Genomic DNA, 43358 nt, shown 5'->3' with positions numbered 1-43358 from the left:
CAGTGATTAGAGAATATAAGCCCCAGTGCTAGGCACACTTAACTTATTGACTTAACTTATCGGGGACGATTCTTCCCGTTAACACATGGGACTGATGTTTTGTGCACCATCTTCTAACGGTGCCGGTCTCAACTTAACTTACTAAGTGCTGCGGGACGGGTGTTCCTGTCACTAACGTATAAGAATCCTAGTCTACCATTTAAATTTTAAAGAAATTGAAGCTGATCACTAAACTTACTAATGAATGACTATGCTTGTCAAAAAGATGCCTAATTCACTTTTAAAAATCTATATTTATAGGAGAGAAATTTTATGAGAGGAATAATAATATCACCACAATTTAAAATGGAGGGAGATGTATTTACTTTAATTAGTAGTAATATAGATCCAATAAAACTTAGACAATATTTATTATATTGGGACAAAATAGACTTTCCTGATAATAATATAGTGAGTATTGGTGGTTCACCCGAAATAGATTATTTGGAAAGCCAAGATATTTTATCGAGATCTAAAGTTACATTTGGATCTTGGCAAGGAAATATTGGATATGCTTTTGCTCAGATGCAATCTGCTGTTCTTCAAGAGAAGAATAAAACAGAAGAAGGCAGATGGTCTATTGCACAACCAAATAGTAAATTATTATTTCCAAAAGAGCTATGCACTGAAACAAAGTGCTTGGAAGTTGAGTTATATCAAAGCCTACCTATTCCTTCAAGTGAAGTTTCATTGAACGATGTTTTAATGTTTAAAGAACGACGTAAGGATGAATTAATGCATTTTAGGAGATTAATGGATGAGTTTTACTTAAGTATAATTAACTCAAATGATATACCAAGAACAAAAATAAAGATTATTGATGAAATACAGGGTAGTATCATAGCCTTACAGAGACTAATGAATGAGTCAAAATTCAAGAGACTATTAGGTAGTGTAAAAGTGGAATTAGATATAACAAATATTATAAAGGGCGGTATTTTAGGTGCAAGCACTGGTGCCATATTTGGATTTTCTCCTGAAATAGGAGCAGTTTTAGGTCTTGCTTCTTCTGCAATTAAAGTAAGTTATGAAAGTGTATTAGTTCCTAATTCTCTGCCAAAAGAATTAAAGGATTATGCTTATCTTTATTATGAACATAAGGAATTATGAAGAAAAGGTCTTTGGTGATACCTGCCACTTAACTTGTTATACAAAGGAGAATAAAAAATATAACAAATCAAACGTTTCTACGGAATAAAAGCTATTGAAAGGAATCGGAGTATGAAAACTAAGTCAGAAATTCTTGGATTAAATACAAAATTTGAAGAGCTAAATATACAGAATTTTCGAGAGGAATCTTTCAATAGCAATGTTTCGTTTCTTGATTTTGATGCTGTCATCATAAGCTCGAATTTTATTAGCAGTTCATATTCTGAATCATCAACCAGTCCTTATCAAAATAAACGTCTATTATCACAACATGCATCATGTCAAATCAAAGAAGACTTTGCTAGAATAAAAGAGCAATTAGTCGAATAGCACTGACGGTGCCAGGCACACTTAACTTATTGACTTAACTTATTAGTCTGAGAAGCGTGGGGGCATATCGTCCGTCACATTAAATTGTATACTGAATATTTATGTCAAGCAACATGCCTCTGTTGAGCGCGCAGCTGATGGCCTTAAAAAGGTTTACTGGTTAGGCCCCACACTGACGGTGCCAGGGTGCCAGGCACACTTAACTTATGGCAACTTTCCATTATACCCCAGAAGGTGGAAAAACTAATTTTAAAAACAGGCGGCACTTACGGCTTTGAAGTGCTGTACTAAACTCAAGGGGACGGAGATTTTGTGCACTCTGGCCGAGAAAAAGCCCGAAATGCCAAAGCATCAAAATGATGCTTTGGAGACCAGTTCGAAAGCGTAGTAAATGCGAGCTGTTTGGCGCCAGTACAACTGGTAATAAATAAAGGAGGTATTTTTTTGAAGACAAGTTCACCGAGTGATATTCATGCAACTATATTGAGCGAAATAAATAATCTCATTCACTCGTTAAAAACAGAAACAACTGACGATGAAATCAGAAAATCTCAAGAAGATGCCCAAAAAGAATTAGCGGATCTGCATAGAGAAGTAAAGCGTGCCCTTGAAAGCCTCCAGTTGAATGCTGAATGGGATGTTTTTAGTATTGCTTTTTATGGTGAAACCAACGCTGGGAAATCTACGCTTATTGAAACATTGCGTATTTTGCTTAAAGAACCAACTAAAGAAAAAGAACGAGAGGAATTTAAAAAGATTTATGATTCAACACAGGAAATTCAAAAGCAGCTTAAACAAGGGGAAAAATTACTTGAACAAACTAGCGAGGATTATCAATCAAAGATTATCGAATATGATGATAATCTTAACTCCATAAATTTAAAAAAAGCAGATATTGAAGCGCAAATTGACCAACTGAAAGAAAATATTGATGCTATTAAAATTCAGATAAAAGCCAAACGACAATCATCCATTACTAATTTCGTTAAGGGTCTTTTAGGAATATTAAATGAACAACAAGAATTTCAGATGTTTGTGAAAAAAAATTCAAGCTATCAATCGGATATCATATCTTTGGATGAAGAAAAATCAGAAGTAGAACACTTAAAGAAGAGTATACAAGAAGAATGGGATACAAAACTCAAGAGCATAAAAGTCTCTAACGAAAGGTCAGAAAAAGAAATTAAACAAATCTCAGGAAAATTATCAGAACATTGCGATGGTAAGATAATTGGTGATGGACACTCTGACTTTACTCGAAAAGTAACCACTTATCAGTTTGAATATTGTGGACAGAACTTTGCCTTGCTTGACCTTCCTGGAATTGAAGGTAAGGAGGATCTTGTTCTAAATGTGATTAATGACGCTGTACAAAAGGCCCATGCAGTATTTTACGTTAGCAGCAAACCTACGCCACCGCAAACAGGAAATAAATACAGTGAAGGTACGCTCGAAAAAATAAAAAAACATCTTGGGCAACAAACAGAGGTGTATTCTATTTTCAATAAGCGAATTAAAAATTACCAACAGTTACAACCTGGACTTATTAATGATGATGAAAAAGAAAGCCTGAAAGAACTTGATATGATTATGTGCGATAGATTAGGTGAACGATATGAAAAGCATATTGTTTTAAGCGCATATCCGGCTTTTCTTTCAATAGCTAATTGTTCACAAAACGATTTTGAGAAGGCACAGAAAAAATTTGTTGAGAAATTTAGCTCACAAGACAATCTTTTGCAGGCAAGTCTTGTGAAAAATTTTTGCGATTGGATTACAATAGACTTAGTCAAAAATTGTAAAGCGAAAATCAAAAAATCTAACTATAGAAAAATTAGCACTGCATTAATGCTTACAAGCTGTAAATTACATGAAATTCAAATGAGTTTGCATGATCTTCAAAAAAAACTCATTAAAACTAAAAAAGCAACAGATAATCAACTAGATGAAGCTGCTGAAATTCTGAAACATCAACTCGATACAGATGCTTATACGGCTGTAAATGAATTTATAGAACATTTGAGAAGAAATATTTACAATGATATTGATAAAGAGCTAAACAATGATGAATTTAAGAGCGCTTTTGAATGCAGGATAAATGAAGCTATAACTATATTAAGCACTGCTCTTAAAGAAAAATTTGATGTAACTATGGCTGAATTCACAAATGACGTTGCGGATATAATTGAAAAGTATCATCGTTACGTGTCGGAGTTGTTAAATGCCTACAAAAATTCGGCACAATTTGATTTTGATTTTATACCAAATATTGATATAAAAAGCGGTGTTAACCGTAATGGCACAATATCATCTATAATTCTTGGTATTGGGGGTGTCATAGTATGTTTTTTAAATCCAGCAGGATGGGTAGTTTTGGCATTATCAATTATTGGGCTTGTAATCAGTATTGGGAAGGGGGTATTGGAATTTTTAGATCATAATTATAGAGCTTCCCAGCAGAAAAAAGCTGCTAACGATAACATCGAAAAAATGGGTGATAAAATTTCAGAATCAGTAATAGCGAACCTTAAAGATGCGCATACCCCTTTACAAGAAGGTATAGCGGTTATAAAGGATGATTTGTTTAAATCTGTTAATCATATCAGATCGATAAATCAGGTTTTTCGCAGTGCAGAAACAAAGTTCGAATTATTAACTACAACAGTTGAAAAGGAAGGCGCAAATTAAAATGGAAACAATCAATGTATTTCAAATGAAACAAAAAAAAACAGTTGAAATTCTCAAAAAAACACTTGTTTTTTTGGAGGAAGGCAAACAATTTGGTATCGAAATTGACGAAAAACAGATAGAAAAAGTAAAAATCGGAATCAGTGCAACTGGCGATGAAAAACTTAAAGTCGCCCTGATCGGTGGGTTTTCAGAAGGTAAAACTTCAATCGCAGCGGCATGGTCTGAACACTATGACAAGTCAACAATGAAAATCAGTCAGAGCGAATCTTCCAAAGAAATAGTATTTTATTCTCTTGATGATATTGATTTAATTGATACTCCTGGCTTGTTTGGTTTCAAGGAAAGTGCAGATAAAGAAAAGTATAAGGACATAACAAAAAAGTATGTAAGCGAAGCTCATCTTGTTTTATATGTAATGAATCCAAATAACCCTATTAAGGAAAGCCACAAGGAAGAATTAGTATGGCTTTTTAAAGACTTGAATATTCTGCCACGTACTGTATTTGTAATAAGCCGTTTCGATGAAGAGGTCGATATTGAGGATAATGATGATTACGAGTATGGCCTTAAAATTAAAAAAGAAAATATATTAGGTCGTTTGAATGATTTCAGAATAATAAGTCCAGGTGAAGAAGTAAGCATTGTAGCAGTATCCGCCAATCCTTTTGAAAAAGGTATTGATTACTGGCTTGATCATCTTGAAGAATTTAAAAAGCTATCTCATATAAAATTATTACAAGAAGCAACAACAAATAAGATTAAATCAGCCGGAAACACAACTGCATTGATTCTATCTTCGGAAAGCTGTTAAACTTGCAAAGGGATTTAACAAAGCCCTACCTATTGTTGGCTCAGTCCTTGGCATTGGGATGGACCTGTGTGATAGTTATAATCAAATGAAAGAGGAAGAGAAATTTAAACTCGTTATCAATGGCGTGGTTTCAGAGTTAGAACAGCAAAGGAATGAATATTTAGGATTTATTGAAGATAATCAAGTATTCATTTCTCAATTTTTTCCCGATTATATAAAATTGTTAGAACAAATAGACATAATGAAAAATGAAATGGTGAAAAAAGAACAGCAACAGGAACAGTTTATACAATGGCAGAAAGATGGCGAAATCATTGAAGTTGATTTTAAGCTGTAAATCGAATACTATAAGCATACTGCTGGAGGATATAGAGAAAAGACCTGTGCCTGTCACTAACTTATAAACTTAATCTTGATGGTACTTGGTAGTGCGGCCGAGCCAGGTCGAAGCAAATAGTGAGTGTGAAGCCTACCGGGAACCGATGCCTGGCACACTTAACTAAAAATGAACTAAGGAGAAATTATTTTATGAAAAAGTATAATATTTTATACGATACGAACGCCATAATATACTTATTTGAGTTTAAAGAAAATAATATAACTAATGGAAAAATCGAAATGCAAAATTTATACAATTTAGCTAAAGAAAATAATGGTTTTGTCACTTCAGTAACATTGTATGAAATTCTCTATAAGTGTTGGTGCAATAATAGTTTTAATTGGGAAAACTGCAAAGATGAATTCAAAAAATATCTAATTTTCTTAAATAGAATGTTTATAAACAAGATCTGGTTAATAAATGATAGTATCCAAAAAATTGATATAAATGATCTATTTACTTGTGAGGAATACGTTATTAAGGAAATATTTAATAAAAAAATTCAAGGTGAAGTTGAATTTTTATATAGAATAATTTCAAATATTGGGATTTCTATCCAGAATTGTTTTGAAGACATTTTCGGCAGGAAAGTTGAGTTAGGTTATTATCTTGCTGTCACAAAAGAAAATGCAGAAATATTTAGACAAAAACTATATGATGTTTGTAACAGGAGACATGTTAAAGAATTAACTAACGAAGAAGTTGATAAAAAAATTGATAGAATTATATTTGAATATCTTTTTTTTAATTTGAAAATTCTTGCATGTAACTATGCTATTCCACAAAAAAAAATAGATGCATTGGAAGAAAATGAGAAAGCAAAATTCGCTGAATTAATTCATCATGTAGTTAATCCACATGATGAGAATTTTCAAAACAGTTTTCTGAAAAAATTTCATTCAATGAAAGAAAAGAATCCTAATAAAGATGATAATGAAATAATTAAAGAAATTGCTATAGAACTGAATCAGAAAGTACAGAATCTGAAGTATGAAGATATTAGCGATTTTATAGAAAAATTTGATAAAGATAAAAGCATTAGTATAGATGGTGAACAAGCAATTTTTCTTCAGATTTTTGATTCGCCAGATTGCAAATTTATTCAGGCACCAGAAAGTATGAATGGGTGTGGGGCACAGTACATAGTATGGTTGATAGCGAAATATAAGAAAAGATCTAAAAAAGATATATTAAGTAGAATATATAATGAATCGAATGAATTTTTCAAATGGTATCGTAATAATTATGAATACACTTATAGTGAAGGGAGTGAAAAATATTTTAAATTTTTTCTTCAACAATTTATTGAAAAAGGACGAAAAATATCAAAAAATGATGCGAATGATTATCTCATTGCAAGCGCTGCTGAATATTCACAAGAATTAGTTATAATAACTTTTGATAAATTAATGAAAGAGTATCTTAAACAAGAAAATAGATACTATGATGAAGAATTATATTCTTACATAGAGAAAAGAAGGTTATAACTCTATTAGCTGCGGTAGGCTATGCCTGCAAAACACGGTACCGGGGAAACCTCCAAAAACTAAATGATACAAGAAAAAGTAAAATATTGCTAACGTAGTTTGCAAAACACGTTAAAAAAGGCAGTGACGGTGCCAGGCACACTTAACTTATTGACTTAACTTATTGCGTTGAGAGTTGCTGCATCGACGAGCATGGCCCAGTTCTTTGATCGGAAGGAATTGCTTCCGAAGACTGTTCGGTTTACGATTTTTAGTGAGTTTCAATTTGAAAGGAGAACGAAAATGAATGAAAATAATCTGATTGAGAATACTGAACTGAAAAGCCTGCCAAACATTGGCAAAGAAATGGATAACGATTAAAGAGAGACCTGTCCCTGACACTAACTTATAAGCTTAATCTTGAGGGTACTAGGTAGTGTGGCGGTGCCAGGCACATTTAACTTAATGTAAGATAGAATCTTTTTAATTTGGGAAAAAATTCGCTCTAAAAGCTAAGGTGTTACACTTGGTGATTTGATTTGTATTGATTACAGTTGGAAAGAACTGCATCTATACTCTCAAACATTATATGAGCTGTCAGAAAATGTATGGATAAGTCACCATCCAACGCTACTGACATTGAGTCGGACGATATTAACGTCAGAGACACTGTTTCTTTCGTTTGGGAGATAAAGTTATGGAATAAGACATGACTAAACCGGTATCATGAGGGAGATAATAATGCCACCACGAAAAGATTTAAAAAATCAACGCTTCGGACAACTTGTTGTCCTAGAACTAGCGGACAAAATAGGGAAAGATACACATAGAGCATGGCTTTGTCGCTGTGATTGTGGAAATGAGATCATATTACGTGGGTATCTCCTAACGGGCAGAAAGAATACTCATTGTGGATGCTTATCCAAAATTAAAGTTAACATGTTGGGAAAAACATATGGTCGTCTTACAGTTATTGGATTTGCTGAAAATGATAAGTACCAAAATGCCCAGTGGCTTTGTCGCTGTGAATGTAGAACTGAAAAGATTGTTCAAGGTGCAGCCCTTCGTCGTCGTGCCATTCAAAGTTGTGGGTGTTTAAAACTTGAGCAAAATGCGGCAGATATGCAAGGTCGCCGGGCAAATGATCTTGTGGATGGAACCTCTCTTGGTAAAATTAGCAGTTCTACCTTGAACTCAAACAATATTTCAGGGTGCAAAGGTGTGAGTTGGAATGCTAAAACAAGTAAATGGATGTCCAATATCACATTGCAGAAAAAGCGAATGTATTTGGGATCATTTGCTAAGCTACAAGATGCAGTTGAAGCCCGGGAAAAGGCAGAAGAGATTTATTATGCTCCAATTATAGAAAAATTCAGGAGCATGTCAATTTAAAGATAAAGTCCGGGAGGTCTGAAATGAGATATATCAAAAAATATCTAAGTATTCTTTTTTCGTAAGCCTCCGTGCCAGGCACAACTTAACTTATGGACTTAACTTATCGTTCCGTGTCCCGAGGTTCGAATTATCAATTGCCCCAAGATTAGTCTCCCATTTTTAGCTCCCGGTCACCGGGGCTACGTCAAAAACCGGGAGATAAATAGACCTAATGTGCGCTTTGCGTCAATTCTTCTAAAGGAGAAAAACCGATGAAATGTGAAAAAAATCTAAAGACAACCATTATCTATCGCAGCGGTGATGAATCGCTGCTGGATGACATCCAGGCGCTGTGGGAAGCGTTAAACCTGAATCATCGTGACGCTGCCGTAATTTTTAAGTCACACTATGAAAACTTCACTTTCGAAATGCGCAAAAAAAATCTGCTCCAGAAGGCCAAAAATGGGCAAATGCGAATTGAAATTGCGGTTGATCAGGAAACCGCCCAAAATGTCGGGTACTGTATTTCCCGGGTCGAATTTTCCGGTGATGCTGAAATGGAATCCTTATATGTGCAGGACGACTATCGGGGACTGGGCCTCGGTGCGGCGTTGTTAAGCAATGCCATTGCCTGGATGGATGAAATGGGGGCGCATACTAAAACCGTGTCAGTAGCGGGGGGCAATGAAAAAGTCTTCAGCTTTTATGCACGTTTTGGGTTTTATCCCAGAAAAACCCTGCTGGAGCAGATAAATGGACGTGAATAAGGCTGCGGTGGCCAGGCACACTTAAGAGCTCCAGTGCCAGGCACACTTAACTTATTGACTTAACTTATCGGGGACGATTCTTCCCGTTAACACATGGGACTGAGGTTTTGTGCACCATCTTCTAACGGTGCCGGTCTCAACTTAACTTACTAAGCGCTGCGGGAAAGATAACGATAAATAAGGAGATGTAAATGAAACCTTGTGAAAATGGGATCAGCTGATTGAACAAACAGCTTTAGAGCTGCCGGGAACAATCCGGGACTATCAGCCGGAATGGGATGCCGTCCGATATTTTATTGGCGAGTTGATGTTTGCCATGCGCGGTGAGAACAAGAACGGCGACTCACTGTTGACCCTCAAGCTGCCAATCGGCGATGGTGAAATTCTCCGCTCCCGTTATCCGGATATTATTCCCGGCTATCATATGATTAAACAGCATTGGAATTCGCTTCTGCTTGCCGGCGATGTCCCGGAACCGGTTTTGATCGACTGTATCCAACTGGCTTATCAGACCGTGTTTATGAAACTGACGAAAAAGAAACAGCGGGAAATTGTGGAAAGCAGTCCCGCTGCCAGGCTACACTTAATTTAAGATCGTCCGGTTGGTTAGGTCTTTGGTGGTACCTGCAAGGACGTTTGGGTTTTCTAGGTATAGCGTTCACCTCATTTCTCCATTACAAAAGCCCTCACAGGAAAACCCATGAAGACTTTTGTAATTATATTTAGTTTTAAATGACTAAAATTTTAAGTAATATATCAAAACAACGTTGAGTGACTTCCTACACGATAGAGCATCAATGCTAGAAGGATACCTGTACCTGACACCAATATATACAAGCTAACAGTACCTGTAAAGATTTCCGTTTTATCGGTCACCTCAAATTATTGTTTCAGCAATACTTCTATAAACTGAATTTTCAATCCATTGGGATCGGCGATATAGAAAAACTTTAGATGCGGATTAGGCTGAAAAGGACCGCTGTGAAGAGCAATTCCCTTTTCGTTAAACATTTTCATGGTTTCGTCTAAATTGTTAACTTGAAAACCCAGGGAAATATCTTCGCCAATGCTGACTTTTTCAATGGCCTGGTTGCAAATCAATTCTACCTTTGTTTCACCCTCTCCTAAAAATGCCAGTTCGACCCCTGCTTCGGCGTTAAGTCTTCTGTTAAATTTAAGTCCCACGATTTCAGTGTAAAACGCTAACGATTCATCCATGTTATTAACCATTACTGTTACCCAAGAAAATTTCATCATTATTCTCCTTAAATTTTTGATTTATTACAATCATTACTTTTATTATAATCGTTTTCCTTTAATTCTACCTTTTCACCATTCAGTAACCAGTTCATTGTCCGTACCGCACATAATTTTCCGCACATTGTACAGCTATCTTCATTTTCGGGGAGCTGAGTTATTAAGCTAGGATTTATTATTTGTGATTTCAGTGAAAAAATTAGAATTTTTGTCATGATGTCAAAAAAATTTATTATTTAATTGTAAACAAAAAGGCGATATTTACCACATTAAATGTTTTGAAATCTTGAAATATTGGCGTATAATAAAAAGTATAGTTTTAAAAGAAAAAGATGCAGCAGCGGTATATCGAATACTGTAAGCAAACTGGAGGATGCAATGAAAATGATGAACCTAACCTGAGCGCTGACGTGATTCGACTGATAGAAAGCCCCAACTGGTACACAACGGATTCCCAAAAATAGCGGTGCCAGGCACACTTAATTTATAAACACACGTTTGTTTTGTAATTTTTATCACTACATTATTAGAATGAAAGAGGTATACCATGAAACCAATCATCGCAGCTTGCGGAAATGATTGCAGCGTATGTCCCCGCTTTATGCCAAAAACAGCCGCTGAATTAAAAGCCACAGCAGAACTGTGGTACAAAATCGGATTTCGGGACCGTGTTGTGTCCAATGATGAGATTAAATGTTGGGGGTGTACCCTTGCTAATTGGTGCCGCCATGAAATTATTGCCTGCACCGCCAATCGAAAAATTCAAAATTGCGGTGAGTGCGGGAATTACCCCTGTGAAAAAATAAAGCAGGCTTTTGTAAACACGGCGCGCTTTGTTCCGGATTACTGGGAATACTGTACCGAAGCAGAGTTTGCAGTTATGGAAAAAGCTTTTTTAGAAAAACAAATCAATTTGGACCGATTAGCGGAAGAGTGCAAGTTGTCTCTAAGACATGAAGAAAATGACTAAAAGGATCATGAAAATTGGGAAACGACGGATTACTATTTTTTCAGAAGATGATGCCAGCAGTGGTGCCATTATTTACATTCACATGGCTTCGACAGACATGGAGCAACTGGTAAAAAACTGGACGGGGTGGAGGCAGTTCTGGCGATGACGATTATCCCTATGCCGTGCCGCTGAGCTATGTCTATTTCAACGAGCGTGAGACCTGTGTCTGAGAAACCTCCGAAAAACTCTCTTTTCTGTAAAAGCATGAAAGTTTGATGATTCTCCTAAAGCTGTCGGTGCCTGGCTCAACTTACATGCCCGTGCCTGACACTAACATATAATGAATCGCTGTTGGATGACATCCAGGTGCTTTGGGAAGCGTTGAACCAGCATCATCGTGACGCCGCTGTGAATTTTAAAGCTCACTATGAAAAGAATACCTTTGAAATGCGCAAAAAAAATCTGCTCCAGAAGGCCAAAAATGGCCAAATGCGAATTGAGATTGCGGTTGATCAGGAAACTGCCCAAAATGTCGGGTACCGTATTTCTCGGGTCGGATTTTCCGGTGATGCTGAAATGGAATCCTTATATGTGCAGGACGACTATCGGGGGCTGGGCCTCGGCGAGAAGCTGTTAAGTAATGCCATCGCCTGGATGGATGAAATGGGGGCGCATACTAAAACCGTATCAGTAGCAGTGGGCAACGAGAAAGCCTTCAGCTTTTATGAGCGCTTTGGCTTTTATCCCAGAAAAACTTTGCTGGAGCAGATAAATGGACGTGAATAAGGCTTCGGTAGCCAGGCACAATTAACTTAAACTTGGTTTTCAATTTTGACAAATTGCAGCCGACCAATACCGTTTGATGCTCACCGTTTGTCACATTATGCGAAGGCACAGGAGAAAAAATGCAACTATAAATGAATAGGGAGACATCGATGGGAAATACCGATAGTTTGTGGATGAAACTTTTGAGAAGTACTGGAATGGTTTTAGATGATGATAACATTGCGCTATTGCAGAATAATTTTATACTTAAGTTAATAAAAAAAGATCATTTCTTTTTACAGGAAGGTGAGAAATCCAGAGAAATCGGGTTTATCATGAAGGGTCTTTTTCGATCTTATTACATCGATAAGAGGGGGAATGATATCACAAAGTATTTCTATGCGGAAGGTGGAACGCTCTTTTCTTATTTGGCTTACCTGTCTCAAAAGGAATCGACCTATTGTATTCAGGCTTTGGAAGACAGTGAGCTTCTGGTTATGAAAATTGAAGATTTTGAGAGAATCGTAGATGGTAACTATGAGCTGCTTTTATTTTACAAAAAAATGATTGATAATGTCCTTGTTGCAAAAGAGGAACACGCAAACAGTTTTAAATTATTAAATAGTGTCGATCGCTATAAACAATTTCTTGCAAAATATCCGGATTTGGAAAAGCGTCTCAAACAGTGTCAGCTAGCATCCTATTTAGGAATCACCCCGGTGTCACTCAGCCGTATACGAAAAAAATCAAATCTTATCAAATGATAATGCGGATAAGCTTCAGATGACTTATGATGATGCCTAAGTTTATTAATGGAGGTTGAAAGAAATGAAAGATGGACGTGTTGTTTTGATTACGGGATGTTCGACCGGTATTGGACGGGAACTTTGTGAGGTTTTATTTAATGCTGGACATAAGGTTGTGGCAACAGCTAGAAATGCTGACAGCTTAAAGGATTTGTCGGCATCGTTGAAGCTGTTCCTGGATGTGACGAAAGAGGAGTCGATTCATGAAGCAATAAATGAAGTGGTTTCACGATTTCACAAAATTGATATACTTGTCAATAATGCGGGCTACTCAATGAGAGGTGCACTGGAAGAGATCGACGTAAAGCTTGCCAGAGATATGTTTGATGTGAATGTTTTTGGGATCATTCAGATGGTTCAGGCAGTGGTGCCGGAAATGCGCAAGCAAAAATCCGGTAAAATCATAAACATCGGATCGATTTCGGGGAAATTTACTCAACCGATTAACGGAGCCTACTGTGCATCAAAATTTGCAGTAGAAGCTTTAAGTGATGCATTGCGATTAGAATTGCACAGCAATAATATTCAGGTTACCGTTATTGAACCGGGACCAATGAATACAAATTTCTTTAAGACGTTGGACAACAATTCGAATGCTCTGACATCAGATGCAAATTCATATTATGCACGTTTTTATGAATCAGATGCGAGTAATATGAAGAAACAAAAATTAGCAGAATCGAAAAAAGCTGCAAAAACCATCAGTGATATCATTATGAAAGGCAGGTTGAATGCCCGATATCAGGTTGCGGTTCCTTTTTCATACAACATGATTACACATTTTCCTGATTCCCTAAAAGAATACATTTTGAAAAATAGGTAGAAGTGGTGGGTGACTAAAATGTGTGACCGGTGCCTGCCCCTTAACTTATTTCACTTAACTTATTGAGATAACTCGGACATTTACATTAACGTGTAACTAAGATGCAAGGAGGTAAAAACGATGCAAGCGGACTGGTTATTTAGGAACGAAAATTACATCTGTAACTTTAGAAGTGTTGGTGTATTAATAAGAAACAATAAAATTCTGGTGCAACGTGACAAGGATGGTTTGGAATATGCTTTACCAGGAGGACATGTCAAAATCGGTGAATCTTCGATTGAAGCAGTGATTAGAGAATATCGAGAAGAGACCGGGGCGGATATTATCTGCGAAAGACTGATCTGGGTGGAAGAATGTTTTTGGGAATGGGACAAAAGGCTGACAAATACAATTGCATTTTATTATTTGATAAGCTTACGGGACAAAACGGATATTCCGGATAATGGCGAGTTTGCTTCCCAAAAAGATAATTGTAATGTTGTATTGGGATGGGTTCCTTTGGATGAGCTCAAGCCATTGACAATATACCCTTCATTTCTAAAAGAAAAAATATATGATATAAATGATTATACAGAACATTTCATAACAAAAGAATAATCTGACAATTTGTTGTGCAGATTATAGAGTGACCGGTGTCTGCCTCTTATTATTCAACTTACTTATTGAGATAACCAAGGGAGAAAGTTATCAATTTACAAGAAAGAAGGAAAAACCATGAAGTGCAAATTTACTCACACCAACATCATCGCCAAAGATTGGAAAAGGCTCTCCCAATTCTATCAGGAGGTTTTTGGATGTGTACCGGTTCCTCCGGAGAGGGATATGCAGGGAGACTGGATTAATCGGCTGACTGGTCTTAAGGGGGCACATGTGCGTGGGGAACATCTCCGATTACCGGGCTATGAAGACAAGCTGCCCACACTGGAGATTTTTTCCTATGACGATTGGGTCGACGGGGGAATACCTCAGATTAATCGGACTGGCTTCGGGCATATTGCCTTTGAAGTGGATGATGTAGATGCTGTACTCAACGCATTACTGGCTGCCGGCGGTGGCCAGATTGGAGAACGGATTGTGGCCGATTATCCAGGCAACGTGGTGGCAACCTTCGTTTATGCCACGGATCCTGAAGGCAATATTGTGGAACTCCAGAACTGGGGAACCCGCTAATCAATATAGTGATACCACTTTCGGTGCCAGGCACACTTAACTTACTAAGCGCTGCGGGAAATTGCAAAAAGTAGCCTCGCTGCCAGGCTACACTTAATTTAAGATCGTCCGGTTGGTTAACAACCTGATAATAAATTTACAGGAGGATTATGATGGCATTTGAAGAAAGAAGTTTCAGATCATTTAACGAACAGGATACAATCCAGGCTTGGATATACAAGCCGATTCGCAAACCCCGGGGAATTGTCCAGATTGTCCACGGTTTTGGTGAACATTCGCGACGTTATCTCCATATGATTCTGAAGCTCAACGAGGCCGGGTTTGTGGTTGCGGCCGATGATCATGTCGGACATGGCAAAACCGCCGCTGAATCGGGAAATTGGAGTGACTGGGGAGATAAAGGTTACATGACGATGGCCGAAGATGAACACAGCCTGCGCCAATTGGTTCAGGCCGAATATCCGGAGTTGCCTTATTTTATGTACGGTCACAGCATGGGCTCGATGATTGCCCGATCCTATGCCGCCGCCTATGGTGAGGGCATGGACGGGTTGCTGATCTGCGGAACCTCGTCGGTTTTTCCAAAGACTGGGGAGCTGACTGCGGCACTGCAAAAGTGTATCGACGAGGGCAAAGGTGAAGAAATCGATCCCAGTTATCTAGGGGTGCTTTTTGAATGGATGACGAACCGCATCACTAATCCCCTGACTCCCAATGATTGGATATCTGGCGATCCGGATATCGTCGCTGATCATGCCAATGATCCCTTCAACAATTTCACCAGCCCGCCGAATATTCGTTCAACCTACGATTTTATCATGATGATTGATAGCATTATCGGTACCCAGTGGGCCGAGAAAGTTCCAGCGGTGATTCCGGTTTATAATATTGCCGGCGATCAGGATCCAGTGGGCCTTTACGGAGAAGGTGTCTATGCGGTTTCAAGCTGGCTGGCGGAAACCGGAAATCAGGTCAAAACCAAGCTTTATTCCGGGTATCGTCATGAAATCCACAATTATCGGGATATTCGCGACGAGGTCGAAGACGGCATGATCGACTTCATCAATGAGATCATTGCGGTTAAGGACAACTGATTTAAAGAGAAGAAGTAATAAGATTAACATCGGGTCGTTTTGATCGTCATTGCCAGAAGGCCTTTCGCAACCTGTGACAAACGAAACGATCCTAACAAGCTTACATCAAAGAATGAGGCGATGATAAATATTTAAATAATGACACGATTCTGTTGTAAATTAAATACCGTCATAATAGTAAAATAAAGCGAACCGGTTAATCGGGGTTATATGAAATATGGGCAAGTTATTAGAGGATGTCAATGATGAATATTAATTTAAATGAATACTTTAAAAAACAAAAAAAATTTAGTGGCAATGTCTTGTTATCAAAAAATAATGAAATTATATTTAATGAATCATATGGATATTCAAATAAGGAAAAAGGAATAAAAAATACACCTCAAACAAAATTCATGATTGGCTCGATGACAAAGGCAATAACGGCCTTATGTATTATGCAGTTATCAGAAAAGGGGATACTTTCAACACAACAGCATATTGACGATTATCTTCCCGACGTCTACCAGGGTCACGGCATTACAATTCATCATCTGCTAACGCATACTTCTGGGACACCGAACTACTTTATGCTAAGAAAACAAATAAAATGGGGCGAACATCACACCCCCCAAGAAATACTGCAAATTGTAAAAGGTTATCAATTGAAATTCCCTGTTGGTGAAAAATGGGCGTACAATATCACTAATTATCTTATTCTTGGCTTGATCATTGAAATGGTTTCGGGAATGAATTTTCACCAATATGTTAAAAATAATATATTTATTCCTGCTAAAATGAATCATTCAGGTTTTATTGATGAAGAACAAAAAAATGTCGCCATTAATTATATTAACGGTGAAAAAGGGTTCTATATGGATCCATCAATATTTTTGCTAATTTTAAATTGAAGAAAAATATTTAAAATTTAACATTGACAAGGTAGAGTTCTACCTATATAATAAAGACAGGAGTCAACTTATTATGAAAGGAGTGAATGCAATGAAGCGTGATGATATGATTCCCCATGACTTTTACATTAAAAATATAGCTCATGTGTTACGTTATAAAAACGATCAAAAGCTAGCAGCATATGATATTACTGAGCCACAAGTACGTCTTTTGGGACACATTGATGGAGCACAAAGATCTGGGCAGGAAATTAGCCGCAGATACTTGAGTAGAGCCATGCAGATTTCCGGTCCATCTGTAACAAGCTTGCTTAACAGTCTTGAAAAGAATGGATTTATTATACGCCGTTCGGGTAATGAGGATGGTAGGACTATACTGATCGAGCTTACCGAAAAGGCGAAGGTGCTTCTTAATGAAATGTCCAGTATTCTCAATGCAATAACGGATGAACTACTGGTCGGATTTTCAGAGGAGGAGAAAGTTACCTACCTAATATTTCTAAAACGAACTTATGATAATTTAGGAATAGAATCACACATATAAAACAGTACTTATTTTTTGATAATATAAGTAGAATTCTACCTATGTTATACCGACACATTATCTAAATATTGAAACAAAAATCGGAAAATAGGTATAATTGAACCTATAATTAAAAGAGGAGATTTATAATGGAAAACACAAAAAAAGACTCAATATATTATCTTGAAAAGGCACCTGTGCCGAAAGCAATCGCCCATATGGCAATACCCATGATTTTAGGCATGGTTGTTAATATAATTTATAACATTACAGACGCTTACTTTATTGGAAGGCTGGGGAGTACATCCATGCTAGCATCCGTTACCCTTGCGTTGCCATTTACAACCATTCTCATGGCGATTGGAGAAATTTTTGGAACGGGAGGGGGCACATATATTTCCAGATTGTTAGGCGAGGGAAACATTGAGGGTGTTAAAAAAGCTTCGTCAGTAAATTTTTATCTTTCTCTACTTTCAGGAATAGCATTTATGTTAATTTGTCTCCCAGTCTTATCTCCTGTACTGAAAGTGTTAGGAGCTACGGGAGAAACGTTGTTCCACACAAAAGACTATATCCTTGCTTTCGCAATCGGAAGTCCATTTGTAATCGCCAATTTTACATTGGCGCAAACGGTCAGGAGTGAAGGCGCATCAACAGAATCCATGATCGGAATGATTATCAGTGTAATTGTCAACATAATTCTTGATCCGATATTTATATTCCTTTTTCATATGGATGTGATGGGGGCCGCCGTAGCAACTGTTATCGGCAATGCCTGTGCCGTTGCATATTATATTTACTATCTCAAAAATAAAAGCCCTGTTCAGAGTGTTAGCGTTATAGATTTTAAACCTACTAAAGAAATAATTTTTAGCATTTTTAAGATTGGTATGTCCGCTTTCCTGCTGTCTAGCTTTTTAATTGTGTCAAGCCTGATGTTTAACAATTATGCAGTCCTATATGGCGACTATGTTGTTGCGGCTTTTGGAGTGGCAAACCGTGTATGTCAAATATCAGATTTTATTGGTATGGGTATATATATGGGAGTTATTCCGCTGATTGCGTTTTCTTACGCTTCCAACAATACGGAACGATTGAACGAAGTTTTGAAAACAACGGTACTATATCTAATCAGTATTATTTTGGCCATTGCAGCTGTCTTATTTGTATTTCGCACTCAGGTTCTTGAAATATTCAGCACTGATAAAGATGTTATAACTGTTGGCGCTACAATTCTTGCAGCTTTATTGATCTTTACCTTGTTTGCAGGCATATCAGGTTTTTTTACCAGTATGTATCAGGCATTTGGAAAAGGCGTTCAGTCTAATATTATGTCCGCCGTTAGAGGGGTTGCCCTAATCCCGATTATTATTATTGGAAACAATCTATTTCAATTAAACGGGGTAATGTGGTCTATGACAGCCGCTGAAATAGTCGCCTGTACCGTTGGCGTAATTTTGTGGATTTCATCCAAGAAAAAAATCATGAATACCCCGCTGAAAGAACGCATAACATTTAACCCTGACGAAATATAATATTTTTCAATTATTGTTTCAGCAATACTTCTATAAACTGAATTTTCAATCCATTGGGATCGGCGATATAAAAAAACTTTAAATGCGGATTAGGCTGAAAAGGACCGCTGTGAAGAGCAATTCCCTTTTCTTTAAACATTTTCATGGTTTCGTCTAAATTGTTAACTTGAAAACCCAGGGAAATATCTTCGCCAATGCTGACTTTTTCAATGGCCTGGTTACAAATCAATTCTACCTTTGTTTCACCTTCTCCTAAAAATGCAAGTTCGACCCCTGCTTCGGCATTAAGTCTTCTGTTAAATTTAAGTCCCACGATTTCAGTGTAAAACGCTAACGATTCATCCATGTTATTAACCATTACTGTTACCCAAGAAAATTTCATCATTATTCTCCTTAAATTTTTGATTTATTACAATCTTTACTTTTATTATAATCGTTTTTCTTTAATTCTACCTTTTCACCATTCAGCACCCGGTTCATTGTCCGTACCGCACATAATTTTCCGCACATTGTACAGCTATCCTCATTTTCCGGTTTAGAATTCTTGTCATGATGTCAAAAATATTATTTAATTGTAAATAAATAGGCGATATTTTCTACATTAAATTTTTTGAAATCTTGAAATATTGGCGTATAATAAAAAGTGTGATGATTTTAAAAGAAAAAGAGGCAGCAGTACGTCAAATATCATCTGGTAAAGCCAGACTCATCTATGTGAGTTATTCCAGCGGGATAAATCGGTTATTTCCAGACATATCAATAATATATTTAAAGAAGGCGAACTGGATTAAGAGTCAACTGTTGCAAAATCTGCAATAGTTCAAATAAAGGAACTCGAAAACAGTGAATCATCAAGCGGGTATAGCAAGACATGTCGGTGTCAATAAAACCGTCTCCCTTTGCGCAATTAATGGTATAATAAGGGTATTTCAGACAGAAGACATGCTGACAAAAAAAGAACAACTTAGAAGACCAGAGCTGCGTAAAGAAGATAAAACATCCATTAACGACAACAAGAAAAGAGGATGGTTAAAATGATTAGCAAAGTCCTTTCTATCAATCAGATTGAAACACTTAAGAAATGGCTTCAAACGGAAGAAATAAAAAACCAAACAAAGCATTCTTTGTCCGTGTTCGTGCAAATATTTTCAGCCCGGAGTGATCCCCAATGGCTAACAGAAATCGAATCTGCGATTCGGGTTGTTGCACCGCTGGCGGTGATTGTCGGGAGCAGCACCATGGGGGAAATTGGCGAGGGGCGATTATTAACGAACACTTCCGTCATTTCCTTTGTATTTTTCAAGAAGACCCTTGTGCAGGGTTTTTTTGTCGATATTAAAAACCCGGACGAAGCCGTTGTGGGAAAAAGCTTTTCGGAAGAAATTGAAAGCAGATGCCAGAAGATTGGCGGGGTTTTGTTGCTGGCAACCTCTTCTTCAATAGATGCTTCTAATTTTCTAAAAGGTTTTTCCGCGGGCAGAAGGGGGACCTATCCGGTATTTGGCGCCGGTGCCGGGGTTTACGAAGGCGAGCAGAAACCAATAGTCTCATTGAATCATCAATTCTCATCAAACGGGGTAGTCGCGGTGGTCTTTATGGGTGATGACATTGACATTGTGGTGCATACTTATTTAGGTTGGGAACCCCTGAGTAAGGAACTGACACTAACAGAAACGAACGGATTGTGGTTAAAAACAATTGATGATCAACCGGCTTTTGAGGTGTATCATCGGTATCTGAACATTCAAGACGATGAAGACTTCTTTTTGAATGTACTGGAATTTCCCCTGCTCGTAGAAAGAAACGGGATTGTCTATGCAAAAACGCCGATTGAAGTCAAAAATCGTCATGCAATAAAATTTATTGCCGATATTCAACAGGGCGAATCGGCTCGGATTGGCTATGGGAATCCAGCAAGGATCATTAAAAATGCCAGGGCTATTCAGGACCGGGTTCAAGCCTTTAATCCGGAAGGGATTTTTATCTACTCCTGTACCTGCCGTCGATTTCTGCTTCAGAATGAGGTGGAGCTGGAAACCAAAGACTTTCAAACCATTGCCCCGACCGCCGGTTTTTATACCAATGGCGAGATTTACTCCCATGAAGAAACGGTGATGTTGCTTAATGCCACCATGGTGGCGGTGAGTATGAAAGAAGGGGCGGGCAAAGCGCATGAAGAGGTTCTTGAAAAAGGGCTAGTTGAACCAATAACAGGGAAACCATTGATTTGGCGAGACAATCGGATGATTTCCCGACTGGTAAATTTTATCGGGAAAGTCACCGCCGGAGGAGTCCGCAAAGCGTCTGAAAATGGGCTTGAAAAGTCGATCGATGAACCAACCATGGTCGATCCCTTTAACCGCCAGAACAATCGAATTATTTCCCAACTCGTTAATTTTATTAAGGTGGTCACAGAAGAATTGGAAGTGGCCAACCAGGAGGCCACACGGTTGGCTGAGCGGGATTACCTCACCCAGGTCTACAATCGCTTGAAAGGTCATGAATTTTTGCAGAATGAAATGGTTCGGTGTAATCGTTATGATCTGGAATGTGCCATTATTATGATCGACGTCGATTTCTTTAAAAAGGCCAACGATACCTATGGCCACAATATTGGCGATGCGGTTCTGATTCAGCTGGTGGAAATACTAACGCAGGAAATCAGAGAAGTTGATGTGTTGAGTCGTTGGGGTGGTGAGGAATTTCTAGTTATTATGCCGCTAATTGATGAGGAAGGGGCAAAAAATGCAGCGGAACGGTTACGGGCTGTTGTCGAACGGACGCTGTTTACCCAAGGTCTCAGACAGACTGCCAGTTTTGGAGTGGCCACCTATAAAAAGGGAGAGTCGGCGGAAGCTTTTATTGACCGGGCTGATAAAGCCCTTTACGAAGCAAAACAAAAGGGCCGGAACTGTGTCGTGTCAAAGTGATGGATGCCTTGAAAGTAGCCGGGATGAAATGGTGGGAGACCAACGGGCTTCGCTGGCCGTGCAGGAAGACAATTATGCCCTGAAGCGGATAATGGGAATATAGAGATCTGGAGAGTAAAATTGAAAAATATAAAAACAACACAATTAAATTTAAGACCTTTGACAATAGCGGATACAAAAGATGTATATACTTATTCAAAGAGTCAGAATGTGGGGCCACGGGCAGGATGGAAACCTCATGAAACTATTGATGAAACTGAAGAGATCATGTCCATGCTTTTTATTGGAGCAGAAAACATCTGGGGAATTGAGATGGACAATCATGTCATTGGGTCAATCGGATTGATTGAAGATCCGCATCGTGAAAATGATCAGGTCCGAATGTTGGGTTACGCCTTGGGAGAAGATTACTGGGGTCAGGGAATCATGACGGAAGCAGCCAGAGCAGTCTTGGACTATGGTTTTAATACACTTGGCCTGGATCTGATTTCGGTGGTTCATTATCCATCCAATGAAGCGTCCCAGCGGGTTATTGAAAAATGCGGTTTCTTTTATGAAGGAACAATCCGACAGGCAGAAAAAATTTATAACGGTGAGATCCGGGATGTGAAGTCCTATTCCATCACTAAGGATGAGTTCGATTGCGCCAATTTTGAATAAATAATCATCACTGGATGTTCTTATGATGAGGGGACGTTTCGTTTGTCATACTTTTTACTACATGTGTACCAGCAATCAGTGCTACAGCTTCGTCGATTTTCAAAGGAAAAGCGAGATCGCGTGCCAACATATTTTCTGTCCCAACTGGTATGAGATATCACAGACGTTTTCTTAGAGAGAGCAACAGTATTTTTGACGTAACGATCATCATGAATACAGAAACAGATTACCCATATTAAAAAAACATGGGTAAAAAATCAAAAGAAATACCCATGTTTATTGCAACTGGAAAGAAATACCCATATAATTAGTGAAAGAAATTAATGCGCTGATCTGAGTCGAAAATGGCAGAAAATTTTTATGGATTAAGAAGGTGGAAGCAGCGGTGACAAATAAAAATACAAAATCAATGCGAACGGACTATCAGGCAATTTTTGAAAAAGCCTATCATTTGATGGATGAAGCGATCATCGCGGGTAATTGTGGTGAATTATGCGGCTATCATTGTTGCCGCCGTAACGACGCCGACGGTAAGCGATTGGGCATGTATTTATTACCCCTCGAATATGAATATATGCAATCTGAGGTCGTTGCCGATTACGATCTGCACAGTCATCTACAGTATAATATGCCCCCTAAAATCAAGAAATATTATTATATCTATTGCCATCTGGCAGAAGGTTGCCTCAGAGACCATCGTCCCATTCAATGCCGGACCTATCCCTTTGAACCCCATATCGAAAATGGTGAATTCTCAATTGTGATTGAAAAAGAGCAGCTTCATGGCTGTGTCCTGATTGAACGCATGCCAGAGTGGCGCCAGGCCTTTATCGATGGGGTTTATAATGGGTGGCTTGAACTGATGAAGATCCCAATCATTAAATATAACATTGAATATTTTTCAAAAGAGCGCATCGCTGCAAATAACATTATGAAACAATATCCTTTTTCCCATGAGACTATTGCGACAGTATAATCAAATCTTAAAATTTAAAGGAGTCAATCATATGGCAACCATTATTTACCGTAACGGCGATGAAGCCATGCTGGATGACATTCGGGAGCTGTGGGAAGCCTTGAATCAACATCATGGCCATATTTCTGAAAATTTTAAATCCCACTATGAAAATTTTTCTTTTGAATCGCGAAAAAGAAATCTGCTCTTGAAGGCCAAAAATGGGCGATTGCGAATTGAAGTGGCGGTTGATCAGGAAAATATGAAAAATGTGGGGTACTGTATTTCTCGAATCGAGTTTTCTGGGGATGCTGAGATGGAATCTCTTTACGTAGCGGAAAACTACCGTGGCTTGGGAATCGGCGAACTGCTCTTAAGCAATGCCATTAACTGGATGGATGAAATGGGGGCGCACACAAAAACCGTATCGGTGGCTGTCGGCAACGAAAAGGCTTTCGGCTTTTATCAGCGGTTTGGATTTTATCCCAGAAAAACACAACTGGAACAAGTCAAATAGCGTGGCAATTATAAAAAATAAATGGATAATAAGTGACCAATTCCTAACGGTAAAGTTTGCGAAGTTGAATTTCTGGGTTTACTCATAATAACAATCAATTAATTTGGAGGTAAGATTAAATGGATATAAAATTTGATCCAAATAACGTCGTTATTAAACTCTGTATGAGTGGAATGAGATTGGAAGATAGTGGAGACAATGAAAATGCAATCACGATGTTTCATAAAGCATGGCACGAAGCAACAGACGACTATGAAAGATTTATTGCAGCTTATCATTTAGCTCGTCAACAAAAGATTATTACAGTTAAATTGAAATGGATGGTAACATCATTACAGTGTGCCCTAAATATAAATGATGATAATGTTAAGAGTGCATACTCAACGTTATATTTAAACATTGCCAAATGTTATGAGGAGTTGTGTGATTCTGATAATGCAAAAATAAATTATGAATTGTCAAATTCATATAATGGTGCGCCTTCTGATGAAGGGCCATTTTATCATGGGACAAAGGCAGATTCGCAGGTTGGTGATTTACTGACAGCGGGTGGAAATTCAAATTACAAACCGGGGCTTAAAATGAACCACATTTATTTCACTGCTAATGTCAATAGCGCTGGACTTGCAGCAGCATTAGCAAAAGGAGAAGGCAGAGAACGCGTTTATATAGTAGAACCAACCGGTGTATTTGAAAACGATCCAAATGTTACTGACAAAAAATTCCCTGGTAACTTAACACGTTCATATCGCTCACAAGAACCTTTAAGAATTATTGGTGAAGAAACAGAGTGGACGAAACTGACAACTACAGAGCGACGCAAATGGCGTGATAATTTAGCGAAAAACAAGGGCGAAATTATTAACTGAACATATTTCACGATCAAGGTGATGGTTCTTTTGTGCAGATAGCTACTTTTAAAACCCGAAAAAACTGTCCCTACATTCTAGGAAACATCAGAGCCAAGCAATTTCAAGGAAGCGTTATTCAGAAAATGAATGGCGTTTTTTTATATGTGTAAATAATTCAGGCGCACAGTTTATAATTATTACATTTTCAGGGAGCTGCGTTATAAAGTTGGTAGTTATTTGCGATTTCAGCAAAAATAATTGCAATTTTTGTCATGATGTCTATAATATTATTTAATTGTAAATAAAAAGGCGATATTTTCCACATTAAATGTTTTGAAATCTTGAAATATTGGCGTATAATAAAAAGTGTGGTATTAAAAGAAAAAGAGGCAACGGTATATCGAATACTATATGCATACTCGAGGACAGTGCGTTATAATTTTAAAGGAGAATGAAAATAATCTGATTGACAAGACTGAGCTGACAAGCCTGCCAAACATTGGCAAAGAAATGGATAGGCAGCTTCGGGCCGTTGGGATCAATACCCCCGCGGAACTGGCTGCGACGGGAAGCAGGGAAGCCTGGCTCAGGATCCGCGCCATTGATGCATCGGCCTGTTATAATCGGCTGTGCGGGTTGGAAGGTGCCATCCAGGGCATTCGCTGGCATTATTTAGATGACAGTCTGAAAAAAGAATTGAAAGATTTTTATGAAGCCAATCGATAATACCAGTTACGTACTGATAGTGACTGGCTCAAAAGTGTCTGGTTCTATCTGAAAGATCCCCTAAGCAGCTGAACTGCTACAAAATCAATCTGGATCGCTACGATAAAGAAAACGTTTCCAAAAACACTGACGGTACTAGCCTCAACTTAACATAGACACAGCAACTGATTGCCAAATACTGGGAGGTAAAAATGTTTGAAAAGATATTCATTGAAGTCCTAAACATGAGCTTTATCGGGAGCATCGTAATTCTGGCCGTTCTCGCGGCCAGATTACTATTAAAGAAAGCGCCGAAGCAATACACTTACCTGTTATGGTCAGTGGTATTATTAAGACTGATAATTCCCTTTTCCTTTGATAGTGTGATCAGTCTTCTGCCGTTCAATCCCAATCCGATCCCGGCCAATTTTTTAACCACCGAAACGCCACAGGTTATCACCGGCATTGCTTTTGTTGATGTGCCCATCAACAACGCGTTGCCGCTACCGGAAGTCATTCCCGGGATTAATCTTTTACAGACTCTGATTTTTATCGGCTTCATTATTTGGATCATCGGCATGGCAGCCCTGCTGATTTACGGTGCTGTATCCTATGTCAGAATGAAGCAACACCTCAAAGGGGCAACCATTAAAAATGGCAAGCTCTTCATTTCCAGCCAAGTCATGACACCCCTTATCCTGGGGCTCATCAAACCTAAAATCTATTTGCCGGTAAATCTGGATGAAACTGAGAAAGAACACATCGTAGTGCATGAACAGACCCATATCCGCAGATTTGATCATGTGATCCGTTTTGTCAGCTATTTGGTTCTCTGTATCCACTGGTTTAATCCTCTGGTTTGGGCTGCTTTTTATTTCAGTGGCAAAGATATGGAAATGGCCTGCGATGAAGCAGTGATCAAGCAGTTGGGCGATGACCTAAAAAAAGATTATGCGCAGTCCTTATTAAAGCTGGCAACGGACAAATGAAATCGCCCCATGGCTCCATTAGTTTTGGGCGAAGGCGACGCAAAGGGAAGAGTCCGAAACATCCTCAATTTAACGAAGCCAAAGTTCTATGGCGTTGCCGCAGCGGTGGTTATGGTCGCTGTTATGATGGTCGGACTGCTCACGAATCCTGCGGACAATGGGGTATGGTTAACGGAAAATGAGATTGTCGATACCTTTGCCGCCCATGATCTGGCGATGGCCAAAGACAGCGGCAAAAACCCTGCTGATTATGCCATAGGCGGTATTGAACCGGCAATCTACCGGTTCAAAGACTATGATGGGACCTTATATCTTTATATTTTTGACAATCTGGATAAAACAAAGAGTAAAATTCACCTTTGGCCATTTGGTGGATCTGAAAAAATTGAATTCGATGGATCGATCTCGACCTTTGATTCGAAAAATGCGTCCTTTTTTTTAGAAGCACCGTTTGGCAATGGCGACATTCTGGATGCCAATGAGGCCAGCGAATTTGCTAAGCTGGAGAACGCCATTTCGGATACGGTTTTTCGGTATTTAAATGATGGCAAAACAGTTGTTTATCATGGCGAGAGCGAACACTGGCGCGGAACCTATCAGTTAAAATACTATAATAACCCGATCACGTATGAGGATGGACTATTGCATATGGACAGCGATAATTGGAATACTTATCAGCTAGCCTATATTGGTGATGATCTGGAAAATGTTGGCGACGACATCTCATTTGAATTTAATCAAGGTTTTGGCGGTACGGGAGTAAGACTGAATGACGCAGGGATTGCGAATTTAGGAAGCAGTGGCGGTAATGGCGGGGGGTCTAATCCTCCTCAGGATGTTACCCTGACCGTCAGGTGGAATGGTCAGGAAGAAAGTTTTGCTCTGCAGCCTTGAACAATGAACTGAAGCACGTTGGGAAGCTCAGTCTTATAGAGTATGAACATAATTAAATGGGTATCATTCAATATCTTTAAACAAAAAATCATTGAGTTGTTGAATCAAATCGCGGGGTTCTGTATTTTGATGAATGACATCTTTTACCGCACTGACATCCTGAGTAATAATATTGTCGACGCCCAGATGGATCATCTCGGTGACCGATTCTTCCGAATTCACCGTCCAGGCGAAAATCTCCTTATTTTCACCATGGATGGCGGTCACTATTTTCGGACCGATAAATGATGCTTCAACACTCAAGGCGTTAACCGGAAGGGTCTGAATATCACCCATCGCCATACTCGTTACGTAGGTGCGTCTGATTTGTGGATCGACCCCGGCTGCCTGTTCCAGGACGGGATAATTCTGCGATGCCAGGATGCACCCGTCCCGATAGTTGGTCTGATTGATGACCGCAATGGTGGATTCCACCAGACTGGTTTCATGTCCGGTGGGGTTGAGCTGGATATTTAAATTAATTTTGTCTTTGCAAAAAAGGATGACATCGGAGAGTGTGAGCACGTCCGCATTTTTAAGCGCAGCAACATCCGTTTCCCAGATATTGATCAACTCACCGGAGGGCCCCTTTATCGTCGGTTCAGCAACAACAATCACCCCATCTTGCGACTGGACAACATTAATCTGGACATAATCGGCGCCGTCATCAATGGCCTTTTGCAGGGCGGATAGGCTATTTTTCGAAGCTGATGCCGAAGGGCTGCTTTGAGCGGTGATTTTTGGTCCTTCCACAAAATGCGAATTAAAGGTATCATCAAAGTTCGTGTAAATAAAATAAGTATCAACGGCGATAATCAGAAAAATGATCAACATGCTCAAGCCGATGAACAGCTTTTTTCGAGGTTTGTCGGTTTTATTGAGATTTTTTTTCGTCTCGATCAAAGCGGTTGACGAAACATCGCATTGGGCCCTCTGGGAATAATCGTAGTAAAACATCGATACCAGAGCAAAGGTGATTGCGGTCTCGATCAGTTGGAAGGTGGTAAAGATGGCCGAAACAAAGAAGCCAAAGAAGCCAATAAAAATAGAGACGGCCAGGGTATCATAAAGGATCTGCCCCAGGACAAAAAAAGCCACCACCTCAAGGATGCCAAAAAGCATCGCCAGCAGTAACAGAATCGCAGCATTCCAGAAAGCAACCCAGAAGGTCGTGTGCCAAAAATGACCTTTGATCAGCGTCCGGCTTTTTTTGATGGCCTGAATAAAGGATTGATCTTCCAGGGTGAAATAATGGATCGAAAAAATCCCCCACATGACCAGCAGAAATAGGCCAATGAGCAGGATAAAGTAGCTCAGGGTCCATAGCGGGCTGGCAAAAATATTGGCCATGATAAATTCCGGGATTTTAACCTCGTTCACAAAACTGGAGGCCAGTGAAAATTCGGTAAAGGGGATAATGATCAGCACAAAAATAATCAACGGAAAATTACGTGGTTTGACAATCCGAAGCGCCCGTTCAACACCCTTTTTACAGAGCGGTATAAGGCGAACCGGTCGCTGGAAGTGGCTTTCATTAAACAGGACAATGAGGGTGGTTAATTCGAAAAGTCCGTAAAACCCAAGCACCAGGATAAAAAGCAGAAGGGCTAACAGCCCGAGGGGATTGGTCAATACCAGACCAATATTGGTATCGCTTAGAAAAGGAAACCCCAATAAGGACATTGCTTTATTAAAGAGAAAAAGGCTTCCAGGATAAATAACCAGTGATCCGATCAGGGTGTATAATGCTTCGAAAATGAGGAGTGTTATAAAATTAAATTGCACCAGTTTGAACTTCACTTTGCCATGATGGAAAACGTCAGTTAGAAATGCCCTCATTATGGGACTCCTTTCAATGAACCGTTTTATGCTTAGTACACAGTTTGAAGCGTTTTCACGGCAATCCTTCAGCGTTGTGTCGATTCTTAATTTATTTTATCAGATCGTATGAAGAAAAGATACGGTATTTTATTGGCATTATTATGTACTTGACACCACCAAACCCACCCACAGCAGTAAAATGCTATGGGTGGGCTTTTTATCATAAGGGTACAGGCGCTGTATGATCAACCTGGATTTCCTTTGCACAAAGCATGTGTTCAGTGTGCAGCATACCGATATTGGTAACCATCACATTGCCTGCAGTGGCCGGGTAATTCATAAATATGGCAATGGTTACGGCCAGTGCCAACCCGTCCAGTGGAATATGCAGGAGGTTGAAAATAATGGTGAACAGAAACGGACCAATCCCTGGAGACGGTGGTACCGCAACAGAGAGAATCATACTGAGAATGACCACGGGAACGATTTCCGCCATGGTAAACGAGATTCCATAAATGTTGGCGACAAACAGGGATATTAATACCCATATGGGGATTGCAGACTGTTTGTTAAAGAGTGCACCGACGGGAATTGAAAAACTAACCACGTAATCTCTGACCTTCTGTTTGACCGAAGCCGTCAAGGTATGGTTGGCAAAGGTGGCACTTGAGCTACCGGTGGAAAAGGCAATCAGTAAAAATGAACCGGCTGATTTAAAATAGGTAAGGGGGTTCATTTTTTCAATCACTGCCACACTGAGCAGCATAATCACCACCAGGGCAAGAAGTGGCACTAACATCATGGCAATCAAACCGATTGATCCCAAAAGAGCACCACCGTTACCGGCGATCATCATATTTAAGATGTTGATAAAGATAATCACGGGCATCATGTCACAAACGGCATCCAAGATGGTTGTAAAAATCAAATTACCTTCGGTAATCATTTTGGTTATAAAAGGAAATCGCCCTTTAAGGGTGAGCATCACCACCCCGCTGACAATGGCGAGGAACATAATCTGCAGGGTATTGCCATCTAAAAAGGGCTGGAGGATATTGGTCGGGATGATGCCAAACACCATTGTTCCAATTTGGTTCCATAAGTCACCAGACCCGCCCCCTGATGCGGCAAAACCCTCACTGACGAAGAATAGCCAGGCCGCTAAAAGGGAAATTGCCGAGGACACCAGCATGATTCCCAGCGACCAGCTCAGCAAGCTCCGAAAGATGCGCTTCATCTGCGCCATATTATCCATGTTGAAAATGCTGCCGATGGTGGAAAGAAACAGCACCGGAACCACCATGGCGTTTATGAATCCAAAGAAAGCTCCGATTAGGGGTTTTAGGATCGTGCCTGCAAGCCATAGTCCGATGGTTGGGGCAAAATATTGACATGCCAAACCGCAAAAAATCCCGGCAACCAGCGCGATGACTGTTTTCAGCACCGGGTTGGCTGATTTTGCTTTTAATGTGTATGATAAATTGTTGCAGCCATTGTCGTAGGAGTAGGTAACCGCGGATAAGCCGATTAAAATATTCTGACCAATGAGATTGAACTCCGGATCATCCACTTCTTCAGGCAGCGTCAGCGGATTGGATTGGTTCCCCCAGTAGTTTAACGACAGCGTGATCGTTTTAAAGCGCTTACTCAGGGATATTTCAAAGGTTTCATTTTCCTGAGCCCCTTTCTGCCAGTGGACAATGGTCTCTTCTACGAAAAGCTGGGCCCGGACGATGTCGCTTTTTGAGCAATTGTACTTAAGCAGCAGCTTCTGAACAAATTCATAGGAATCATCAATACTCTCTAAACTAAGGGTAAAAAACTTTTTAGCTTTCATTTATTTCCTCTTTACGCCCTTTTTTTAATTTAATAGGAATTATCTTCATAAATAACGATAAATTTATTATATTATAATCCTACTCAATAATCAAAGGGTTTGTTTTTTGCATCCACCGGTCCCATTTTTGAACAAACGGTGATGCCATAAAAATTTTGGTTTGCCTATTTAAAAATAGATTTAAATGATATAGAATAGGCTATGAGTCAATGGCAAATTAATAGTATTAAAATATTTTTAAAGTGACTTTTTCACTGTTTGGAAAAAAGAAGGGAGAGCATTATTAAAAAGCATTTATCTAAGCGATTACTGTTTATCATTCCGGGAGTTGTGGCATATATACTTAATAAATATGCTCAGAATCATTTGGATTGGGCGGAACAATACAGTCGGGTAGTATATCCGGTGTTGTCTAATGCCGTGGGATTTTTACCTTCGCTGGTAAAAATTTCGGTCAGTGAATGGCTGGTGGTCTTGGTTTTGTTGTTTTTGCTATTATATATTGTTTATTATGTGCGTAAGGTTATCATCAGTAAAGGAACCCGTCGGATGGAAGTGTATCGTGGTCTGGTGGGGATCATCGCGATGGGTAGCGTGATCTATTTTTGTTTTACTGTTGTGAGTGGCGTAAACTATCATCGGGATTCTTTCTTGTCTTACAGCGAATATCATGAGGAGAAATACAGTGTGGAAGAACTGGCGGAATTGTGTCAGTCACTTGCCGATGACCTGGGACTGGTCAGAGCGCAACTGGGAGCAGATCCTGACCTTTTGGTCCAAGCGTCAGATGATTTTGATTATTATGCACAGCACTCCGTGTTGTCGCTGCAAATGTTATCTGAGCAGTATCCTGTTTTGGAGCGGTCTTTATATTCCACTCCAAAACCAGTGGTGCTGTCAAAATTGATGTCTCGTGCCGGGATCCAAGGTATTTTTTTCCCTTTTACTTTGGAATCCAATATCAATGTTGATATGCCAGTTTTCACGATACCTGCCGCGATGACCCATGAACTGGCACATCAGTGCGGTTTTATGCAAGAGGATGAGGCGGGTTTTATATCCTATCTGGCATGCACGCAGCAGGATGACCCAATGATCCTTTATAGTGGACTTTTTCTAGCCTTTGATCATTCCATATCGGCGCTGGAGCAAGTTGATCCGGCTAAGGCCTTGGCGATAAAATCCGGTCTGTCCCAGACGGTGCAGCTTGACATGGTACAGAATGAGCAGTATTGGAGCCAGTATGAGGGTGTTATTTCAAATGTTTCTACGCGTCTCAATGATGCCTATCTGAAGGCGAATAACCAGACCGATGGTGTGTATAGCTATAATAAGATGGTAAATCTGTTGCTGGCAGAGCAGCGCTATAAACGATCGAGAACATCCGTCGGTTTGTAGACTTTTGGTGCCAGGCTCAGCTTAACTCGCTGTCGAAATTTATATTTTTGACGGTCTGGTTTCTGGATCTTTGGTTGTAATAATTAGTGCGTTCCAATTTGAAAGGAGAACGAAAATGAATGAAAACAATCCGATTGAGAATACGGAGCTGACAAGCCTGCCAAACATTGGCAAAGAAATGGATAGGCAGCTTCGTGCCGTTGGGATTAATACCCCCGCGGAACTCGTTGCGACGGGAAGTAGGGAAGCCTGGCTCAGGATCCGCGCCATTGATGCATCGGCCTGTTATAATCGGCTGTGCGGGTTAGAAGGCGCAATCCAGGGTATTCGCTGGCATTATTTAGATAACAGTCTGAAAAAAGAATTGAAAGATTTTTATGAAGCCAATCGATAATACCCAGTTAGGGTAATATGACAAACGAACCGTCCCCACGTCATACGATCCAGGGGACGGTTTTCGTTTAAAGCCGTCGGTATTTCTTTAAAGCAATCACATTTGCTAAAAACAGTACCCCAATAAAAACGACTGATCCCAATAACCAGGGCCATATCTCTGAAAATCCCTTACCTTGAATCATAATCATTTCCAGGGCGGTGCAGCCATAATAAATAGGCGTTAGATAACACAGGTTTCCCAGCCCGAAGGGAATGGTATCAATGGGGATCAGTCCGGAAAAAAAAATCTGCGGAATGATGATCACCGGAATAAACTGAACCAACTGCAATTCATTGTTGGCAAAGATCGACACCAGCGCCCCAACAGAAACTGCCGAAAACGCCATCAGAATCATCACCAGTGTGCATAAGGCCACCGAACCTTCCACCTGAAGCTGTAGCCCATAAACGGCGTACAAAATAATCACCACACTTTGAAGCGCTGCCAGCAAGCCATACCCCAGGGTATAGCCCCCGATGACATCGATCCGACTGATGGGGGTCATCAGCATCCGTTCTAAGGTCTGTCCAAAACGTTCCCGGACAAATGACATTCCGGAAAGAATAAAAACAAAGAAAAATGAAATCACGCCCAGAAAAATATAGCCGAGGGAGTCCAGTTGATTGTCGCCTGAGGTTTCATAAACATAATCAATGATCAGTTCGTTTTGTGAGGGCTGCAAGGCTTTATTCGTTTCCTGAATAGCTTCCAGGGCGGCGGCGGATTTGGAGCTTTTCTCCAGCAAGTCGATGTGCGTGTCTGTGGTATCGGTCCAGATCAGAGCGTCGATGCCATTAGCCTCCAGATAATCGGCGGCCCCTGGTTTTTCGGTTACTGCAATGACGGTGGCGTGGTTCTCAAGCTCCGTGACAAATTTTTCGTTCATATCAACGACAGTAATCTGGGGCAGATAATTAGAATCACCGAGAATAAAAAATAATAGGGTTAGAATCAGCAGCGGTGCAAAAAGCAGCAATCCTAACGAGCGCTTATCATTTTTCATCTGGCCCAGGATCCGTTTAACAATGCTTAACATGATGCGACCTCCGCTTCTGATTGATTGTCCATAAAAAATAATTCTTCAATATTTCCGTCTGGGGTTTGGTTGATTAAATTTTTAACGGTATCCCTGGCAATGATATGGCCATTCCGCAGTAAGGCGGCATCATCACATTGGGTCACCTCATCCATGGCATGGGTGGTAACCAGAATGGTGGTTCCTTCATTTCTCAACTGCTTGAGATAAAGCCATATTTTGCGCCGCAGCACGGGGTCGACCCCAACGGTTGGCTCATCCAGCACCAGCAGCTTGGGTTTGTGGATCAACGCTACTGCCAGTGATATTCTTTTTTTCATCCCCCCGGAACAGTCCCGGATCAGCTTATTTTTGCACGCGGCCATATCGACAATCTGGAGCAGCGCGACGGCATCCGCTTCAAATTTTTGGCGATGCAACCGCTGCAGGCCGGAAAAAAATTTCAGATTCTCCCAGACCGACAACTCTTCATACAGCGCTTCATTTTGCGGCATATAGCCCATCTCCGAAAGCAGCTGGCGGTTTGGCACGGCGGTGCCGCCGATTGTTACACTTCCGTCATCCATTGGAATCGCTCCCATCATGATTCGTAGCAAGGTTGTTTTGCCTGACCCGGATGCCCCCAGCAGACAAAATATCCGGCCAGTATCGATAGTCAGACTGATCTGCTTCAGAACCTGCTGCTGTTTAAATGCTTTATTGACGTCACAGATTTCTATTTTCATTTTTTCCCTCTTCCTTTGTTATATGGTTAGCTCTATTTTAGCCCTGAACCTTTTTAAATTCAACCAACAGACTTTTAGAACCTGTTGGATTTTCTTGTTTATCCCAGCAGCTTCGTTTATAATCAAAATGAAAGATCCCATGAATGAGGTAAAACTGAAATGAACACGACTTTATCAACCACCACCCAAATTACTCGCCAAAACTTGATTGATTCATTTTGGCGATTATATTGCAAAAAAAGCATAGAGAAGATCACCGTCAAGGAGATCTGTGAGCTGGCTGGATACAATCGCTCGACTTTTTATGTTTATTTTAAAGACACCTATGAAATTCTGGAAGAAATTGAAGAACAAACTATTACGGTGGAAGATTTTAAAAAAATCGTCATTAAGAATCTTTTTTACGGCAATCTTTTTCATGATCATCGCAAGAAAGCCATTCTAAAAGCAATTCTGGAGTTTTTTGAAAAAAACAAGACCTATCTCCCGGTTTTGTTAGGGGAAAATGGTGATCCCCACTTTAGGCAGAAGGTCTTGAAGAAACTCACCCCAACGGTACTTTCCATATATCAAAAACTGCCCCCCCAGGAACTGCTGGAAGTGAGCTATTTAATGGAATACCAGAGTGCGGCGATGCTCAGTACGATTGCAAAATGGTATCGCAATGACAAAGATCTGCCGACAGAACAATTTCTGGAATTGCTTCTGGCCGTAACAACCAATGGGGTTCAGCTTGAATTATCAAAATACCGGCGCTGAACTAAACAATAGCGGTGACGGCGTCTGGCGTAACCACACCAACGGTACCAGGTACAACTTAACGCTGCGCTGTTTCAAAAGAACTGGGTAAATTCAGAGGCCCGGAGAGAAAGAAGGTATGTGATGCAATTTAAGAAGCGTATTATTGGGCTCATCGTGATGTTAATCCTTTGCGGTTTACCAATAGGGGCGGTTGCTGCCAATCAAGGCATCCAGAGTTATAGTCAAGTCAATAACTTGGATCAGGATGCTAAAATTGATGATGAAATTGTGGTAATTTATCAGAATCAAGGCTCGGTTAAAGATCTGGGGCTGACAACGAATCAGATCGAAGCCGGCGAAAAACTAAATGATCAGGTTGATATTATCAAGGTCACGGATTCAACTCAGGTCGATGTGCTGGTTGCCGAGCTGTTAGAAAATCCCCATGTGCTGGCTGCCCAAAAAAATACTTACCTCAAATTAGCGAGCCTGCCAAATGATCCAATGTTATCCCAAGCCTGGCAATTTGAAGCGATCGGCGCCGATCAGACCTGGGATCAGGTTAACAATCAAGAGTCTGTCGTCGTGGCGGTCCTCGATACCGGTCTTAACATCAACCATCCGGATATCATCGGCCAGTCCGTCGCCGGTTATGATTATGTCACCGGACAAACGGCGACGATCGATGTGGTTGGCCATGGCACCGCGATTAGTGGCTGTATTGCCGCGATTGCCAATAATGAGATTGGCATCGCCGGAGTGGCCGGCAACGCGGATATTAAAATCGCCCCGTATCGAATTGGCGGTGAAACGGCCGATGATAATGAGGCCAACCTGGGTTATGCCTGTGCTGCCCTTTATCATGCGGCCAATCGCCCCGAGGTACGGGCGATCAATATGAGCTTTGGTGGATATGAGGTGTCGCCGGTGCTTGAGGCGGCCATCGCTTATGCGGCCGGTGCAGGAAAGATCTTGGTGGCGGCTTCCGGAAATGATGGCGCCGATCCCGAAAATGCCGGGAAAATTATGATTCCTTCGGCCTATGACAATGTCATCTCGGTGGGGGCCACGGATCGGGATAATGTGATTGGTGATTTTTCCCAGTATAATGCAATGGTTGATCTTTGTGCCCCCGGTGTTGAGACCACAACCCTATTTGCTATGGATGAATATATCACCGAGTCCGGGACATCTCTTTCATGTCCGGTTGTGACCGGCGCCTGTGCGGTTCTCGTGGCAGCGGATGCGACGCTTTCGGCGGCTGAGGTCGAGGCAATTTTAAAAGCAACGGCCATCGATCTGGGGGAACAAGGCCGTGACGATCACTATGGATATGGCCTGATTCAACTTGATCAGGCGTTGGCTCAGGTCATCCCGAAAGATCCCCTGGCGACGATCACCTATCGTACCCACGTTCAGAATAAAGGCTGGCAGGCGATCGTGGAAAATGGCGCAGTAAGTGGCACCGAGGGTGAATCGCTGCGCTTAGAAGCGATTGAACTCAATGCCAATGCCAGCGACTATGACATCGGCGTTCAATACAAAACCCATATTGAGAATCAGGGCTGGCAGGATTTTGTGGCGAATAGCACATTAAGCGGCACGACGGGGGAATCGCTGCGCTTGGAAGCGATAGAAATTGAATTAACCGGGACAGATGCCGATCTTTTTGATGTCTACTATCAGGTTCATGTCCAGAATATAGGGTGGATGGATTGGGCAAAGAATGGCGATCCGGCCGGAACCGAAGGTTTAAGTTACCGTATGGAAGCGATAAAGGTCCAAGTGGTGTTAAAAGGAAGTGCCGCACCGGGGCAAGTGGAGCGGCCTTATGTTAAGTAAATGGGATGTATGATTGGCTCTGAACGCAGAAGGATTTGAAGAAGTGGAAGCCGTAACCGTCGTCAATAATTTAAGAAGAGCCAAGCAGGCAAATACCTGTACCTAACACCAACCTATAAAGTCCAGGTTGCAGACTGATCAGAGAGACAATACTATTGTGTAGATATCTACCTGTGAGAGTATACTTGATGATGTAGAATCGAAAGGAGGCTTGCATGTTTGAGGAAATCAAAAATCATCAGCAGTGGTGTATCGTTGAAAAAATCAACAAAGGATGGTCTGATGATACGAAATATTATATTGAAACAGTCGATCATAAAAAGCTGTTATTACGGATTTCTGATCATGACAACTATGCACTAAAGAAAAAAGAATTTGAGATGATGCGCAAGTTTTCGGGACTAGGATTCAAAATGTCAGAACCAATCAGTTTTGGGCTGTGCAATAAAAATCAGAATGTTTACATTTTGTTAACCTGGATTGAAGGTGACGATTTAGAATTTGCCCTACCTAAGCTGGAACAGGATGTGCAGTATGCATTAGGCAGGGAAGCAGGTTCCATATTAAAGCAGATCCATAGCATTAAGGTATCGGATGAACAAATCCCGACGCATACTAAGATTCTGAAGAAAAAAATGCAGCTTCAAAAGTACATAGAGTCTGATGTGAGAATTACTGGAGATGAAGCAGTACTGAAATTCATTAATGCTAATCTTGACACGATATGGTCGAAACCACCAGTATACCTGCACGGGGATTTTCATCCAGGAAATCTCATTTTGACCCCGAATGGAGAGATTGGTGTCATTGATTTTAACCGCTGGGAAATTGGTGATCCTTTTGAAGAGTTCTTCCAGGGTCTGGTTTTTAACCGAAACGGTGTTAAGTTCAATGCCTGAGGTGACAAGGGCCGCATTGATTTTTGGCAGGATGGCAAGATTGAATGTCCATAGGTTGAAATAGTGCCGGCGCTGGGCCGTATTACTAAATGTTTCCGAACACACGATATATTTTGCTTTAAAATCGAATTATTGCTTAAAATATTCTTTTATGTTTACTAATACAAAAGTAAAATAAAAAAAGTAAAAATATTGGTATACATCTATTTACTTGTATATATATGTATGTTATACTTCTGTAACCGATTAAATAATAGTCGGAACTTGTTATTAAACGAAGGAGGAGAACAGTGTGAACAATTTTTTAACACCAAAAGAAATCACGGAAACCATGGTTATTGGTTGTAACAACAAGTCTAAATTACCTTTTGGAAAAATGCTTCTATTGGGGATTTTAGCAGGGATGTATATTGGTTTAGGGGCTTATGGGGCAACTATCGCTTTTTCAGCGGGAGGAACCGGGATGGAAACTATGGTTGCCAAATTGATTGGTGCCGGTATTTTCCCAGTTGGCTTGATGTTAGTTGTGTTGTGTGGAGCAGAACTATTTACAGGAAATTGTGCTATGACCGTATCAGTAATAAGAAAAGAAATTACCCTCGGCTCAATGTTTCGAAACTGGACAATTGTATATTTGGCTAATTTAATCGGAGGCGTTTTATTGGCCTGGTTACTATTTAAAAGTGGTTTATATGGATCAGAAGCTATGACAGCCAAAGCCATTGGTATAGCAGAAGCAAAGGTTGCCATTCCATTAGGTGCTGTGATCATTCGCGGAATATTTTGTAATGTCCTGGTTGTGCTAGCAGTCTGGATGCAGACTGGTGCCAAAGACGTTATTGGTAAGATCTTTGCAATGTGGTTCCCGATTATGCTTTTTGTTTTTGCAGGATTTGAGCATTGCATTGCGAATATGTACTTTTTACCGATTGGTTACCTGTTGGGAGCCAAGGTTACAATAAGTCAGATAATCTTAAATAATCTTATTCCAGTAACAATCGGAAATATTATTGGTGGAGCCATTATAATTCCAATGATTTATTACTATAGCTATTTGAAAAAAGAACCACAAAAATAATTAATATAAAATAAAAAGCACTTCAGCTGAAGTGCTTTTTATTTTCTGAAACGCTTCCGTCCGGAACCCTCCTTTATGTCTACGGGCTCGGCTGGGACAGCGTTTCACTGCCAGATTTTGAACTTCAGGGTGTCAAGGTGCTCGGCAAAAACGGCGGATCACCCCAGTACAACACTCAGCTGTATGTGCTGCCTGAGCAAAAGATCACCGAGGCCATTATGTTTGCCGGAAGCGCCGATGTCAGCGGTATTGCCAATGATATTGTTCAGTCAATTATCGATGAAAATGGGCTGAGGCAAGTCGAGGAAAGTGCGAAGGCAGAGCTCACAGCCGCCACCATCCCGGATTCCATTAACGGGGTAAAATTTGTTTTAAAAGCGGGTAATGGGGAAGTTATCTTGACTTCGGAATTACACAAATCTCTGGCAACGAGCAAAAGTGGGATTGAGAGCGTTAAAAACAATGCTCCCAATGCCGCTATCGAAGACCAGACAGTTGAGGGTTTCATAACGGAGAAGAATCCTAAATTTGAGATTTTCCTTAATAAAAACAACGAATACTGTTTTAGATTAAAAGCTAAAAATGGTCAGGTTATAGCTATGGGAGATGGTTATAAATCAAAACCCAGTTGGCAAAACGGAATAGCACCGATCAAGAAAAATGCTGCTGATGCAACAGTTGTTGTAGAAGAAAAAAAATAATTTCATCAAAGAAGACTGGAAACGAAGTTTTCCAGTCTTCTTTGATGAATCGATCAAGGGGATGGTTCTTTTGTGCAGATAGCTACTTTTTAGAACCCGAAAGAACCGTCCCTTCATGCACGTCATTCCTCAAACCGGCAGATTCGGTTGCGGCCTTCGGCCTTAGCCTGATACAAGGCCTGATCGGCTTTTTTTATGGCTGGGGACGGATCAAAACTGGTGCCGGCAGTTGGGAAAATGGCTTCGGTACAAACGACGTAGCCGATGCTGACGGTTACAATGCCAAACAGCGAAGCTTCATGGGGGATTTTTAGATCGGCAATTCCCTGGCGGATGCTATCGATGGTGGCGGCCAGGTTTGGGGGGGCAGTTGGGCGAAGGATTAGCAGGAATTCCTCGCCGCCGTAACGGAGGGCCAGACTGGCTCCGGGATCATCGGCCAGCCGCTGGGCGACCGCAATCAGACATTGGTCGCCCTGGAGATGGCCATAGGTATCGTTATAGTATTTAAAAAAATCAATATCAATCATTAGCATCACCAGGGGCACCGAGGCGTCCGGCTGATAACTGGCCAGCATGCGGCGGTTGGGGATGTGGGTCAGACCATCGAGATCAATTTGCTGCTCAAGCTGGGCCTTCTGTTGCAGAATCGTCCGGGTATTCTCGAGCTGCTTCAGCTTGGCCGTCAGGATGGTCTGGGCGATCACCACCGCAAAGGCGATACTGGCAAAGACGTTGATGCTGTTGCCCTGAACCCGCAGGATTGAAGTCGGGGTTATGACCATCGCGAGAATCAGGACAATCAGGCTGGGACTGATTACAAACAACATTTCCAGCGCCGACAGATAAAGAAAACTGCCGATTAAAAGCACATTGATCAGATATAAAAAGGTTGATCCTTGCTCAATCGATAAAACGGCGGTGATCAGGCTGGCAAACAACAGACTCAGGCCGGTGGCGCAATAAAAAAAGAGCCGCTGCCGCAGCCGGATATCGCTGGCCCGTTGCGGGGCGTCGACCCCGACAATATAAAGGATGCTGGCCAGAATCCAGGCAATTCTCAACAGTCCTTCAATTGTTGTCAATCCGGCTAGGCCATCGGCCATAAAATAAAGTATCAGAAGCAGCAGATTGATCAGCGAGCCGATCGCGCCGATGATTTTCAGGCGCCAGATGTTATCGATCAGCAGTGTTTTTTTATAGTAGGCAGCATCATCTGAAGCATAGACCAGGTAGGGATCAAGAAAAGTGTATACAATTTGAAGCGTTTTCACGGCAGTCCTCCAGCATTGTGTCGATTTTTAATTTATTTTATCAGATCGTATGAAGAAAAGATACGGTTTTTTATTGGCAGTCGATAACACCAATCAAAGAGTCAAAACAGAACAAACCAACCAGCCCAAAATGGCTGGTTATTGATCGGCATTAAAGAAATTACTGTGTTTACATGAAAGTCGAGGTTTAAAGATTGAGGTTTAAACAGATGAAAATAAGAAGTTATCAATCGAATGATTGTAATGAAATAATCCAATTGTTTTATAACACTGTTCACAGTGTTAATATAAAAGACTACTCCGAAACACAGCTTGATGCCTGGGCAACCGGAACAGTAGATATAATTGCTTGGGATAAATCGTTAACAGAGAATTATGCAGTTATCTGTGAAGGAAACGGAGTGATTATCGGTTTTGGCGATCTTGACCATACCGGTCATTTGGATAAATTATATGTCCATAAAGATTATCAGAGGATGGGCATTGCAACCGCAATTGCCGATGATCTTGAAAATTACGCAATAAGAAATAAGCTTCTTATTATAACAACACACGCATCAATAACCGCAAAATCGTTTTTTAAAAAAAGAGGATATCTGGTTCTTGAAAAACAGCAGGTTAAGTGTGGCGAACAGCTATTGACCAATTTTGTGATGGCAAAATACCTAAAAAAGACGTAGGATTATTTAGATTATTCATCATCAATTATATCTACATCAACATGATGAATGGTCTTAAATATATTGAATATAACTATCAGGAGAAATGATGAATTGAATTAACATTATTTATTTGGGATGCAGCGACATAGGACCGTAATGAACCGATGCACCACCAGCGTTCTGGCCCGTTACTGCGATGACGATTATCCATATACAGTGCCAGGTGCAACTTAACTTGGGATTTTATTGGTCAAAATTTGCTGCGAATTTAGGAACTTATTTTTACATCGTTTTTAATGCTTTTAAGAGGTTGGCTAGTATTAAAAAGCCCCATTATTTTTATTCATGCTTCTATGGCGCTTTCCCAAGCACACTTAACTAAACATCTGGTGAAAATATTCAGCTGGTCTGGGAAGTATTAATAATCTAGAGATCGTTTGTGAATAAGAAGCCTGGGTATGTAATTAAAAAATTCAGTCTTTAGTGCAGAATAGGAGTTTGTTATGGATAATAAAGTAGTATTTATAACCGGAGCATCTTCTGGAATCGGTCACGAGACGGCAAAACTTTTACTCAAAGAAGAGTTAACCGTTTATGCAACAGCAAGAAGATTTGCAAAGATGAAAGATTTAGAAGAGCTTGGCGCTAAAGTCAGTTACGTGGACGTAACTGACCAATCATCAATTGACGATTGCATTAGTAAGATCCTGGAAAAAGAGGGTAAAATTGATGTTTATTTTTGCCAATGCCGGCTACGGGTGTCAAGGCCCGTTAGAATGTGTTGAGATTAATGATGCCTATCTGAAAGCGAATAACCAGACCGACGGTGTCAATAGCTATGGTAAAATGGTAAATCTGTTGCTGGCAGAGCAGCGCTATAAACTGTCGAGTACGTCGGTAGGTTTGTAGACTTTTGGTGCCAGCGGAAGTGGTTAAGAGTTTTCTATAAATTAAATCAATAACTGAATTTAATCGGTGCATTTAATTGAAGCACTTAATTCAATAAAAGGGTTCCTTGATTTTACCTTGGTGTCAGACACACTTAACTTACTACGTAAAATTAATTTAGATCGTTGCGACGATCGGGACGATATCCGGGTGAATAAGTTTATTGTTTGATTTTCCGGATCTTTTGGATCATCGGATCCGAATGGCATCAATGACCATGTAGGTGCCATCGGCCCACTGATCCAGAGCGATTTCAATAACCGGTGAACCGTCAGTATCGATAAAGGCCTGGACGATTTCATCTTCCATTTGAGATTCGATTGCGACTTCGGTTATCCCATTAATGGAAAATCCGTCGAATGCTTTGACGATATCCCGCCAGATATTCCGGGAACCATCGATTTTTTTTAGGTTTTTTATGACTTGATCAATATTCATTTTCTCTTACCTTCCAAATATAATGTGCTTAATAAATTAATACCCTTTTACACAAAGTTTAAAATAATAATATATTAATTTAAAAAATTTAAGCTGTGGGACGTTTCGGGACCTGTGAAAAAGGACTGTTTTTTTGCTGGATTCATAAAATTTGAGTAAAT

The 43358-nt window shown here is 40.2% G+C and carries 48 protein-coding genes and 1 pseudogene; 41 read left to right on the top strand and 8 right to left on the bottom strand.

The genetic code is table 11. The annotated features are described in order from the left end of the window. The first annotated feature begins 312 nt into the window (after positions 1 to 312). From AKG39_RS17075 to AKG39_RS17035, 10 genes are all read left to right on the top strand, one after another. Positions 313 to 1149, top strand: a complete 837-nt coding sequence (locus AKG39_RS17075) for a DUF6236 family protein (protein WP_050741607.1) — start codon at positions 313 to 315, stop codon at positions 1147 to 1149. A gap of 111 nt (positions 1150 to 1260) precedes the next feature. After that, positions 1261 to 1518 carry a hypothetical protein gene (locus tag AKG39_RS17070; protein WP_050741606.1) on the top strand — a complete coding sequence of 86 codons (258 nt, stop codon included), beginning with the start codon at positions 1261 to 1263 and terminating at the stop codon, positions 1516 to 1518. Positions 1519 to 1962: 444 nt separating this feature from the next. After that, positions 1963 to 4206: a coiled-coil domain-containing protein gene (locus tag AKG39_RS17065; protein WP_050741605.1), complete on the top strand. Its 2244-nt coding sequence runs from the start codon at positions 1963 to 1965 to the stop codon at positions 4204 to 4206. Position 4207: 1 nt separating this feature from the next. Further along, entirely contained in the window at positions 4208 to 5020 is an 813-nt protein-coding gene (locus AKG39_RS17060) for a LeoA/HP0731 family dynamin-like GTPase (RefSeq protein WP_164730797.1), read from the top strand. A gap of 31 nt (positions 5021 to 5051) precedes the next feature. Beyond that, positions 5052 to 5357 carry a LeoA/HP0731 family dynamin-like GTPase gene (locus tag AKG39_RS20290; protein ID WP_164730807.1) on the top strand — a complete coding sequence of 102 codons (306 nt, stop codon included), beginning with the start codon at positions 5052 to 5054 and terminating at the stop codon, positions 5355 to 5357. Between the two features lie 191 nt (positions 5358 to 5548). After that, a complete protein-coding gene (locus tag AKG39_RS17050) occupies positions 5549 to 6886 on the top strand; it encodes a hypothetical protein (RefSeq protein ID WP_050741603.1) in 1338 nt (445 codons plus the stop codon). 192 nt (positions 6887 to 7078) lie between these two features. After that, a complete protein-coding gene (locus AKG39_RS20150; protein ID WP_160316215.1) occupies positions 7079 to 7246 on the top strand; it encodes a hypothetical protein in 168 nt (55 codons plus the stop codon). 360 nt (positions 7247 to 7606) lie between these two features. Continuing rightward, the gene (locus AKG39_RS17045) at positions 7607 to 8257 is read left to right on the top strand and encodes an AP2 domain-containing protein (RefSeq protein WP_050741602.1); all 651 of its coding nucleotides are present in this window, start codon (positions 7607 to 7609) and stop codon (positions 8255 to 8257) included. Positions 8258 to 8511: 254 nt separating this feature from the next. Beyond that, entirely contained in the window at positions 8512 to 9006 is a 495-nt protein-coding gene (locus AKG39_RS17040) for a GNAT family N-acetyltransferase (protein ID WP_050741601.1), read from the top strand. Between the two features lie 217 nt (positions 9007 to 9223). After that, the gene (locus AKG39_RS17035) at positions 9224 to 9598 is read left to right on the top strand and encodes an MmcQ/YjbR family DNA-binding protein (protein WP_050741600.1); all 375 of its coding nucleotides are present in this window, start codon (positions 9224 to 9226) and stop codon (positions 9596 to 9598) included. Between the two features lie 290 nt (positions 9599 to 9888). Here AKG39_RS17035 and AKG39_RS17030 read toward each other — a convergent pair whose 3' ends face one another. Beyond that, on the bottom strand, positions 9889 to 10260 hold the full coding sequence (locus AKG39_RS17030; RefSeq protein ID WP_050741599.1) for a VOC family protein: 372 nt from the start codon (positions 10258 to 10260) through the stop codon (positions 9889 to 9891). A 550-nt stretch (positions 10261 to 10810) separates the two neighbouring features. Between AKG39_RS17030 and AKG39_RS17025 the strand changes: the two genes are divergently transcribed. The 11 genes from AKG39_RS17025 to AKG39_RS16980 all read left to right on the top strand — a co-directional run bounded on the left by AKG39_RS17025 (position 10811) and on the right by AKG39_RS16980 (position 18821). Then, the gene (locus AKG39_RS17025; protein ID WP_050741598.1) at positions 10811 to 11233 is read left to right on the top strand and encodes a DUF3795 domain-containing protein; all 423 of its coding nucleotides are present in this window, start codon (positions 10811 to 10813) and stop codon (positions 11231 to 11233) included. After that, positions 11217 to 11381 carry a hypothetical protein gene (locus AKG39_RS20145; RefSeq protein ID WP_160316214.1) on the top strand — a complete coding sequence of 55 codons (165 nt, stop codon included), beginning with the start codon at positions 11217 to 11219 and terminating at the stop codon, positions 11379 to 11381. Before AKG39_RS17025 ends, AKG39_RS20145 begins: the two co-directional genes overlap by 17 nt. 185 nt (positions 11382 to 11566) lie before the next feature. Next, entirely contained in the window at positions 11567 to 12001 is a 435-nt protein-coding gene (locus AKG39_RS17020) for a GNAT family N-acetyltransferase (RefSeq protein WP_050741597.1), read from the top strand. 149 nt (positions 12002 to 12150) lie between these two features. Further along, positions 12151 to 12744, top strand: a complete 594-nt coding sequence (locus tag AKG39_RS17015; protein ID WP_050741596.1) for a Crp/Fnr family transcriptional regulator — start codon at positions 12151 to 12153, stop codon at positions 12742 to 12744. Between the two features lie 64 nt (positions 12745 to 12808). Beyond that, the gene (locus AKG39_RS17010; RefSeq protein WP_050741595.1) at positions 12809 to 13609 is read left to right on the top strand and encodes an SDR family oxidoreductase; all 801 of its coding nucleotides are present in this window, start codon (positions 12809 to 12811) and stop codon (positions 13607 to 13609) included. 120 nt (positions 13610 to 13729) lie between these two features. Further along, positions 13730 to 14206: an NUDIX hydrolase gene (locus AKG39_RS17005; protein WP_050741594.1), complete on the top strand. Its 477-nt coding sequence runs from the start codon at positions 13730 to 13732 to the stop codon at positions 14204 to 14206. Between the two features lie 117 nt (positions 14207 to 14323). Further along, entirely contained in the window at positions 14324 to 14779 is a 456-nt protein-coding gene (locus AKG39_RS17000; RefSeq protein WP_050741593.1) for a VOC family protein, read from the top strand. 152 nt (positions 14780 to 14931) lie between these two features. Further along, positions 14932 to 15873 (top strand): alpha/beta fold hydrolase, encoded by a 942-nt coding sequence (locus AKG39_RS16995; protein WP_050741592.1) that lies wholly within the window; start codon positions 14932 to 14934, stop codon positions 15871 to 15873. Positions 15874 to 16118: 245 nt separating this feature from the next. Next, positions 16119 to 16763, top strand: coding sequence for a serine hydrolase domain-containing protein (locus AKG39_RS16990; protein WP_242852655.1), 645 nt, complete (start codon positions 16119 to 16121; stop codon positions 16761 to 16763). Positions 16764 to 16854: 91 nt separating this feature from the next. Then, a complete protein-coding gene (locus AKG39_RS16985) occupies positions 16855 to 17307 on the top strand; it encodes a MarR family winged helix-turn-helix transcriptional regulator (protein WP_242852654.1) in 453 nt (150 codons plus the stop codon). A gap of 128 nt (positions 17308 to 17435) precedes the next feature. After that, entirely contained in the window at positions 17436 to 18821 is a 1386-nt protein-coding gene (locus AKG39_RS16980; RefSeq protein ID WP_050741591.1) for an MATE family efflux transporter, read from the top strand. 10 nt (positions 18822 to 18831) lie between these two features. Here the strand turns inward: AKG39_RS16980 and AKG39_RS16975 are convergent, their stop codons facing one another. After that, entirely contained in the window at positions 18832 to 19203 is a 372-nt protein-coding gene (locus tag AKG39_RS16975; protein ID WP_050741590.1) for a VOC family protein, read from the bottom strand. Positions 19204 to 19531: 328 nt separating this feature from the next. Here AKG39_RS16975 and AKG39_RS20810 point away from each other — a divergent pair. The 10 genes and pseudogenes from AKG39_RS20810 to AKG39_RS16930 all read left to right on the top strand — a co-directional run. Beyond that, positions 19532 to 19609: pseudogene (locus AKG39_RS20810) on the top strand (virulence RhuM family protein); the annotation flags it as partial. A 55-nt stretch (positions 19610 to 19664) separates the two neighbouring features. Continuing rightward, positions 19665 to 19859 (top strand): hypothetical protein, encoded by a 195-nt coding sequence (locus AKG39_RS16970; protein ID WP_050741589.1) that lies wholly within the window; start codon positions 19665 to 19667, stop codon positions 19857 to 19859. Next, a complete protein-coding gene (locus AKG39_RS16965; RefSeq protein WP_050741588.1) occupies positions 19856 to 21751 on the top strand; it encodes a sensor domain-containing diguanylate cyclase in 1896 nt (631 codons plus the stop codon). Before AKG39_RS16970 ends, AKG39_RS16965 begins: the two co-directional genes overlap by 4 nt. Before the next feature lie 120 nt (positions 21752 to 21871). Next, positions 21872 to 22411, top strand: coding sequence for a GNAT family N-acetyltransferase (locus AKG39_RS16960; RefSeq protein ID WP_050741587.1), 540 nt, complete (start codon positions 21872 to 21874; stop codon positions 22409 to 22411). Positions 22412 to 22796: 385 nt separating this feature from the next. Beyond that, positions 22797 to 23387, top strand: coding sequence for a hypothetical protein (locus tag AKG39_RS16955; RefSeq protein WP_050741586.1), 591 nt, complete (start codon positions 22797 to 22799; stop codon positions 23385 to 23387). A 31-nt stretch (positions 23388 to 23418) separates the two neighbouring features. Then, a complete protein-coding gene (locus tag AKG39_RS16950; protein WP_050741585.1) occupies positions 23419 to 23883 on the top strand; it encodes a GNAT family N-acetyltransferase in 465 nt (154 codons plus the stop codon). A 119-nt stretch (positions 23884 to 24002) separates the two neighbouring features. Continuing rightward, a complete protein-coding gene (arr, locus tag AKG39_RS16945; RefSeq protein ID WP_050741584.1) occupies positions 24003 to 24752 on the top strand; it encodes an NAD(+)--rifampin ADP-ribosyltransferase in 750 nt (249 codons plus the stop codon). A gap of 393 nt (positions 24753 to 25145) precedes the next feature. Beyond that, positions 25146 to 25460, top strand: coding sequence for a TfoX/Sxy family protein (locus tag AKG39_RS16940; protein WP_083439637.1), 315 nt, complete (start codon positions 25146 to 25148; stop codon positions 25458 to 25460). Between the two features lie 191 nt (positions 25461 to 25651). Further along, positions 25652 to 26428 carry a M56 family metallopeptidase gene (locus AKG39_RS16935; protein ID WP_050741583.1) on the top strand — a complete coding sequence of 259 codons (777 nt, stop codon included), beginning with the start codon at positions 25652 to 25654 and terminating at the stop codon, positions 26426 to 26428. A gap of 9 nt (positions 26429 to 26437) precedes the next feature. After that, positions 26438 to 27322, top strand: coding sequence for a hypothetical protein (locus tag AKG39_RS16930; protein WP_050741582.1), 885 nt, complete (start codon positions 26438 to 26440; stop codon positions 27320 to 27322). A 63-nt stretch (positions 27323 to 27385) separates the two neighbouring features. Here the strand turns inward: AKG39_RS16930 and AKG39_RS16925 are convergent, their stop codons facing one another. Together AKG39_RS16925 and AKG39_RS16920 are read right to left on the bottom strand one after the other, a co-directional pair. Further along, positions 27386 to 29200, bottom strand: a complete 1815-nt coding sequence (locus tag AKG39_RS16925; RefSeq protein ID WP_050741581.1) for a glycerophosphoryl diester phosphodiesterase membrane domain-containing protein — start codon at positions 29198 to 29200, stop codon at positions 27386 to 27388. A 202-nt stretch (positions 29201 to 29402) separates the two neighbouring features. Further along, positions 29403 to 31019, bottom strand: a complete 1617-nt coding sequence (locus AKG39_RS16920; RefSeq protein ID WP_050741580.1) for a dicarboxylate/amino acid:cation symporter — start codon at positions 31017 to 31019, stop codon at positions 29403 to 29405. A 258-nt stretch (positions 31020 to 31277) separates the two neighbouring features. Between AKG39_RS16920 and AKG39_RS16915 the strand changes: the two genes are divergently transcribed. Together AKG39_RS16915 and AKG39_RS16910 are read left to right on the top strand one after the other, a co-directional pair. Continuing rightward, positions 31278 to 32417 carry a DUF3810 domain-containing protein gene (locus AKG39_RS16915; protein WP_242852653.1) on the top strand — a complete coding sequence of 380 codons (1140 nt, stop codon included), beginning with the start codon at positions 31278 to 31280 and terminating at the stop codon, positions 32415 to 32417. 115 nt (positions 32418 to 32532) lie between these two features. Next, entirely contained in the window at positions 32533 to 32811 is a 279-nt protein-coding gene (locus AKG39_RS16910; protein WP_050741579.1) for a TfoX/Sxy family protein, read from the top strand. A gap of 67 nt (positions 32812 to 32878) precedes the next feature. On the opposite strand, the gene AKG39_RS16905 is transcribed toward AKG39_RS16910, so the two are convergent. Both AKG39_RS16905 and AKG39_RS16900 read right to left on the bottom strand, forming a co-directional pair. Continuing rightward, positions 32879 to 33889: an ABC transporter permease gene (locus AKG39_RS16905; protein WP_050741578.1), complete on the bottom strand. Its 1011-nt coding sequence runs from the start codon at positions 33887 to 33889 to the stop codon at positions 32879 to 32881. Next, positions 33883 to 34614, bottom strand: coding sequence for an ABC transporter ATP-binding protein (locus AKG39_RS16900; RefSeq protein WP_050741577.1), 732 nt, complete (start codon positions 34612 to 34614; stop codon positions 33883 to 33885). Before AKG39_RS16900 ends, AKG39_RS16905 begins: the two co-directional genes overlap by 7 nt. A 159-nt stretch (positions 34615 to 34773) precedes the next feature. Between AKG39_RS16900 and AKG39_RS16895 the strand changes: the two genes are divergently transcribed. From AKG39_RS16895 to AKG39_RS16875, 5 genes are all read left to right on the top strand, one after another. After that, positions 34774 to 35373 carry a TetR/AcrR family transcriptional regulator gene (locus AKG39_RS16895; RefSeq protein ID WP_050741576.1) on the top strand — a complete coding sequence of 200 codons (600 nt, stop codon included), beginning with the start codon at positions 34774 to 34776 and terminating at the stop codon, positions 35371 to 35373. Positions 35374 to 35496: 123 nt separating this feature from the next. After that, positions 35497 to 37197, top strand: coding sequence for a S8 family serine peptidase (locus AKG39_RS16890; protein WP_050741575.1), 1701 nt, complete (start codon positions 35497 to 35499; stop codon positions 37195 to 37197). A gap of 215 nt (positions 37198 to 37412) precedes the next feature. Next, positions 37413 to 38096 carry an aminoglycoside phosphotransferase family protein gene (locus AKG39_RS16885; protein WP_050741574.1) on the top strand — a complete coding sequence of 228 codons (684 nt, stop codon included), beginning with the start codon at positions 37413 to 37415 and terminating at the stop codon, positions 38094 to 38096. A 292-nt stretch (positions 38097 to 38388) separates the two neighbouring features. Beyond that, complete coding sequence (locus tag AKG39_RS16880; protein WP_050741573.1) at positions 38389 to 39174, top strand: formate/nitrite transporter family protein; 786 nt, start codon at positions 38389 to 38391, stop codon at positions 39172 to 39174. Between the two features lie 137 nt (positions 39175 to 39311). Further along, the gene (locus tag AKG39_RS16875; RefSeq protein WP_242852652.1) at positions 39312 to 39875 is read left to right on the top strand and encodes a YegP family protein; all 564 of its coding nucleotides are present in this window, start codon (positions 39312 to 39314) and stop codon (positions 39873 to 39875) included. A gap of 122 nt (positions 39876 to 39997) precedes the next feature. Here the strand turns inward: AKG39_RS16875 and AKG39_RS16870 are convergent, their stop codons facing one another. Beyond that, positions 39998 to 41149 (bottom strand): GGDEF domain-containing protein, encoded by a 1152-nt coding sequence (locus tag AKG39_RS16870; protein ID WP_050741572.1) that lies wholly within the window; start codon positions 41147 to 41149, stop codon positions 39998 to 40000. 209 nt (positions 41150 to 41358) lie between these two features. Between AKG39_RS16870 and AKG39_RS16865 the strand changes: the two genes are divergently transcribed. The 3 genes from AKG39_RS16865 to AKG39_RS19840 all read left to right on the top strand — a co-directional run bounded on the left by AKG39_RS16865 (position 41359) and on the right by AKG39_RS19840 (position 42720). Next, entirely contained in the window at positions 41359 to 41829 is a 471-nt protein-coding gene (locus AKG39_RS16865; protein WP_050741571.1) for a GNAT family N-acetyltransferase, read from the top strand. A gap of 485 nt (positions 41830 to 42314) precedes the next feature. Then, positions 42315 to 42596: an SDR family NAD(P)-dependent oxidoreductase gene (locus AKG39_RS16860; protein ID WP_050741570.1), complete on the top strand. Its 282-nt coding sequence runs from the start codon at positions 42315 to 42317 to the stop codon at positions 42594 to 42596. After that, positions 42541 to 42720, top strand: coding sequence for a DUF3810 family protein (locus AKG39_RS19840; RefSeq protein WP_341408277.1), 180 nt, complete (start codon positions 42541 to 42543; stop codon positions 42718 to 42720). Before AKG39_RS16860 ends, AKG39_RS19840 begins: the two co-directional genes overlap by 56 nt. Positions 42721 to 42948: 228 nt before the next feature. Here the strand turns inward: AKG39_RS19840 and AKG39_RS16855 are convergent, their stop codons facing one another. Continuing rightward, complete coding sequence (locus tag AKG39_RS16855; RefSeq protein ID WP_050741569.1) at positions 42949 to 43197, bottom strand: hypothetical protein; 249 nt, start codon at positions 43195 to 43197, stop codon at positions 42949 to 42951. Between the last annotated feature and the right edge of the window lie 161 nt (positions 43198 to 43358).

Origin of the sequence: Acetobacterium bakii (genome assembly GCF_001263355.1) — a bacterium.
GTDB lineage: Bacteria > Bacillota > Clostridia > Eubacteriales > Eubacteriaceae > Acetobacterium > Acetobacterium bakii.
This window is presented reverse-complemented; position numbering and strand designations above follow the sequence as displayed.

Bases quoted from the DNA above. Each gene is read 5' to 3' on its own strand.
- AKG39_RS17075 (WP_050741607.1), top strand. From the start codon at position 313: ATGAGAGGAATAATAATATCACCACAATTTAAAATGGAGGGAGATGTA.
- AKG39_RS17070 (WP_050741606.1), top strand. From the start codon at position 1,261: ATGAAAACTAAGTCAGAAATTCTTGGATTAAATACAAAATTTGAAGAG.
- AKG39_RS17060 (WP_164730797.1), top strand. From the start codon at position 4,208: ATGGAAACAATCAATGTATTTCAAATGAAACAAAAAAAAACAGTTGAA.
- AKG39_RS17050 (WP_050741603.1), top strand. From the start codon at position 5,549: ATGAAAAAGTATAATATTTTATACGATACGAACGCCATAATATACTTA.
- AKG39_RS20150 (WP_160316215.1), top strand. From the start codon at position 7,079: ATGGCCCAGTTCTTTGATCGGAAGGAATTGCTTCCGAAGACTGTTCGG.
- AKG39_RS17045 (WP_050741602.1), top strand. From the start codon at position 7,607: ATGCCACCACGAAAAGATTTAAAAAATCAACGCTTCGGACAACTTGTT.
- AKG39_RS17040 (WP_050741601.1), top strand. From the start codon at position 8,512: ATGAAATGTGAAAAAAATCTAAAGACAACCATTATCTATCGCAGCGGT.
- AKG39_RS17030 (WP_050741599.1), bottom strand. From the start codon at position 10,260: ATGAAATTTTCTTGGGTAACAGTAATGGTTAATAACATGGATGAATCG.
- AKG39_RS17025 (WP_050741598.1), top strand. From the start codon at position 10,811: ATGAAACCAATCATCGCAGCTTGCGGAAATGATTGCAGCGTATGTCCC.
- AKG39_RS20145 (WP_160316214.1), top strand. From the start codon at position 11,217: ATGAAGAAAATGACTAAAAGGATCATGAAAATTGGGAAACGACGGATT.
- AKG39_RS17015 (WP_050741596.1), top strand. From the start codon at position 12,151: ATGGGAAATACCGATAGTTTGTGGATGAAACTTTTGAGAAGTACTGGA.
- AKG39_RS17010 (WP_050741595.1), top strand. From the start codon at position 12,809: ATGAAAGATGGACGTGTTGTTTTGATTACGGGATGTTCGACCGGTATT.
- AKG39_RS17005 (WP_050741594.1), top strand. From the start codon at position 13,730: ATGCAAGCGGACTGGTTATTTAGGAACGAAAATTACATCTGTAACTTT.
- AKG39_RS17000 (WP_050741593.1), top strand. From the start codon at position 14,324: ATGAAGTGCAAATTTACTCACACCAACATCATCGCCAAAGATTGGAAA.
- AKG39_RS16995 (WP_050741592.1), top strand. From the start codon at position 14,932: ATGGCATTTGAAGAAAGAAGTTTCAGATCATTTAACGAACAGGATACA.
- AKG39_RS16990 (WP_242852655.1), top strand. From the start codon at position 16,119: ATGAATATTAATTTAAATGAATACTTTAAAAAACAAAAAAAATTTAGT.
- AKG39_RS16985 (WP_242852654.1), top strand. From the start codon at position 16,855: ATGAAGCGTGATGATATGATTCCCCATGACTTTTACATTAAAAATATA.
- AKG39_RS16980 (WP_050741591.1), top strand. From the start codon at position 17,436: ATGGAAAACACAAAAAAAGACTCAATATATTATCTTGAAAAGGCACCT.
- AKG39_RS16975 (WP_050741590.1), bottom strand. From the start codon at position 19,203: ATGAAATTTTCTTGGGTAACAGTAATGGTTAATAACATGGATGAATCG.
- AKG39_RS16965 (WP_050741588.1), top strand. From the start codon at position 19,856: ATGATTAGCAAAGTCCTTTCTATCAATCAGATTGAAACACTTAAGAAA.
- AKG39_RS16950 (WP_050741585.1), top strand. From the start codon at position 23,419: ATGGCAACCATTATTTACCGTAACGGCGATGAAGCCATGCTGGATGAC.
- arr (WP_050741584.1), top strand. From the start codon at position 24,003: ATGGATATAAAATTTGATCCAAATAACGTCGTTATTAAACTCTGTATG.
- AKG39_RS16940 (WP_083439637.1), top strand. From the start codon at position 25,146: ATGCATACTCGAGGACAGTGCGTTATAATTTTAAAGGAGAATGAAAAT.
- AKG39_RS16935 (WP_050741583.1), top strand. From the start codon at position 25,652: ATGTTTGAAAAGATATTCATTGAAGTCCTAAACATGAGCTTTATCGGG.
- AKG39_RS16930 (WP_050741582.1), top strand. From the start codon at position 26,438: ATGGCTCCATTAGTTTTGGGCGAAGGCGACGCAAAGGGAAGAGTCCGA.
- AKG39_RS16925 (WP_050741581.1), bottom strand. From the start codon at position 29,200: ATGAGGGCATTTCTAACTGACGTTTTCCATCATGGCAAAGTGAAGTTC.
- AKG39_RS16920 (WP_050741580.1), bottom strand. From the start codon at position 31,019: ATGAAAGCTAAAAAGTTTTTTACCCTTAGTTTAGAGAGTATTGATGAT.
- AKG39_RS16910 (WP_050741579.1), top strand. From the start codon at position 32,533: ATGAATGAAAACAATCCGATTGAGAATACGGAGCTGACAAGCCTGCCA.
- AKG39_RS16905 (WP_050741578.1), bottom strand. From the start codon at position 33,889: ATGTTAAGCATTGTTAAACGGATCCTGGGCCAGATGAAAAATGATAAG.
- AKG39_RS16900 (WP_050741577.1), bottom strand. From the start codon at position 34,614: ATGAAAATAGAAATCTGTGACGTCAATAAAGCATTTAAACAGCAGCAG.
- AKG39_RS16895 (WP_050741576.1), top strand. From the start codon at position 34,774: ATGAACACGACTTTATCAACCACCACCCAAATTACTCGCCAAAACTTG.
- AKG39_RS16890 (WP_050741575.1), top strand. From the start codon at position 35,497: ATGCAATTTAAGAAGCGTATTATTGGGCTCATCGTGATGTTAATCCTT.
- AKG39_RS16885 (WP_050741574.1), top strand. From the start codon at position 37,413: ATGTTTGAGGAAATCAAAAATCATCAGCAGTGGTGTATCGTTGAAAAA.
- AKG39_RS16865 (WP_050741571.1), top strand. From the start codon at position 41,359: ATGAAAATAAGAAGTTATCAATCGAATGATTGTAATGAAATAATCCAA.
- AKG39_RS16860 (WP_050741570.1), top strand. From the start codon at position 42,315: ATGGATAATAAAGTAGTATTTATAACCGGAGCATCTTCTGGAATCGGT.
- AKG39_RS19840 (WP_341408277.1), top strand. From the start codon at position 42,541: ATGTTTATTTTTGCCAATGCCGGCTACGGGTGTCAAGGCCCGTTAGAA.
- AKG39_RS16855 (WP_050741569.1), bottom strand. From the start codon at position 43,197: ATGAATATTGATCAAGTCATAAAAAACCTAAAAAAAATCGATGGTTCC.